Raw genomic sequence first — 54855 nt, forward strand, 5'->3', positions numbered from 1 at the left:
GGCGCCGGCAGCCGTGGCGGCGGGCGAGGGCGGCAAAGGCCAGCACATAGTCGTGATCGACCCGGCGAAAGGCCGCATCGGAGCCGGCGTCCTTGCGGGTGGTGCCGAGGCAGCAGAAGGCCATGTCGACGGGGCCGGGCAGCGCCACCTCGTCGAGGTGTTCGAAGTTCACCGGCAGCCAGTGCCGGTTGGGGGCGGCCTCGCCCGGCTGGCGGCAGAGCAGGGTCAGCTGGTGCTCGGGGCCGAGCTGGCGGATGAGGGCCTGGCCGATCAGGCCGGTTGCCCCGGCGATCAGGATCTGGCTCATGTGATCTCCTTGAGGGGATGATGAGGGGCGTTGACGTCCTTGATCATGGTTCAGGGAGCGCCCCTGCGAAACCCGATCGGAGGCCAGACAAGAGAAAACCGGCCTTGGCCGGTTTTATGATGCTGTCAGAGCGGGGTGGTGAAGGCGGCGGGGAGGGGGAAGTCACCCGTGGCGGTGGCGAGTCTGTCACCCACGAAGTTCAGGGTCAGCTCCTTGCGCTCCTTGTCACCACGACCTGGCTGGAACTCATAGAGATAGTACCAGGTGTTGGGGTCAAAGCCGTCGCGCAGCATGGGAGAACCCAGCACGAACTCGACCTGCTCGCGGGTCATGCCCTGGCGCAGCTTGTCGACCTGCTTTTGTTCCACATAGTTGCCCTGAGGAATATCGATGCGATAGACCAGGCTGCAACCGGACAGGGTGAGGGCGGTCAGGGCCGCGGCAATCAGGTGTTTCATCCGCATATCGGGTTCAGATCATCCATACAGTCTTTTTTAGCTCGGCAAATCATACCCACTCCCCGTGCGGAAGTAAAAAGCCATTGATCCTCCTGCCAATAAAAAGGGCCGCGTGGCGGCCCTGACACACAACGGCGCGTCTCACATGGCGGCGCGGAAGATGGCGACTATCTCCTCATGGCTTGCCTGTCTGGGGTTGGTGAAGCCGCAGGCATCTTTCAGGGCGTTGCTGGCCAGGATGTCGAAGTCATCGGCCCTGACCCCGAGCTGCTCCAGCCCGGCCGGGATCTTCACATCCAGCGCCAGCTGCTTGATGGCGGCAATCGCCGCCTCGGCACCCTGCGCGTCGCCCATGGCGCTCACGTCCACCCCCATGTGGCGGGCCACCTCCTTGAGGCGAGCGGCGCTCACCCGGGCGTTGTAGGCCTGCACATGGGGCAGCAGCACGGCGTTGCAGACCCCGTGGGGCAGATCATAGAAACCGCCGAGCTGGTGGGCCATGGCGTGTACATAGCCGAGGCTGGCGTTGTTGAACGCCATGCCGGCCAGGAACTGGGCGTAGGCCATCTGCTCGCGGGCCTGCAGGTTGTCCCCCTGGTTGACGGCGGTACGCAGGTGCTTGGCAATCAGCTCGATGGCCATCACGGCGCTGGCATCGGTGACCGGGGTGGCGGCGGTGGAGACATAGGCCTCGATGGCGTGGGTCAGGGCATCCATGCCGGTGGCGGCGGTGAGACCGGCGGGTTTGGCCAGCATCAGCTCGGGATCGTTGACCGACATCAGCGGGGTGACGTGCTTGTCGATGATGGCCATCTTCACCTGACGGGTCTCGTCGGTGATGATGCAGAAGCGGGTCATCTCGGAGGCGGTACCGGCCGTGGTGTTGATGGCGATGAGCGGCAGCTGTGGCCTGGCGGAGCAGTCCACCCCTTCGTAATCCTGGATGCTGCCCCCGTTGGTGGCCACCAGGGCGATGCCCTTGGCGCAGTCATGGGGGGAGCCGCCCCCCAGCGAGATGACGCAGTCGCAGCCATGGGCCTTGATCATGGCCAGACCCGATTCCACGTTGCTCATGGTGGGGTTCGGCCTGGTGTCGTCGAAAACTGCACTTTCAATGCCATGTTCTGCCAGCAGGCTGGTGAGCCTGGTGACCACCCCTATCTGGTTGAGGATCTTGTCGGTGACGATCAGCGCCTTGCGAAAGCCATGACCCTGGATGTCGGCCGCCGCTTCTTGCAGGCAGCCCGCCCCCATCAGGTTGACCGCGGGAATGTAGAACTTGAATGTCGCCATGGTGAACTCCGTTTGATTAGCCATTAAGTGGTATACGGGCGTCAACATAACAGCGTCAGAGGGGATGAAAAGGGGTCAATGGTATCTGATTGGCAACTTTATGGACTCGTTCACGGACCGAAAAACCGGGGCCAGACGGGGATTGACAAGGGCGCTTGCCTCTTGTTCGGTGTAAAAACGTTTTTCAAGAAATTCATCAAGTTAGCAAACGTTTTGCCTGTTTTTTAGCGCCTCGGATGCGCGGAAGTGTGAAGCGCGTCAAGGAATTGGAAAGCGCTTTCGACCATAGTTGGCGCCTTCCCCGATGGAGGGAAACAGGCTCGAAAATACCATAAAGAATCACCTTAACTGCGCTCGGCTGCGAGGCGGCGGGATGCAACCAGGAGTCCACTATGTCTGATGTATTTCACTTGGGTTTGAAGAAAGCGGATCTGCAAGGCGCCACCCTGGCGATCGTTCCCGGTGACCCCGAGCGCGTGAAGCGCATCGCAGAGCTGTTGGACAACCCTGTGCACCTGGCCAGCCATCGTGAGTTCACTACCTGGCGCGGCGAGATGGACGGCAAGGCCGTGATCATCTGCTCCACCGGCATCGGCGGCCCGTCCACCTCCATCGCGGTGGAAGAGCTGGCCCAGCTGGGTATCCGCACCTTCCTGCGCATCGGCACCACAGGCGCCATCCAGCCGCACCTGAACGTGGGCGACGTGATCGTCACCACAGGCTCGGTGCGCCTCGACGGTGCCAGCCTGCACTTTGCACCCATGGAGTTCCCGGCCGTGGCCGACTTCGAGTGCACCACTGCGCTGGTCAACACCGCCAAGGAGCTGGGCTCCACCCTGCACGTGGGTGTGACTGCCTCTTCCGACACCTTCTACCCGGGTCAGGAGCGCTACGACACCGTATCCGGCCGCGTAGTGAGCCGTTTCCAGGGTTCCATGAAAGAGTGGCAAGCCATGGGCGTGCTGAACTACGAGATGGAGTCTGCCACCCTGCTGACCATGTGCTCCAGCCAGGGCCTGCGCGCCGGCATGGTAGCCGGTGTCATCGTGAACCGTACCCAGCAGGAAATCCCGAACGCCGAAACCATGGCGAGAACCGAATCTGATGCCATCAAGATCGTGCTGGGCGCCGCCCGCAAGCTGATCTGATAGCACCACCACGAGTGGGGGGTGGGGGCCGTTGCGAAAGCGCGGCCCCTATCTTTATCCGCCGTTTGCCCTGTTCCCCTTTGCCTCTCTGTTTTTCCTCCCAATCCGTTTGATGTCGGCCAACGTCCCTAGAAGGGGGCGGCACACTTGACGGCCATCGGCTCGCCGCTCACCGGATGCACGAAATCCAGCGCGCTGGCATGCAGCATCAGCCGTGGCGCCTGCTCGCAACCCGGCAGCACCAGACCGCCGTAGAGATCGCAGCCGAGTATGGGATGACCCAGCCACTGGCTGTGGATGCGCAGCTGATGGGTGCGGCCTGTCTCCGGCACTAGGCTGACCCGGGTCAATGGCAAGGGCTCGCCCCTCGCGCCCTCGCGCACCAGTCGCTCCACCACCCGATAGCGGGAGCGGGCGGGCTTGCCGCTGGCGCAGATCTTCATCAGCGGGAAGATCGCCGGATCCTTGGCGATGGGGGCCTCGATCACCCCCTCATCGTCCGCCAGATGGCCGCACAGCAGGGCGTCATAGGCCTTGCTCACGGTGCGCTGGCTGAACTGCTGGCACAGCATCCCGTTGATGCCCTTGTCTCTGGCCACCACCATGAGACCCGAGGTGCCAAAGTCGAGGCGGTGCACCAGGGTGCAGCCGGGGTAATCCTGCACCAGCCGATAATGCACCGAGTCGAGGTTCTGCGGGTTCTTGCCCGAGAGGCTCAGCAGGCCGCTCGGCTTGTTGATGAGCAGCAGGTGTTCATCCTCGAACAGGACCTCTATTTGGGCATTGCATGGGGGGGCGATAAAGGTATCGACGATAACAGACATGGGGCGCACGGGCTGGAAACGGGGGGCGATCATACTCCAAGCGGTGGCGCGGGGCGAATCGGCGTGAGCTGGCCTGGTCCTGCCTGGGGGGCCTGGTGGCAAGTGATTGATAATGCAGGACGATGCCGTTTTGTGACCCCTTCCCGAGTTCATTCGGCGCTGGCTTGCTAAGGTATGGCTCCCTGTCATGTCGTAAGGAGCCTCTCCATGGCGTTGCCCGTTATTCTCGATTGCGATCCCGGCCACGATGATGCCATCGCCCTTATCCTGGCGCTGGCGAGCCCAGAACTCAAGGTGCTGGCGGTGACCACCAGCGCGGGCAACCAGACCCCGGACAAGACCCTCAACAACGCCCTGCGCATCCTCACCCTGCTCGGTCGCCACGACATTCCGGTGGCGGCGGGGGCGCCCAAGCCGCTGATGCGCGAGCTTATCATCGCCGACAACGTGCACGGGGAGTCGGGCCTCGACGGCCCCACACTGCCGGATCCCGCCTTTGCGCCCCAGGCCATGACAGCCCTCGAGCTGATGGCCAAGTGCCTGCGCGAGAGCCCGGAGCCGGTCACCCTGGTGCCGACTGGTCCCCTCACCAATATCGCCCTGCTGCTGGCGGCCCACCCCGAGTTGAAATCCAGGATTGGCCGCATCGTCTTGATGGGCGGCGCGGCGGGGGCGGGCAACTGGACCCCGGCGGCGGAATTCAATATTTATGTGGACCCGGAAGCGGCCGATATGGTGTTCAGCGCCGGCATTCCCATCACCCTGTGCGGGCTGGATGTGACCCACCAGGCCCAGGTGATGGACGAGGATATAGCGCGGGTGCGTGCCATCCCCAGCCCGGTGGCCCAGTGCGTGGCGGACCTGCTCGACTTCTTCATGATCTACCATCGGGATCCCAAGTGGGGATTTGCTGGCGCGCCGCTCCATGACCCCTGTACCATCGCCTGGTTGCTGGCGCCGTCGCTGTTCCATGGGCAGGATTGCTGGGTCGGCATAGAGACCCAGGGCAGGCATACTGTGGGGATGACGGTGGTGGATCGCTACGGGCTCACCGGCAAACCGGCCAATGCGCGGGTGCTGCTGGGGCTGGACAGGGTCGGCTTCATCGATCTGCTGGTGGGGCGCCTAAGGGCATTTGACTAAGTTCTTCGACATCGGATAAGGGGTTGGGCATGTGGAAAGGGACGTTGGCACTGCTGACATGTATGCAATTGACGGCCTGTGCCACCCCCTTCGAGAGGATGTGGCAGGGACTGGCGACCTGCGATCTGGACGATCTCCATCTCGACAGCGAGAGCGGTGAGCCGTCCCACCCGCTGCTCAAGACCTTCACCCCCGACAAGACGTCAGACGGCTTCGCCTGGTACAAGACCCACCAGGAGCTTCATGGCCTGCCCATCACGGGCTTTCTGATCCCGGCTTCGACCTTCGAGGTGCACGCCCTGTTTGTGGATACCCCCATCGCCAATGCGCGCAGGCTGACCCACAACGCCTACGGCAGCGAGTTTGCCGACGAGCAGAAGCACGACAGGGGGGAGGCCCCCCTGCTGCTGCGCGATCCGGGCAACCCCAAGCGCTCCATCATCGACTGCACCCGGGGAGAGTCGGCAGAGCCGCTGCCGGAAGAGTCCTTCCCCGAATGAAGACTCTGTCGGCCGGGCCATTGCCGGGCTGACAAGATACAAGAAGGGCCAGCCTTGACGGCTGGCCCTTCTTTGTTGAAACGATAATGAGGTAGTAATGTTCGCATCATTGCGCCCAGTGAGGTTATTTCCCCCCCTTGACCATGTAACCAATAAAGCAAAGAAATAGTCCCACGACTGACCACAGGCCGAAGGCAAACAGTTTGGCAACTGCTTGGCCAAATGCTTCGGATGCCAACAACATGATCCCGCACATAGCACGACATGTATCACTGCCATTCGGTAGAGGTTGATGTCCGCTGAGAATGCTCGCACCGTAGAAAATGGCAAATATTCCAGACAGGAACAAAACCATGCCAATTGGTTTGAGGCTGAGCTTATGATCAGGGCTCAAACGCGTTTCCGTATGCTCTTTTAGTGCCAGCGTCAGAGCAAGGAGAAGTGCCACACAGCCAAGTAAAACGACAATGGCCGTGACGTCTGGGTCAGGCACAACAATGAGAGCCGCAATCGTAATACCTCCTGCGGCAAGAATCACAAGCTGCAAAATGATGCGTATAGCCTTCATCGGTACGTCCTGGGATTGGCCGGGAGGATCCTCATTAGTCGGTACATATCAGCGCTCAATCTCAGGATCAGGGATACCCCAACGTCCCCTTGATGACAGTCAATTGGGCCTTGATCCAGTCAGGATTGATGGGCCCCCAGTCGCTGATGCGGTAGTGACCCTGCAGGTGGCGAGCCCCCTCGGTCTGCTCGAAGGCGCAGCTGATATCGAGTTCGGCCAGGGCGCTCAGGGTATCCTGGGCGGTGCGCCTGGGCATGCCGGTGGCGGCCATGATGGCGGGCACCGTATCCGTGCCCTGGCTGATGAGGTGAGCCACGTAGAGGCGGCGATAGAAGCTGGTGCGGGTCTTGCTCGGTTCGCTCATTGCCCGTCTCCGCCTGATGCCGGTGTGCTCCTCATATCTCGTCCTCGAGACGGTCGAAGTAGCGCCAGGTGGCGATGGCGGCCTTGCCCATCACCAATGCCCAGACGCCGAACCAGAACCAGCGGAAGAAGCTCCAGGTGGAGGCATCGGGCTGGGTGCTCTCTATCTTGGTGACGTTGGGGAAGAGGGAGAACATGTTCACCCGCCAGCCGTAGGAGGTGATGATGGCCAGGCGCTTCTCGAACTCCATGGACTTGGCCTTGGCCTGGACGTCGGCGGCATTGAACTTGAAGTAGAAGGGCCAGCCCCAGCCGGTATCTTCATTGCGGAACACCCGGATCTTCTCGCCGGGACGCTCGGTGTAGATGTAATAGACGTCGGTGATGGGGCCGTCGGCCGGGTTCTTCTGGCTGATGGGACCATCCTTGTCGGTGCGCTTCACCTCGACCCCCGTGATGGTGGCTATGGTGTGTTCCGGCAGATAGAAATCGAGCCAGAGCGCGGAGAGCAGGGCGACGAGGCCCAGCGTGATAAAAGCGGGTTTCTTGAACTTCAGGCTCATGGTGTTCTCTGGGTGAGGGGGAATGACGTGCCTCTACCATACCCATATTTGCGGATGCAGCCCAGCCCCCAATGGCGCCTTGTGGGCAAAAAGCCGTTTTAAACACGAGGGGGCAGACCCCGGGGCGGAGCCCGGAGTCTGTCAACGAGAGGAGAGTATTACAGCTGGAACTGGGCGAGCTGCCTGCGCTGCTGCTCGGCGAGCTGTGACAGTTCGTGACTGGCGGCGGCGCTCTGGCTGATGCCGGCCACGTTCTGGTTCACTATCTCGTGGATGTTGGTGATGTTGCGGCTGATGTCGGCGGTGACACAGGATTGCTCCTCGGCGGCGGTGGCCACCTGGGCATTGGCGCCATTGATCTGGTTGACCGCCTCCGTGATGCCCCCCAGCAGCGCCTGCACCTCGGCGGAGAGACGCTGGTTGTGGCCGAGGATCTCCAGGGTCTCCTGCACGCCGCTGTTGGCGGAGAGGGACTGGCTCTGCAACTGCTCTATGATGACCTGGATCTCCTTGGTGGAATCCTGGGTCCGCGCCGCCAGCAGGCGCACCTCGTCGGCCACCACCGCAAAGCCTCGACCGGTTTCACCGGCGCGGGCGGCCTCGATGGCGGCGTTGAGCGCCAGCAGGTTGGTCTGCTCCGAGATGCTCTGGATCACCTCGATCACCTTGCCGATCTGCTCGGACTGGGACTTGAGCCGCGCGACCACGGTGGCGGCGTTCTCCAGGCTGCCGGTCATGCGACCGTTGGCCTGGATGCTCTCGGCAAACAGCGCCAGCCCCTGCTCGACCCGGCGGTTGGCGTCCCGTGCCAGCTCATCGGCCAGGGCGGCGTTGTGGTTGACGTTGTCCGCTGTGCTGGCCAGCTCGGTGACGGCGGAGGCCACCTGCTCGGTCTCGCTGCGCTGTTGCTGGGCGTTGGCCTCGGACTGGGTCATGACGGCAGCCAGCTCGGTGGCGGCGGAGGCCACGTTGCCGCTGATGCCGGTCAGGGCATGGATAGTGCTGCCAAGCTGGCTCAGGGTCTGGTTGATGTCCTTGGCCAGCTGGCCCAGCTCGTTGTTGCCTTCGGCCTTGGCGCGCACGTTGAAGCGACCGAGGGCGACGGCGTGCATCACCTCCTGCAACTGGCCTATGGGCTGGACGATGCGACCTGAGAGCCACCAGCCGCCGCAGAGCGCCGCGACCAGGGTGGCCCCCATCAGCAGCAGGGTCTGCAGCAGGGTGGCATGGTAGTGGGCCTGCTCCTGGGCTATCTCCTGCTGGATCAGCTGATTGATGTGGGCAGAGAGGGTGTCAATCTGCTTGATGAGCTGCTCCCCCAGCTCGCGAAAGCGCAGCCGGGACTGCTCATAGCCGGCGGGCTCGCCACTGCCTGCGTGCTTGGCGGCCAGCAGCGGCAGCATGTTGCTGCGGGTATGGCCGAGATAGGCCTGCAGGGCCGCGGCTACCTGACCGTTGTCTTGCTCGGCCCCCGGGATCACCAGCCGCGACAATATGGTGGCTATCTCCTGCTCGGCGGCGGAGAGCTGGCTCGGCAACTGGGCGAAGCGCGCCTGATCATAGAGGCCGTAGATGGCGTTGGTGCGCAGCCGGTAGGTGGCGTGGATCAGGGCGGCGATGTCGTCCTTGTGGCGGGTGACGCTGGCGGTGGTATCGTTCATGTCCTTGATGGCACCGTCTATCTCCTGCTTGCTGATCACGGCCATGAGCAGCATCAGCAGGCTGGCGAGCAGTAGTGGAATGAGAACTTGCAGACGAATGGACAGATTATTCAAAGACATGAAAGATCCTAACCCAAAAGAGGAGTGAGGCGGCATCTTACACAGGCGCGACAACTCTTGTCACAGGGTTTTTAATGCTGAATTCTTGCTGAAGGAAAAGGTTTTTCTTGTGTTAAAAGAGTGTGATAGGCAAGATCGACTGCTTGTTACCTGGAGGTGTAGTGTGTCTCACTGGATTGATCCCGCCATCTTGGCGCTCTTTATTCCCACGTTTTTCTTTGTCTCCGTGACCCCCGGCATGTGCATGACCCTGGCGATGACCCTGGGCATGAGTCTGGGGGTGCGCCGCACCCTGCACATGATGTGGGGGGAGCTCATCGGCGTCGGCCTGGTCTCGGTGCTCTCTGTGGTCGGGGTGGCGGCCGTCATGCTCAACTATCCGGCCCTGTTCTCGGCCTTCAAGTACGTGGGCGGCGCCTATCTGGTCTGGCTCGGCATCCAGATGTGGCAGGCCAAGGGCAAGATGGCGATTCCGGCGGATCTCTCCGCCGGCCAGGAGACCAAGCCGCTCGGGTTGGCGCTGCAGGGCTTCGTTACCGCCATCGCCAATCCCAAGGGGTGGGCCTTCATGGTCTCCCTGCTGCCCCCCTTCATCAATGCGGCCAAGCCGATGGCCCCCCAGATCAGCGCCCTGGTGGTGCTCATCCTGGTCATCGAGTTCTCCTGCCTGCTGCTCTATGCGAGCGGTGGCCGCACCCTGCGCCACTTCCTCGCCAAGAGCGGCAACGTCACCCTGATGAACCGCATCGCCGGCTCGCTCATGCTGTTTGTCGGCGTCTGGCTGGCCTTCGGCTGAGAGGATCGGAATGAAAAAGGCCACCTCCCTGCCGGGAGGTGGCCTTTTTCGTGGGTGGCTGACGGCCGGGGTCAGTCGGTGAGGCAGTCGGGATCGAACACGTATTCGCCGTCCAGCCAGCGCAGGATCTCGGCGACGCAGCCCTGATCCTGGAATGGCAGGTAGCGGGCCTTGAGGTGGGTCACCTGCTCAGGTGTCAGCTGGGCCAGCCCTATGTCCTGAAACAGCGGCAGGTCGGCCTCTATCATGGCGGAGATCTGCGGCCCGCAGGTGGCGTTGAGGGAGGCGTGCAGCGCCTGATCCGGATCGTACTGGCGGCCGAGCCGGTAACTCATGGGCAGGGTGGCGAGCGGCAGCACAGAGAGCGCCGCCTGCTTCATGGGATTGACCGCGTGACCGGCGGTGAGATCCGCGAGCTCCGCCGGGCGGTGCTCGAAGGCGCGCAGGTGCAGGAAGCTGCTCGCCTTGCTGCCGTCATTGACCGGGTAGTTGTCCCACAGGAACGGCTTGCGGTGCAGCCAGTCGGCGGCCTGCCTGAGGTGGGCCGCCGGGTACTCGGTGGAGCAGACCCTGGGGCCGGTCCAGAAGATGTCGAAGCGCTTGTCCAGCCCCTGGCCCAGATCCGTCAGATAGTGGGGGGGCATGGCGCCGAACACCTTCTCCAGCACGGGATCCGTCGAGTAGTAGCTGGGGCAGAAGATGAGACGGCTGGCGCGGGTGTGGGCCGCGATGTCGTGGGCTATGGTGAGCTGCCAGTGGGCGAGATCCGGGGTATCCCCCTTCATGTCGTCAAACAGCACCGCCAATATGTCGGGCTGGAGCGCCTCCTCGATGAGGCGCACCTTCTCGAGCAGGGCCGGGCGCTTGTGGGCGTAGTCGTGATGGGCGCCCATGGGGCTCAACCCCACACCGAAGGCGAGGCCGTTCTCCCGGCACTGCCGGGCCAGCTGGCGCAGGTGGTCGAGCTGCTCCCTCGGCCAGGGCTCGGCCCAGTGCTTGCGCAGGTAGCCGTCTTCCTTGGGGGCATAGAGGTAGAAGCCGTAGCCATGGCGGGGCAGCCACTGGGCGTAGCGGGCGCGGGCCTCCCAGCTCCAGCCCTTGCCGAAGAACCCCTCGATCAGCCCCAGTCGGGGGGAGGGAGGATAGAGACCAGACAACTGGGTTTGATAAGGCATGGGTCACTCCCTTCTCGCCGGGCGCCGGTTCACCGTCTTGGCGGGAACGGGCGCCGAGTATGTGTATTGAACAGGGTCCGGCTTGCGTCCTAGACCGGATCTTCTTCCAGGAAGCGTACCCCTATCTTGCGAGGCTCACCCTCTTCCATCTCCGCCACCGTCCAGAGCAGGCCCTGCCAGGCGACGTGGTCACCCACTACCAGATTATCGCCCAACTGATGGGCAATGAAATCGCCGAGCGTCTGATCCGCCACCTCGCTCACATCCAGCCCGTAGAGCGGGGCGAGATCCACCAGCCTGGCGGTCGCCTCCAGCAGGAAGTCACCGAAGAAGCGCGGGCCCAGATCCTGCTCAGGCGCCTGGCTGAACAGCTGGCCGAGGGCGGGCAGATCGCGCTCGTGGCCGATGACGCAGAGGATGTCGTCCGACTGCAGGCAGGTACTGCCCGAGGGGTGCAACAGCTCCTGGCCGCGGAACAGGGCGCAGATGCGGGTACCCTGGGGCATGCGCAGCTCCCGCAGGGGGGAGCCGATGCACCACTTCTCGGCGCTCAGGCGATAGACGAAGGTCTCCCACTGGCTGTCGAGATCGATCTCGAGCCCGGAGCGGTTGATGGGGGACGGCGGCGCCGGCACCTCCACCCGCGCCAGCCTGGAGGCCAGCGGCAGCGAGCTGCCCTGCAGGATGAGGGAGACCAGCACCACGAAGAAGGCGACATTGAAGTAGAGCTGGGCGTTGGGCAACCCAGCCATCATGGGGAAGACCGCCAGTATGATGGGCACGGCGCCACGCAGGCCGACCCAGGAGATGAACCAGCGCTCCCGGGGGGCGAAGTTCTTGAACGGCAGCAGGCCTATCCATACCGACACCGGGCGGGCAAACAGTATCATCCACATGGCCAGCGCCAGCGCCGGCACGGCGATGGGCAGCAGATTGCTCGGGGTGGCGAGCAGCCCCAGCACCAGGAACATGCCGATCTGGCTTAGCCAGGTCAGGCCGTCCAGCACCGACAAGGTGGTGCTGCGGCTGCGCAGGGAGAGGTTGCCGAGCAACAGGCCGGTGAGGTAGATGGCGAGGATGCCGCTGCCCCCCACGGCCGTGGTGAGGGCGAAGATGAGCAGGCCGCCGCTGACGGTGAGCAGCGGATAGAGCCCGGGGGCCAGGCGGGCCGTGTTGATGAGCCGCCACAGCAGCCAGCCCCCGGCTAGGCCTATGCCGGCGCCCAGGCCAAACTGCTTGATGAGTTGCAGCAGCAGGAAGCCGGCGTCCAGCCCCTGCTGGGCGGTGGCCAGCACCTCTATCAGGGTGACGGTGAGAAAGACCGCCATGGGATCGTTGCTGCCGGACTCTATCTCCAGGGTGGCGCTGACCCGCTCGTTGAGGCTGCGCCCGCCGAGCAGGGAGAACACAGCCGCCGCATCGGTGGAGCCGACGATGGCGCCGATCAGCATCCCCTGCATCAGGTTCAGATCAAACAGCCAGGCGGCGGCCAGCCCGGTCAGGCCTGTGGTGATGGCCACCCCGACGGTGGCAAGCGACAGGGCGGGCCAGAGTGCGACCCGAAAGGAGGAGACCCGAGTGCGCATGCCGCCATCCAGCAATATGATGGCGAGCGCCAGGTTGCCCACCAGGTAGGCGACAGAGTAGTCGGCGAAGTGGATGCCACCGGGGCCATCCTCACCGGCCAGCATGCCGACGGCGAGGAAGATGACCAGGATGGGGATGCCGACCCGGGACGAGAGCGCACTTAACAGGACACTGGCTCCCACCAACAAGGCACCGATAAAAAAGAAACTGTTGATGGTGGTGGCATCCAATGGCGAACTCCTTATAGCGGACGGCAAAACAGGCACATTATATGCAGATTGCACCCCTTTGTGTGGCTTAATTGTGCATCGATTTGCAGTTTTTTACGGTTGTTGTGCTGTTTTTAAGCAGCAGACGCGAGGCTAAAGAGGGGCGAGAAAGAGGGGGGCGGGAGTGGCAATCGGTGCCCATTTTCAGGGGCTGGGGCCGGGGTGTCAGCAGGCTGGCATCGAGCCCGGCAAGGGGGAGCAGGAGCGCCATCGGGCTCCTGCGGGGGAGGTCAGTCGTCCTCGTCGTCCTTGACTTCCCGGATCTTGTCCCTGTATTTCGGCAACTGCTTTTCGAGCTGTTTCATGTCCTTGATGGCATTGAGAAACAGGCCGAGCAGAAACAGCAGCGGCAGGCCTATCCATAACCACAGACTCATCAGATTCTCCTTTCGGTGTGACCGGCAGTGACATAACGGGCCAGGATCTCGTCGAGATGGGACAGTATGCACGCCTTGCCTTCAATATCCGCCTGTTGCAGGCAAAGCGCCAGCGCATCCGGATCCAGCCGCTGTTCAGCGGACTCCAGGGCGAAGCTGATGTGCCAGGGCTCGTAGGCGACCCCCTGAGCCGCGTCCAGCTGTTTGGCATAGGGCAGGAAGAAACCGAAGTCGTTCATGTGATCCCCGAGCCACTCGCCGAGATCGGCAAACCAGCCTCCCGCCTCGTACTCCCAGGGCTCCAGCGTCAGCCTGGTACCTGCGGGCAGGCAGTCGGGATCATAGATGTCGAGATCCGTGCCCCAGTGGTGGCGGCTGGTGCCCGGCAGGGCGCTCCAACGCAGTATGGCGTGCAGCCGTTCGGTCTCGCCCAGCTGCAGCGCATCCAGCGGCCGGTTGTTCGCATCCAGCAGGGGCAGCTCCCCGCGCCACTTACCATTCCAGATGGCGAGCTGGCGCTCGAAGCTGCGCCAGCTGGAAGCGGCCTGCAGGTTGAACCCCTCATGGGCGGCCGCCACCTGCATGTCGTTGAAGGCCGCCGCGGTGGCGGCGGTCAGACGGTGGGGGCCGCGCCCCACCAGGATGAGGTGGCTCTCGTCGAGCCCAAGCAGTTGATCCTGGGTCATGCCAGCAAGTGCTCCAGCACCCCTTGGTACATGTCCGCCAGCAGATCCAGATCCTCCGCCTTCACGCACTCGTTCACCTTGTGGATGGTGGCGTTGACCGGGCCCAGCTCGATCACCTCGGCCCCGGTGGGGGCGATAAAGCGCCCATCGGACGTTCCCCCCGTGGTGAGCAGGGCAGGCTGCTGACCGTTGACCGCCGCCACGGCGGCGACTGTGGCCTCCAGCAGGGCGCCGGTGTCGGTCAGGAAGGGCTGGCCGGAGAGGGTCCACTTCAGCTCGAAGTCCAGACCGTGACGGGTCAGCAGCGCCTCGACCCGCTCGCGGATGTCGAGATCGGTGAGCTCTGTGCTGAAACGGAAGTTGAACTGCACCTGCAATTCGCCGGGGATGACGTTGGAGGCACCGGTGCCAGCCTGGATGTTGGCTATCTGGAAGCTGGTGGGGGGGAAGTAGGCGTTGCCCTCGTCCCAGACGGTGGCGGCGAGTTCCGCCAGGGCCGGCGCCGCCTTGTGGATGGGGTTGTCCGCCAGATGAGGGTAAGCCACGTGACCCTGTACCCCGCGCACCAGCAGATCGCCGGTGATGGAGCCGCGGCGGCCGTTCTTCACCACGTCCCCCACCAGGTTGGTGGAGGAGGGCTCGCCGACGATGCACCAGCGGATCTTCTCGTTGCGCGCCTCCAGGGTGTCGATGACGCGCACCGTGCCATTGATGAAGGGACCCTCTTCATCCGAGGTGATGAGGAAGGCGATTGAGCCCTTGTGGTCCGGATGCTTGGCCACGAAGCGCTCGGTGGCCACCACCATGGCGGCGAGGGACCCCTTCATGTCGGCGGCGCCGCGGCCATGGAGCATGCCGTCCTTGATGGTCGGCTCGAACGGCGGGGTGTGCCACTTCTCCAGCGGGCCGGCGGGCACCACGTCGGTGTGGCCGGCGAAGCAGAACAACGGCCCCTCGCTGCCACGGCGGGCCCAGAGGTTGGTGGTGTCTTCGAACACCATGGGCTCGATGACGAACCCGAGGCGTGCGAGGCGCTCCGCCATCAGGGTCTGGCACCCTTCGTCCAGCGGGGTAACTGAGGGGCGGCGGATCAGATCCTTGGCCAGTGCGATGACATCCGACATCGGCGTTCCTTAACAGAAATGTTTAACGAGAGAAGAGGGATTGGTAGTGGTCTGCCTTGAACCCCAGGGTCAGCTCGCCATCACGATCCAGCAACGGGCGCTTGATCATGGCGGGGTGCTCCAGCAGCAGGGCACGGGCTTTGGCGCCGTCCAGCCCTTGCTTGACCTCCTCCGGCAGGGCGCGGAAGGTGGTGCCTCGGGTGTTGAGCAGGGCTTCCCAGCCCAGCTGGGCCAGCCAGCCGTCCAGCCGGGCAGGCTCGAGGCCGTCGGCCCTGTGATCGTGAAAGCGATAGTCGATGCCAGCCTCGTCCAGCCACTTGCGGGCCTTCTTGATGGTGTCGCAGTTCTTGATGCCATAGAGGGTGGTGGCCATGGGAGATCCTATATCTGCGGGCCCGGGGCCCTGAAATCCGAACGTGAAATCATGCAAGGGCCCGATTCTGGCATTGTGGCCCAGCCATGGCAACGCTCATGGCCGGGCTGGCTGGTTTTACCAGCGGGGAGGGGGAGAAAAAGCGAGGGGCCAGATAGCCAAAACGCGCCTGGGGCGCGTCTTGGGGGAAGGGGCTATCAGTGCAGGGTGGTCCACTGGTGGTCGAAGACCCGGGCCCGCTCCCAGGGCGCATCCGGCAGGCTGGAGGAGAGGCCGGTGTATTTGCCCACGTCGTCCACCACGATGGCGGAGAGGATCGGCAGGTTGTTTTCGGTGCAGTACATGCGGATGCGTTGCAGCAGGGTGCGCAGCTCATCCTGGCACTGTTCCAGCCCGGCCTGCCTGGCCAGCTTGGAATAACGAATGGTGGTGCGTTCCTTTGCAGACTCGACGAGGATGTCCCACAGCTTGTAGTCGCAGGTAGAGACACCTGCGGTGGCTTGGCTTGTCATAACTCTCTCCGGTGCGAAATGGTCGCTCTGTATCGACGGGCATCTTGGCCAGTTCACCCCTGACGGGCGTTGATCCAACGCAAAAAAAGTGGAGGTTGTTGGCCAGGATCTCATGCAGGGCATTCTAGTGGGTCGGGACTGGATTGATGTACCAATTTTATTTGATTTATCAAAATTTAATGCTGCCTTTTGTCATTCAAGCCACTTTTATTGATAGGGATCAAGGGGAAAGGAGGTGCTCGCCACTAGATTTCGATCCTCGATAATCTTATCAGGAGCGCACTTTGGAACTCTTATTCGTCTTGCTCGTGCTGATGGCCGTGGTCTACGGCATCGTCAAGGATTACAACCCGCAGGCGGTGCTGGCGCTGGCAGGCATGGCCATCTTCGCGGTGGCCTACTGGCTGGGGTTGCACCCCATACTGCCTGCCGACAAGAGCACGGGGTTCGCCCTGTTCGACCTGTTCGAGGTGTTCAAGGGGATCTTCTCCTACCGGGCGGCGGGGCTCGGCCTCACCATCATGGCGGTGGCGGGCTTTGCCACCTACATGTCCCATATCGGCGCCTCCCAGTCCCTGGTGCGGGTGGCGGTCAAGCCGGTGGCGGGCATCCGGTCCAGCTACCTGATGCTGGCCATCTGCTACCTGGTGGCGGTGTTCGTGTCGCTGTTCGTCACCTCCGCCACCGGCCTCGGCCTGCTCTTGATGGTCACCATGTACCCTGTGATGCGCAACCTCGGCATCAGCCCGGCGTCGGCCTGCGGCGTCATCGCCACCTCCCAGGCGTTTGAAATCGGTCCGACCCAGACCAACGCCATCTTCTCGGCCGGTCAGTCCGGAATGGATCCCGCCAGCTACTTCGTCGACTACCAGATCTGGCTGGTGGCCCCCATGCTGCTGGTGACCATGGTGCTGCACTTCTTCTGGCAGCGTCACTGCGATCGCCAGGATGGCTGGGATCCCGCCCTGCACCGGGGCGATCCGGCCGAGCTGGACGAGCAGGGGAAGGAGGAGGTGCCGGCGCCGACCTGGTATGCCCTGCTGCCCATCATCCCCTTCGTGCTGATGATGACCTTCTCCAAGCTCCTGGTGACCACCATCAGCGTCAGCGTGGAGGTGGCCATGCTGCTGTCGGTCTTCATCGGCATGCTGTGCGAGCTGCTGCGCACCCGCTCGGTGCGTACCGCCATGGCCGGACTGTCGAGCTTCCTCGACGGCATGGGTAAGGTGTTTGGCCCCGTGGTGGCGCTCATCGTCTGTGCCGAGCTGTTTGCCGAGTCCCTCAAGGCCATCGGCGCCATCGACACCCTGCTGCACTCTGCCAGCAATGCCGGGATCGGCAGCGGCCTGATGACCCTGGTGATGGTGGGGCTCATCATGGTGGCGGCCGTCATCATGGGCTCAGGCAACGCGGCCTTCCTGAGCTTCTCCACCCTGGCCCCCGCGGTGGCGGCCAAGTTCGGCGTGCCGGCGGTGACCATGCTGCTGCCGATGCAGCTCGCCTCCAGCATAGGCCGCACCGTCTCCCCCATAGCGGCTGTGCTCATCGCCTGCGCGGGGATCGCCAAGGTCTCCCCCTTCGTGGTGGTCAAGCGCACCTGCGTCCCCATGGCCGGTGCCCTGGTGACGGCGCTGCTGCTCAACTATCTGCTGTTTATGTAATGGCGGGGCGGGTGGCCAGGCTGCCCGCTCCATTCACTCTGCGCAAGGGCGAGGCCCGACCTTTTGCCCTTTGGAGACGATGATGACAGATCCTCGCAACGCTTTTTCTCTGGACGCCTATCTGGCGGATCTGGCCCCCCTCATCAACCTGGATTGCGGCACCCGCACCCCGGCCGGGGTGGCTCGGGTGGCCGACATCATGACCGAAAAATACGAGGCCATTGGCTGGCAGGTGAGCCGCCACCAGTTTGCCGCCGAGTGCGGCCCCTGCCTCGAGGCAACCAATGCCCCGGGGGCGGATCACTATGACGTCATGCTGGTGGGCCACATGGATACCGTCTTCCCCGAGGGGACGGCGGCCAAACGCCCGCTGACAGTCGAAGGCAATCAGGCCTTCGGCCCCGGTGTCTCTGACATGAAGAGCGGCCTGCTCTCCACCTGGTATGCCTTGAAGGGGATGGACCCGGCCGTGCTGGCCAAGCTCAAGGTGCTGGTCTGCTGCAACTGCGACGAGGAGATTGGCTCCCCCTGGTCGAAGGATTGGCTGGTCGAGCGAGCCAAGCAGAGTGGCTGCGTGCTGGTGGCCGAGGCGGCCCGTCCGAGCGGGGATCTCATCAGCGCCCGCAAGGGCAACGCCAAGTACCGCATCCGCTTCCACGGCAAGGCCTCCCACGCGGGCTCGGCCCTGGCCGAGGGTATCTCCGCCATTACCGAGCTCGCCCATTGGGTGCTGGCCATCAACGAGCAGGTGAACCTGGAGACGGGCACCACCATGAACGTAGGGGTGGTGCAGGGGGGCACCGGCGTCAACGTGGTGCCGGACTTCGCCGAGGCGATCGTGGATCTGCGCTTCTGGCGTAACGAAGAGGCGCAGGCGGTGCATGACCGGCTCACCTTTATGGCCAAGAATCCTTTCCTTGCGGGTTGCCGGGTCGAGGTGGATCGCCAGAGCTTCAAGCCAGCGATGCGCCCGAGTGGCGACACTGAGGCGTTGATGGCGTTGGTGGAGGCGGCAGCCAAAGAGGAGGGGATCCCCTTCAACTGGCTGGAGGCCGGTGGCGGCTCGGATGCCAACTTCACCGCCGCCGCGGGGGTGCCGTCCCTGGATGGCTTCGGCCCCATGGGGGGCGGTTTCCACTCGGAGGCCGAGTTCCTGCTGCTCGACAGCATAGCGCCGCGCATTCGCCTGCTGCAGCGGGTGCTGGGCAAGCTGGCCAGATAGGCTGGCGTGAGAGGCAAGCAAAACGGGAGGCGATCGCCTCCCGTTTTTTATGTGCCGCCTTAGTGAGGCGTCATCCCTCGTCCTCCAGCAAATAGGCCAGATGATCCTGGCGCGCCACCTGCCAGCCATCGAGGCGCAGCGGGGCGGCAAAGCCCGGGCCGTCGGTCACCATGGTGTGGTACTCCCCCTGCTCGCCGCAGGCATCGAACCCTTCACGCTCGGCCAGTTGCTGCAACTCGGTCAGGGTGGCCGCATCCAGCACTCGCCCGGCCCATGCCGGCGCCAGCACCCGGGTATCGACGCAGGAGAGGTGGGCGACGATGCCGCGGGCCAGCATATCCGCCAGCAGCGCCTCGCGAGATTGCTGCCAGAGCGGGGTGTGGACGGCGAGCCCGAGCGGCTGGCAGCGTTCGCGGATCCAGTTTGGCGCGCCCCCCACGCTGTCGATGTCGCCGGTGACCACACCATCCAGGGCCCACTCCTGCTGCAGGCGGCTCAGCGCCGTCTCATAGCTCTGCTCGAACGGCGCCTCTATGGTGACCAGCAGATGGGGCAGCCCGAGGGCCGCCGCCTGACGGCGCACCAGCGGCAAGGGGTGAGCGAGAAAGCGGGGCTCTGGCGGCGCAAAGGTGGCCAGGGCCACCACCTGATGACCCGCATCGCGGGCATGACAGAGGGCCTGCATGGCATCTTTGCCACCGCTCCAGAGCAGGATGACGCGAGACATGGGGTTGATTCCAATCATGAAAGATGAGGCATGCTACCGAGCCGGCGGGTTCTTGGCAAAGCGGGAGGGCGGGAAAGGCAACGGGCCCGCGAAGGGGCCCGTTGGGGATGGCGCGGCGAACGCCGTCTGGATCACAGCAAGATGGTGGTCAGCACATACCCCAGGGCGCAGGAGCTGCTGACCCCGATCAGCCCAGGAATGATGAAGCTGTGGTTGATGATGAACTTGCCGATGCGGGTGGTGCCGGAGCGGTCGAAACCGATACAGGCCAGATCGCTCGGGTAGGTCGGCAGCACGAAGTAGCCGTAGCTCGCCGGCAGGAAGGCGATCAGCAGTTTCGGCTCCACCCCCAGCGCCAGACCCATGGGGGCGATGGCGGTGAGCGCGGCGGCCTGGCTGTTCACCAGCTTGGAGATGAGGAAGAGCACCAGGGCATAGGTCCAGGGCTGGGCCTGTACCACGTGGGCCAGGGTTTCCTTGAGCAGCGGCATGTGGGCCTGGAAGAAGGTCTCGCTCATCCATGCAACCCCGAACACGGAGAAGATGGCGACCATGCCGGCCTTGAAGACGGCGCCGTTGGAGATATCGCCCGGCTTGACCTTGCAGCGCATCAGGATGATGGCGCCTGCGATCAGCATCATCATCTGGATCACCAGGTTCATGGAGAGGGGGCCGGTCTTGTCCTTGATGGTGAACACAGGACGCAGACCTTCGTTGGCACCGAGCAAGACCACGGCGGCGATGGCGGCGAAGAAGATCCAGGTAGACCAGTAGGCCTCTTTCGGGAACTTGGTGTTGAGCAGGGTTTCACCGCCGCCGTAGACGAAGGCGCGCTGCTCCGGATCCTTGATCTTGGCCTGGAACTCCTCGTCCTTGTCCAGATCCTTGCCGCGGCGCAGGCTCCACAGGGCCGCCATGACCACACCCGTGAGAGAGGAGGGGATGGCGATCATCAGGATGTCGAGCAGGCCGTAGGCCTGACCTATGCCGTGACCGGCCGCCAGAATGGAGACCATGGAGACCACGGCAACGGAGACCGGGGAGGCGCAGATCGCCATCTGGGAGGCAACGGATGCCACCGCCATGGGGCGCTCGGGACGGATGTTCTTCTGCAGCGCTATGTCGGCGATGATGGGGAACATGGTGTAGACCACGTGGCCGGTACCGCACAGGAAGGTGAGGGTCCAGGTGGTGAGCGGCGCCAGTATGGTGATGTATTGCGGGTGACGGCGCAGCAGGCGCTCGGCCACCTGCATCATCAGGTTGAGGCCACCGGCGGTCTGCAGGGTGGCGGCGCAGCCGATCACCGCCAGTATGGTCAGCATCACCTGAACAGGCGGCTCCCCTGGCACCAGGCCGAACACGAAGGTCAGCAGGAACAGACCTATGCCGCTGATGAGACCCAGTCCCATGCCCCCAAAGCGGGTACCCAGCAGCAAGCAGCCGAGCACCACCAAAAATTCCATCAAGATCATTCCATTACCTCGTGTGATTGAATCCATGTCCGCACTGGCCCTGGGGCCCGGGAGCATCTGTTGTGGTTATTTGCCCCTAAAGGGTTAGTGGGTATTCTGGCACCCCTAAAGGGGTAAAAAATTGAGGTGGTTCAATAACAGACCCTTTTCCGATTTAAGTGCATAAAAACTATGGATATGCCCTTGAACAGGGGGGATCGGGGAATGACAGGCAGGGGAAGAGGGGATGGATCCGAGGACCGGGAAGGGATGAAGGGGGTCGCAGGCCGGCGCCGGCCTGCGAGTCTGGATGACCGGCTCAAGCGTCCCGGTTTGGCTCGGCGCTGGCCGCCTCTTCGCAAGAGGCAATCTGCGACAGCAGGGATGCGCGGCAGGCAGCCAGGATCTCATCGGCCAATGGCGACTCGTCCGGACAGGCCCGTGACAGCATGATGGCACCGATCATCTGTGCCATCAGCGCTATCCCCTTGGCGCGATGGGCCTGGGTCTCCTCTGTATCCGGCGTGTCGTGCAGGCCACAGGTGCGGGCCAGCATCTCTTCAATGCCGGCCTCGAAGGCAGCCTTGACCTGGGGCGGTTGCCGCGCCGCATCGGCGCACAGCGCGGCCATGATGCAGCCATCCCCCGGGGCATCGCGGTGCTCTCTGGAGAGGTAGTGCCTGACAAACTCGGGGCTAGCCAGAGCACTGGTTTTCTCCAGACTCTGTTCAAAGCCGCAGGCGGCGGCCTCCGCCATCAGATCCGCCTTGGCGGTGAAGTGCTTGTAGAAACCGCCGTGAGTGAAGCCGGCCGCCGCCATCAGATCTGCCACTCCCACGCCATCGTAACCCCGCTCGCGAAACAGCCTGGCTGCGGTGGCGACTATGTGTGCCCGGTTTGCCTGAGCCTGTGCCTTGGTGACCCTCATACCCGGTCCTCCTCTGAATCATGGAAGTGGTGAACACTATACATTGATGTTGGTCATCATCAAAATGCTTGACTGAAAAGATTATGATCGTCATCTTTAATGGGCAGACCCCGGGAAGGGGTTGAACGCCCTGACCCTGGATTGACCCTTGCAGCCCCCGAGCCTGGCGGCGCCATGTCGGGATACGGACTACCTTCCTTCCCAGACCCATGTTCCACACGACAGAGGCACGCCATGACAGACAAGAGACTCTTCGAGGCCTATTCCCTTGGCCCCATCACCCTCGCCAACCGCATCGTGATGGCGCCACTCACCCGCAACCGTGCCGGCCCCGGCCTGGTCCCGAGCGAGCATGCCGCCACCTATTACAGCCAGCGGGCCACGGCGGGTCTGCTGATCGCCGAGGCGACCCAGGTCTCGGCCCAGGCGCAGGGCTACCAGGATACCCCCGGCCTCTACACGGCGGCGCAGATTGCGGGCTGGCGCAAGGTGACCGATGCGGTGCATGCCAGGGGCGGTCGTATCTTCGTGCAGTTGTGGCACGTCGGCCGCGTCTCCCACGTCGCGCTGCAACCCGATGGCGCGGCGCCGGTGGCCCCTTCGGCAATTCGCGCCCAGACCAAGACCTTCGTCAACAATGAGTTCGTCGAGGTGTCTATGCCCCGTGCATTGGCACTGGAGGAGCTCCCCGGCATCGTCGACGACTTTCGTCAGGCGGCTGCCAACGCCATGGCGGCGGGCTTTGACGGGGTCGAGATCCACGGTGCCAACGGCTATCTGCTGGAGCAGTTTCTCAAGGATGGCGCCAACCTGCGTACCGACGGCTATGGCGGCTCCATCGAGAACCGCGCGCGGCTGCTGCTCGAGGTCACCGCCGCCGTGGCCAAGGAGATCGGGGCCGATCGCACCGGGGTCCGGATCTCCCCCGTCTCACCGGCCAATGGCATCTCCTGCAGCGATCCCCAGCCGCAGTACGACTATCTCGTCGAGCGGCTCAGTGCGCTGGGCGTCGTCTATCTGCACGTGATCGAGGGCGCCACCGGCGGCCCCCGGGATGTCGCCCCTTTCGACTTCGCCTCCCTGCGTCGGCGCTTCAAGCAGACCTATCTGGCCAATAACGGCTATGACCTGACGCTGGCCCGCAGTGCGCTGGCCCAGGGCAAGGCGGACTTGTTTGCCTTCGGTCGCCCCTTTATCAGCAATCCGGATCTGGTCGAGCGCCTGCAGCAAGGCGCCCCGCTCGCCGCGCTCAGACCCGAGACCCTCTATGGCGGCGGCGCCGAGGGCTACATCGACTACCCGGCCCTGGCGGGTGCCGGCGAGTAAACGGACATGGGCAGGGGGCGTCATAGCAGGTCCCCTGTCGACACAGCTCCATCGGCCGTTGAGTGCCTGGCGCGACATCCATCCCGGTTCAAAACGATCACAGAGAGAATGACATCATGACCATTAAACCCAGAGTGCTTATCACCGGTGCCTCCAGCGGCATTGGCGCCACCTATGCGGACCGCTTCGCCCGGCGCGGCCACGATCTGGTGCTCGTCGCCCGCGACGAGTTGCGGCTGACGGCACTGGCCGGCCGCCTGCGCCAGGCGTACGGCGTCGCCGTTGACATCCTGCCTGCCGACCTCACTCAATCCCGGGAGCTGGCCGCCGTGGAGGCCCGGTTACGGGAAGATGCCAGCATCGGCATCCTGATCAACAACGCAGGGGCGGGTCAGGTGGGCCACTTCCTCGCCCAGACCGCCAGCAGCGTCGAGCAACTGGTGACTCTGAACACCACGGCGCTGGCACGTCTGGCGGCCGCCATAGCCCCGCGACTGGTGCAAGCCGGAGAGGGGGCCATAGTGAACATCGGCTCCGTGGTCGGGCTCGCACCCGAATTTGGCATGACGCTCTATGGCGCGACCAAGGCCTTCGTGCTGTTCCTCTCCCAGGGGATGAGCCTGGAGCTCGCTCCCGCCGGGGTCTATGTGCAGGCGGTGCTGCCCGCCGGCACGCGCACCGAGATCTGGGCACGCTCCGGCATCGATCCCGACAGCTTGCCGGAGTTGATGGAGGTGGAGGAGCTGGTGGACGCGGCCCTGGTCGGTTTCGGTCGCCGGGAAGTGGTCACCATACCGCCGCTGCATGAGGCCAGTCGCTGGGATGAGCTCGATGGCGCGCGCAAGGCGCTGCTCTCCGACCTTCGGCAGGCCCATGCCGCCGAACGCTATCAGGTTGCGCCTCAGGGCCGCTGATCCCGGCAACAAGACCGGCGGTCTGCTGGGGACGGCGCCACGCCCAACCCGCAGTTCTCTCTCCAGACCGCCTCTTTTATCCTCGCGATGAGGACGTGCCTGACCTGTGCCGCTGCCCTGTGTGGGACAGGGCGGTTTGCCTGGTTCGGTCACCTCACGCTTTCTGGTAACAAGATGATGAAAGCCTTTGTGTTCAGACACTATGGTCGCTCGGCGCGGCCCGAGTTCGCCGAGCTGCCGCACCCGACCATGGGGCCGGACGAGATCCTGGTCAAGGTGCATGCCGTCGGCCTCAATCCCATCGACAACATGATCCCGCGAGGCACCTTCAAACCCCTGCTCAAGTTTGAGCTGCCCGCCGTGCTCGGCAGCGATCTGGCCGGTGTGGTGGTGGAGGTCGGCAGCCGGGTGACGCGGTTTCGGCCGGGGGATGCCGTCTATGCCAGCCTCTTCGATCTGGGGCGCGGCGCCCTGGCGCAATGGGTTGTAGTACCCGAACACGCGGCGGCCCTCAAACCGGCCAGCCTCGACTTCGTTCAGGCGGCGTCCATTCCCATGGTGGCGCTGACGGCCTGGCAGGCCTTCACCGAGCAGGCCCCGCTCGCGCCGGGTCAGAGGGTGTTCATTCCCTCGGGTTCCGGCGGCATAGGCTCCTTTGCCATTCAACTGGCCAGGCACCTGGGGGCCTTGGTCGCGACCTCCACCAGCACGGCGAACGCCGAGTGGGTAGGGCAGCTGGGGGCCGAGGTGGTGATCGACTACAGACGGCAGGCGTTCGATGCGCTATTGCAGGGTTATGATCTGGTGCTGGGGACCTTGCGGGGCGACGCGATCGAGCGGTCACTGTCGATCCTCCGGCCGGGGGGGCGGCTCCTGTCGCTGGTCGGCCCGCCTGATGCGGCCTTTGCGCGGGCGAGAAACATGAATGTCATCATGACCGCCCTGTTTGGCCTGATGAGCTGGAAGATCCACCGTCTTGCCCGGCGACGGGGTATTACCTACGGCATGATGTTCGTGCGTCCGGATGGTGCCCAGCTGACCCGGATTGCCGCGCTGCTCGACGAGGGCAAGCTCAGGCCCGTGATCGACAGGGTCTTTCCGTTTGAACAGGTCGGCGAGGCGCTCGCCTATCTGGCGACCGGCCGCGCAAAGGGCAAGGTGGTCGTCAGCCTGGCGTAGGTGCAGGGCGACGGCAAAGAACAAAAAAAGCCGACCCAAGGGTCGGCTTTTTGCGATTCGCGTGCTGTCCGCGATTAGAACTCGGCGGTGCGAGGGGTACGCGGGAAGGGGATGACGTCGCGCACGTTGCCCATGCCGGTCACATAGACCACCAGGCGCTCGAAGCCCAGGCCGAAGCCGGAGTGCGGCACTGTGCCGTAGCGACGCAGGTCGCGATACCACCAGTAATCTTCCTTGTTCAGGCCCATCTCGGCCAGACGGGCATCCAGCACCTCGAGACGCTCCTCACGCTGGGAGCCACCGATGATCTCGCCGATCCCCGGGGCCAGCACGTCCATGGCGGCGACTGTCTTGCCGTCGTCGTTGAGGCGCATGTAGAAGGCCTTGATGTCTTTCGGGTAGTTCTTCACCACCACAGGAGACTTGAAGTGCTCCTCGGCCAGATAGCGCTCGTGCTCGGAGGAGAGATCGATACCCCAGGAGACCGGGAACTCGAACTTCTTGCCGCAGTTCTTCAGCACTTCGATGGCGTCGGTGTAGTCAATCTGGGCGAAGTCGGAGGCGACGAAGCGCTCCAGACGGTCGATGGCATCCTTGTCGATGTGCTGGGCGAAGAACTCCAGATCGTCGCGGCGCTCGGTCAGCACGGCGTTGAAAACGTACTTCAGCATGGCTTCGGCCAGGGCGGCGTTGTCTTCCAGGTTGGCGAAGGCCACTTCCGGCTCCACCATCCAGAACTCGGCCAGATGGCGGCTGGTGTTGGAGTTTTCGGCGCGGAAGGTCGGCCCGAAGGTGTAGACCTTGGACAGCGCGCAGGCATAGGTCTCGACGTTGAGCTGGCCGGAGACGGTCAGGAAGGTCTCCTTACCGAAGAAGTCCTTGTCGTAATCCACCTTGCCTTCGGGGGTGCGCGGCAGGTTTTCCATGTCCAGGGTGGAGACGCGGAACATCTCGCCGGCCCCTTCGGTGTCGGAGGCGGTGATGAGCGGCGCGGCAATCCACAGATAACCTTCTTCGTGGAAGAAGCGGTGAATGGCCTGGGCCAGGCAGTTGCGCACCCGGGTCACGGCGCCGACCACGTTGGTACGGGCACGCAGGTGACCCTGCTCGCGCAGGTATTCGATGCTGTGGCGCTTGGCAGACATGGGGTAGGTGTCCGGGTCTTCGACCCAGCCCACGACCTTGACGTCGGAGGCCTGCAGCTCGAAGGCCTGGCCGCTGCCCTGGGAAGCCACGACCACACCGGTCACTTCCACTGAGCAGGCGGTGGTCAGACGCAGCACTTCATTCTCGTAATTGGCCAGGGTATTGGGGACGACGGCCTGTACCGGATGGAAACAGGAGCCATCGGATATGGCCAAAAATGAGATCCCCGCCTTGGAATCGCGGCGGGTCCGGATCCACCCTTTCACTGTCTGGGTGGTGCCAACCGCATACTTACCGGTCAGCACATCTACTACGGATGCGTGCGTCATCGAAATATTGTCTCCAGCTTGTTCTTGCAGCGCTATTTGCAACACTAGGGGTCTGGCCCGGGCATGAGTGGCCCACCATGGCAGACTAAGCCGTTAATCTTACCCGCGCGGGTTTGATAAACAAGCAAAAATGTCGGACCCTTGCGGGGTTTTCCCCATGAATCTTGCATGGATCCGGTCGGTTGGGCAGGGGGTGAGAGTGAAGGAACGCAGGCGGGGGCCGGATGGCTGGATACGGGTTCTCCAGGGGCTGGTGATCCTCTGCTGGAGCGGCTTTATCGTCCTGCTCTCCCTTTACCACTTCGCCAGGCCGCAGACGGCCTACGGTTTTCTGGTCTATGGCGGGGTCAAGGTGCGCCAGGAGTGGGATCCCGCCCTCACCCCCTGGCTGGTGCACGGGCTCTGGGGTTGCTGCCTGCTGACCCTGGTGGTGCTGGCGCTGGAGCACAGGCGCAGCCGACGGCAAGAGGATGCCCTGCACGTCAATCTATTCATCCTGCTGCTGATCCTGGCCGCCAGCCTGCTGTTTTACTACCTGGCGTGATCCGCCGGCTTCTCCTCCTGGGACGAGCGCGCTGGAGCACAGGCGCAGCCGACGGCAAGAGGATGCCCTGCACGTCAATCTGTTCCTTCTGCTGCTGATCCTGGCCGCCAGCCTGCTGTTTTATTACCTGACGTGATCCGCCGGCTTCTCGTCCTGGGACGAGGGGGCAGGGCGCTTGCCGAGCTGGCGCTCCACGCTGTCGAGCATCTGGTTGTAGGCGAGGGCCACCCGGCCTATCTCGTCCCCTTCATCGCCCTCCAGCCGGTGACCGAAGTCGTGCAGGTCGGTGGCCTCCTCCATGGAGCGGGTCAGCTGGTTGAGGGGGCGGACTATCCAGGTGCGTATGACCCAGAGGGTGAGCAGCAGCCCCAGCCCGAAGATGAGGGTGAGGCTCAGGGCCGAGGTGAGAATGTTCTGCTCGACCCGGGTAAAGAGGGTGTCGAGGGAGTAGTCAAAGCGCACCGCCCCCAGCACCGTATTCTCCGGCACCTGGTGACAGCTGGTGCAGTCGGTGCCGCGAAAATCCTTCTTGGCCAGCAGGGGGCGGGTCACCACCAGCTTGCTGTGGGTGCCGTCGTGCACCACCTCCAGGCTCCCCTTGCCCGCCAGGGCCAGGGCATCGAATCTGTCCTTGGGGGCCTCGCTGTCGCGGCTAGGCCCATACTGCTTGTTGACCGGCGCTCCGCGCACTATGCGGGCATCTTCCACGTGGGCGTGATCGAGAAACTTGGCGCGCAGGGTGTCGCGGGCCTCCATCTTGCCAGTCAGCATCAGCATGTTGAGGCCGTCGAAATAGGCCTCGGTCTGCTCGCGGCTCTGCTCCTTGATGAGGGTCAGGATGAGGTCGCGCTCGCGCACCGCCTGATAGGCCGCGGAAAACACCAATACCATGGAGAAGATGAAGAGCAGGAAGAAATTGATCTTGGCAGTGATGGAGAGGCGCATGGGAAAGGTACATCTGTTGGGTAAAACCCGCGCAGTCTACTCCCCTCGCCTGGCGGGTTCTGGTGTCTCGCTCACATTCTGATGAAAAAGATCCAAAAGGCCCTGCATTCTCATGCAGAGCCTATTCATCGAGACTCAGAATTCACCGCTGGCGATGGCCTCATGGATGGCCCGGGTCAGCACCCGCAGCTCCTCGGGGCTGATGACGAAGGGGGGCATCAGGTAGATGAGCTTGCCGAACGGGCGGATCCAGGCTCCCAGCGACACGAACTTGCGCTGGATGCGCGCCACGTCCACCCGCTCCTTCATCTCCACCACACCGATGGCGCCGAGTACCCGCACGTCGGCCACCGCAGGATGCAGGGTCAGCTGTACCAGCTCGGTGCGCAGCTGATGTTCGATGGCCCGCACCCGTTCCTGCCAGGGTGAGGCCAGCAGCAGTTCGATGGAGGCGTTGGCCACCGCGCAGGCCAGCGGATTGCCCATAAAGGTGGGGCCGTGCATAAAGACGCCGGCCTTGCCGTCACAGATGGTGCGTGCAACCTGCTCGGTAGTCAGGGTGGCCGACAGCGTCAGGTAGCCGCCGGTGAGCGCCTTGCCAAGGCACATGATGTCGGGACTGATCCCCGCCCAGTCGCAGGCAAACAGCTGGCCGGTGCGGCCAAAGCCGGTGGCGATCTCGTCGGCGATCAGCAGCAAACCGAACTCGTCGCACAGGGCGCGCACCCACTGCAGGTAGCGGGGGTGATAGAAGCGCATGCCACCCGCCCCCTGCACTATGGGCTCCAGCACGATGGCAGCGATTTCCTCATGGTGGTCCGCCACCAGGGTCGCCAGCTCCACCACGCAGCTCTCGTCCCACTCTGCGTGGAAGCGGCAGCTGGGGGCGGTCACGAAATGGTGCTCCGGCAGGAAGCCCTTGTAGAGCTCGTGCATGCCGCCATCCGGATCGCAGACGCTCATGGCACCGAAGGTGTCACCGTGATAGCCGCCCCGCAGGGAGACGAACCTGGCGCGGGGCGTACCCCTGGCGTGCCAGTACTGCTGGGCCATCTTGAGCGCCACCTCCACCGCCACCGAGCCGGAATCCGCCAGAAAGACCCGATCCAGACCGGCCGGGGTGATCTCCACCAGCTTGCGGCACAGCGCCACCGCAGGAGCGTGGGTCAGGCCGCCAAACATCACGTGGGACATCTTGCCGAGCTGGGCGGTGGCGGCCGCGTCGAGCTCCGGCACCTGATAACCGTGGACGCAGGCCCACCAGGAGCTCATGCCATCCACCAGCTCGCGGCCGTCGCTGAGGGTGAGGGTCACCCCCTTGGCGCTGGCCACTTCATAGCAGGGCAGGGGATGGGTGAGGGAGGTATAGGGGTGCCAGATGTGGTGCAGGTCGAATTCTTGGTTGGTCATTTTGTGTTCTGTTGTCAATTGGTTTGATCTGGTCGGTGTTGACAGTCTACGCGCGCTCTCTACACTAGCCAACAATTTCAGCCACTTGGCGCCAGTCCTCACCGCGAGTAGGTCGGCCGGTGGCGGCTTTTGCGGTCCTTCATCCCAGGATGGCGGCGCAGGATCCCACTTATAACAACTGGAAGCCATGTATGAATGCTCTCACCCTGGGCGGCCACGCCCTTCGTCACGACTGGACCCTCGCCGAGGTCCAGGCCTTGTTTGCCCTGCCATTCAACGATCTGCTGTTCCAGGCTCAGACGGTACACCGCGCCCATTTCGACCCGAACGAGGTGCAAGTGAGCACCTTGCTCTCCATCAAGACCGGCGCCTGCCCGGAGGATTGCAAATACTGCCCCCAGAGCGCCCGCTACCACACCGGGCTCGAGACCGAGCGGCTGATGGAGGTGGAGAAAGTGCTGGAGCGGGCCCGCGAGGCCAAGGCCAACGGCTCGTCGCGCTTCTGCATGGGGGCCGCCTGGCGCAACCCCAAGGAGAGGGACATGCCCTATATCCTGCGCATGGTCGAGGAGGTACGCGGGCTGGGGATGGAGACCTGCATGACCTTGGGGATGCTGACCGCGGATCAGGCGGCGCGCCTGGGTGCCGCCGGGCTTGATTACTACAACCACAACCTCGACACCTCGCCGGAGTTCTACGGCGACATCATCACCACCCGCACCTATCAGGACCGCCTGGACACCCTGGAGCACGTGCGCGGCGCCGGCATGAAGGTCTGCTCCGGCGGCATCGTCGGCATGGGGGAGCAGGCAAAGGATCGGGCGGGCCTTTTGATGGCGCTGGCCAACCTGCCCCGCCACCCGGAGAGCGTGCCCATCAACATGCTGGTCAAGGTGAAGGGGACGCCCATGGAAAACCAGGAGAATCTGGACCCGTTCGAGTTTATCCGCACCATAGCCGTGGCGCGCATCATGATGCCCGCCTCCCACGTGCGTCTCTCCGCCGGGCGGGAGAAGATGAACGAGCAGATGCAGGCCATGTGCTTTATGGCGGGTGCCAACTCCATCTTCTACGGCTGCAAGCTGCTGACGACCCCGAACCCGGACGAGAACAGCGACATGCAGCTGTTCAAGCGCCTCGGCATCCGCCCCGCCCAGCGGGCCCAGAAGCCGGATCAGGTGCAGGAAGAGGAGCTGCTGGCCGAGGTGAGCCGCCAGAGCGAGCCGAGCGAGCTCTTCTACGATGCCACCCGTTCCCGCGCAGGTGCCGTCCGTCCATGACTTCCCCTGTTGTCACCGGCCCCTTTGCGCTGGGGGAGGCCCTGGCCGAACGTGAGCAGGCCGCCCTGCTGCGCCGACGCACCCCTGTGGATGTGGCGAGCGGCGGGCGGATCCGGGTGGTGGGGCGCGACTACCTCAACCTCTCTGCCAACGACTACCTGGGGCTCGCCGATCATCCCGCCATCAAGGCCGCCTTCAACGAGGGGATCGACCGCTATGGCGCGGGCGCCGGCGCCTCGCCCCTGGTGACTGGTTACAGCCGCGCCCACCAACAGCTGGAAGAGACCTTGGCAGAGTGGCTCGGGGTGGAGGCTGTGCTGCTGTTCAACAGCGGTTTTTCTGCCAATCAGGCGGTGCTCAAGGCCCTGCTCGGCAAGGAGCACCTGCTGTGGCAGGACAGGCTCAACCACGCCTCCCTGCAGGAGATGGGCAGCCAGCTGCCCTGCAGGATGAAGCGCTTCGGCCACAACGACATGGCCGCGCTCGCGCGTCAGCTTGAGCCAAACCGGGGCCTGATCGTCTCGGAGGGGGTGTTCAGCATGGACGGGGATCAGGCGCCCTGGACTGAACTCGCGACATTGGCAGCCCAGAGCGGCAACTGGCTGATGATCGACGATGCCCATGGCCTCGGGGTGCTGGGCCCTGAGGGGCGCGGCACCCTGGCGGCGCAGGGGGTTGCTCCCGCCAGCGTGCATATCCAGATGGGCACCTTTGGCAAGGCGCTCGGGGTGGCCGGGGCCTTCGTGGGGGGCAGCCGCGAGCTGGTGGAGTACCTGGTCAACTTTGCCCGCCACTATGTCTACAGCACCCATATGCCGGCGGCGCAGGCTTGCGCGGTGAGCAAGAGTATCGAGCTGGTGCGCAGGGCCGACGAGGCTCGCGCCCATCTTCGTTCGCTCATCGCCCGCTTCCGGCAGGGGGCCAGCCAGCTCGGCTGGACACTCGGCGCGAGCGAGACCCCGATCCAGCCGCTGCTGGTGGGGGAGAGTACACCCGCGCTGGCCCTGAGCGAGCGGCTGCGGGAGCGCGGTGTCTGGGTGAGCGCCATTCGCCCGCCCACTGTGCCGGTCGGCACGGCGCGCCTTCGCATCACCCTGAGTGCCGCCCACCGCGAGCAGGATGTGGATCGCCTGCTCGCGGCCCTGGGTCCCTGCCCATCCAGTGTTCAGGGAGGAGGCGCCCATGCTACATGAGCGTTTCCAGCAGGTCGACAAGGCCCAGCTCGCCCGCCGCTTCGGGGCCGCGGCCCGTCACTACGACGCCCACGCCCGCTTCCAGCAGGAGGTGGGGCAGGCGCTGCTGGTGCGCATGGGCGAAGGGAGTATGAAAGAGATGCGCCCGGGGGCCGGGCTGGATCTGGGCTGCGGCACCGGCTTCTTCCTGCCCGCGCTGGCGGGTCGTTGCCAGCAGTTGCACGGGCTGGATCTCGCCCCCGGCATGCTGGCGCAGGCCGCCCTGCGTGGCAGCGGCGCCCGGCTGGTGTGCGGCGATGCGGAGGCGCTGCCCTTCGCGGATCAGAGCCTGGACTGGGTCTTCTCCAGCCTGGCCCTGCAGTGGTGCGAGCGCCCGGCCCAGGCGTTTGCCGAGATCCACCGGGTGCTCAAGCCCGGTGGTCAGATCTTCTTCTCGACCCTGCTGGCCGGGTCGCTTTGGCAGTTGCGCGAGGCCTGGGGTGCCGTCGACGGGCATGCCCACGTCAACCGCTTCCTCGCCCTGTCCCAGTTGCAGCAGGCCATTGGCGCCGCGGGTTTCCAGGCGCCTGAGCTGACCTCTGTCACCTGGTCCCTCGCCTATATGGAGCTCAACGACTTGCTGCGGGATCTCAAGGGCATAGGGGCCAGCCAGGTCAATGACGACAGGGCTGCGGGGCTGGGCAACCGCCAGCGCCTGAAACGTCTCGGGGAAGCCTATGAGCGCCACCGCCAGCCCGACGGCCTGCTGGCCGCCAGCTATGAGGTCTGTCTCGGGCGCCTTGTCCGCCGCTGACCGGCTGCGGGAACACGCGTTTTTGCCTTGGGCCGGGCGAGGTTCGCCGCCCGGCACAAGCCCATCATTGATACCCAGGTGGTGCCAGAGCGCCGCCTTGAACTGCGCTGAGGAATCATCATGGTCAGATCCTATTTCATCACGGGCACCGACACCGACGTGGGCAAGACCCTGGTCGCCCGTACCCTGCTGCAGGCGTTCGCCGCCCGGGGCATCCCCTGCGCCGGCTACAAGCCGATCTCCGCCGGCTGTGCCCGCACCCCCGAGGGGCTTCGCAACCTCGATGCCCAGCAGCTGCAAGCGGCCGCCAGCCTCCCGCTGCCCATCGACTCGGTCAACCCCTACGCCTTCGAACCCCCCATAGCCCCCCACATAGCCGCCCGGGAGGTGGGGGCGAGCATTCCCCTGGCGGGCCTGTCTGCCGGGTTGCGGGAGATTGAGCGGGCGGGGGCCGAACGGGTGATAGTCGAGGGGGCGGGGGGCTGGTTTTTGCCGCTGGATCACCAGCATCTGCTCTCCGACTGGGTCGCCCTTGAGCGCCTGCCGGTGATCCTGGTGGTGGGAGCCAAGCTGGGTTGCCTCAATCATGCCCTGCTCACCTGCGCCGCCATCCGCCATCAGGGGCTGACCCTGGCCGGCTGGGTGGTCAATCGGGTGGATCCGCACATGAGTCGCTACCAGGAGAACCTGGCCACCTTGAAAGCCATGTTGCCGGCCCCATTTCTGGGGGAGATCCCCTTCGTAGACCAGCCGCTCGAGGCGGATCTGCGCGATTGTCTCGACATCTCGTCCCTGCTCTGAGGCCCAACATTCAGCAAACATTCATCGAGTCTGTCTATGATCGGGGGCAGGTGTGGTATCGGGTCGATTGTGAATTGGCCCGAACCATGCATCTATATCTCACAAGGAGTCAATATGAAGCGAATTATGCTATTCCTGGTGACCAACCTGGCCGTCATGCTGGTGCTGGGGGTGGTACTCAATATCCTGTTCTCGGTTCTGGGGATCAACAAGTCCAGCATTTCCGGTCTGTTGGTGTTCTGTGCCGTGTTCGGTTTTGGGGGTTCCTTTATCTCCTTGCTGATGTCCAAGTGGATGGCCAAGCGCAGCTATGGCGTCCAGGTCATCGAGCAGCCCCGCAACGAGACAGAGCACTGGCTGGTGAGCACAGTCGCCCGTCAGGCCCGTGAGGCTGGCATCAAGATGCCGGAAGTGGGGATCTACGACTCCCCCGAGATGAACGCCTTCGCCACCGGCGCCCGCCGCGACGACTCCCTCGTTGCCGTGTCGTCCGGCCTGCTCTACAGCATGAGCCGTGACGAGGCGGAAGCCGTGCTGGCCCACGAGGTGAGCCACGTGGCCAACGGCGACATGGTGACCCTGACCCTGATCCAGGGGGTGGTGAACACCTTCGTGATGTTCTTCGCCCGCATCGTGGCCGGCGTCATCAGCAACTTCTTCAGCTCCAACAACGACGAGGAGAGCAGCAGCTCGGGTGGGTTTGCCTACATGATCACCGTGTTCGTGCTGGAGATGCTGTTCGGCGTGCTGGCCTCCATGATCGTCATGTGGTTCAGCCGTCAGCGCGAGTTCCGCGCCGACGCCGGTGCCGCCAAGCTGGCCGGTCGCGACAAGATGATAGCCGCGCTGCAGCGCCTCTCCCGTGGCGCCGAGCCGCAGATGGAAGGCACCATGATGGCCTTCGGCATCAACGGCAAGCGCTCCATGAGCGAGCTGTTCATGAGCCACCCGCCCATCGAGCAGCGCATCGCCGCCCTGCGTGGCTGATTGCCAGACACGATAAGAAAACGGCTGCCTCAGGGCAGCCGTTTTGCTTTGCGGTGATGGCGCCGACCCGTGGCGGCGCCATCCTCCTATTTGATCACCAGATCGGAGAGGGGCACGGCGCAGCAGGTGAGGATCTTGCCTGCGGCCCGCTCGGCGGCTGTGATGGCCGGGGCGTCCGGATGATCCACCTCTCCTTCGAGCAGGGTCTGCTTGCAACTGCCGCAGATGCCGGCGCGGCAGCTCCAGGGCAGCTCCACCCCCTGCTTGTGGGCCTGATCCAGCACAGTGCCCTGATTGTTGCCAGCGAAGGTCTGCTCGCCGATGCGCAGTTGCACCGCCTTGTGGGGACGGGCCACCGAGAGGATGGCCCCGCCAAAGCTCTCCTGGCGGATGCGCTCGGCGGCGACCCCCTGCTCCTGCAGCAGCCTGGCCGCCTCGCTCATAAAGCCGTGGGGGCCGCACAGGAAGATCTCCCGTGCCAGTAGACCCCTGACCTGCTCGAGGTGCCCCTTGCCAAGGCGACCGCTCATGCCCTGCCAGTGGCCATCGGGCTGGCTCAGGATCAGAGTCAGTTGCATGCCTGCCTGACTCATGGCATGCAGCTCGGCGGCGGCCGGAATGTCGGCCTCGCTGCGGCACAGGTGCATAAAGTGAACATCTTCCAGCTCCCCGCGCAGCGCCAGGGTGCAGGCAATAGACAGCATGGGGGTGACGCCTGAGCCCGCCGAGAGCAGCAGCAGCTTGCGCTCGGACCCTAAGTGAAACTCGCCGGCCGGGGGGGCGGCCAGCAGGTGATCGCCCACGCGCAGCTCATGGTGAAGCCAGGGGGAGATGCGGCCATCGGCCAGCTTCTTGACGCTGATGCTGTAACGCTCCGGCCTCTCCGGGGTGGAGCTCAGGGTGTAGCGGCGCTGTTGCCGTTCCCCCTTGATGTCGAGGCTGATGGGCAGGTGCTGGCCAGGCAGATAGTCGGGCAGGGGCTCGCCGTCGACGGCTTCGAACCAGAAGGTCTCCAGATCCCGGGCCAGGGGCTCGCGGGCGACGCAGACCAGCTCCCGCTTCTTCGGCGCCGCATTGGGGTAGACGGGGGGACGGGCGGTTTCCAGCACCTGGATCTCGCTCCCTGCCTCAATCCAGCCCTCGTTCAGCGCCACCAGATTCTGGCCAAAATAGACCTCCCCATCCTCGCCACGGCGGTAGCGGGTGAGGGTGGCGAGCGGCTCTTTCAGCGCGTTGAAGCGATCCGTGCCCGCCTCCACCGTGGTCATGATGCAGCGGCTGCACGGCTTGGCCACCAGAAACTCCACCTCGCCGATGCGGATCCGCTTCCAGCCATCCTCCTCGAAGGGGCGGGTGCCGCTCGCCACCAGGTTGGTGCGAAACTGGCTCATCTGGTGCAGGGCATCGGATCTCAGGTTGAGGTCATCCAGCGAACTCTGGCTGATCAGCAGCAGGGGATAACCGTCGGCAAAGCTGACCCGGGTGCCGGTCTTCTCCCGAAAGCGGTCAGAGGTTTCGCCGAGCCAGAGCAGGCGAACCGGCTCCCCCGCCACCCGGCTGAGCCACTCATCGGCCTGGGACTGGGTGTGCAGGGCATGGAAGCTGTCGCCCCAGACGCCTGTGGCCTGGGGGGCGCGGCTGAAGTCCGCTTCCTGCAGCCTGAGCTGCGCCATTCCGGGGTAACGCAGTTGCAGGCCGCCCTCCACCGGGGTGGCCGTCACCAGTTGCAGCTGGGGATGGGTGCGGGCTGTGATGAAGCTGCCGTCCGGCTTGACCACCATGTAGCGGCGATCCCCCAGCAGCCCCTCCTCGGTCACCCGGGCACGGGTCAGCGGCATGCCCGCCGTCGATTTGATGGGGTAGAGATGTATGCTGGCGAGGCTGGGCATGTCAGGGTCCTTGTGCTGTGGCGATTCCAGTGAAGAGGGCAAGATAACGATTCCTGCCCCGCGCGGCAATCCTCTCTTGCCCCCCATCATGGGGGGCAGGCGAGGAGGCGCCTGATCGGTGCAGGCCAACGGCGCCATGTGATCGGGGTCGTATCCCGGGGGAAACACCCCATAAAGCGCAACATTTATTGATCCTGATCCACCATGTCGTACAAAAAACGGCCCATCATCGAGCCAGCTTCCAGTTTCTGACGCTTTCGCTTCTTCCCCCTCCGGCCACCGTCTGCCCAAGCAAAACGGTATCAAGCGCCATCGGATGGGGCCTGTCACACAAAAAGAAGAAAGCAATGTATGAGCAAACAACTGGATATGACCCCACAGCCGGATCTCTCCCAGAAAACGGGAACAGGCCCGGTCCGTACTCGGCTGCCCGTTTGGCGGCCGGCCCTGCCACCTTGCAACCACGCCTGCCCGGCCGGCGAGAACATCCAGGCCTGGCTTGCCCTGGCCGAAGCGGGCCACTTTGAAGCGGCCTGGCAACGACTTATCGAAGAAAATCCCCTGCCTGCGGTCCACGGGCGGGTCTGTTATCACCCCTGCGAGAGCGCCTGCAACCGCGCCCAGGTGGATGACGCCGTCTCCATTCACGCCATCGAACGCTTCCTCGGCGACGAGGCGCTGGCCCGTGGCTGGCAGCCTGCGCCGCCTGCACCCGCCAGCGGCAAGAAGGTGCTGATCGTCGGCGCCGGCCCGTCCGGTTTGTCCTGTGCCTGGCACCTCAACCGGCTCGGCCATCGGGTGGAGATCCGCGAGGCGGGGCCACTGGCGGGCGGCATGCTGCGCTTTGGTATTCCCGCTTACCGCCTGCCCCGCGATGTGCTGGATCGGGAGGTGGCCCGCATCCTGGCGGCCGGGGTGACGCTGACCCTCAACCACAAGGTGGAGGATGTGCTCAAGGCGCGTGACGAGGGGGGCTTTGACGCCGTCTTTATGGCCATCGGCGCCCATCTGGCCAAGCGGGTCGATATTCCGGCCCGGGAAGCGGGCAAGATCCTCGATGCGGTGAGTTTCCTCGAGCAGGCGAGCCTCGCCGAGGAGCAGGGTTTGCCGCCCCCCAGACTGGGACGGCGGGTGGCCATCTACGGCGGCGGCAATACCGCCATGGACGCGGCCCGCACCGCCCGTCGCCTCGGTGTGGAAGAGGCGATGATCATCTACCGCCGCGACCGGGATCATATGCCGGCCCACGCCTTCGAGGCCCTTGAGGCCGAGGAGGAGGGGATCAAGATCAACTGGCTGCGCAGCATCCGCCAGCTCGACAGCACCAATATCGAAGTGGAGGTGATGGCGCTGGATGCCGAGGGCAAGCCGGTGCCCACCGGCCAGTTTGAAACCCTCGAAGCGGACTCCCTCATTCTGGCGCTCGGTCAGGAGGTAGACCTCTCGGTGCTGGAGAGCATTCCCGGCGTGCGAGTCAACAAGGAGGGGGTGGTGCAGGTGGCGGGCAACCTGATGACGGATGTGCCGGGTCTGTTTGCGGGCGGCGACATGGTGCCCTCCGAGCGCACCGTCACCATCGCCACCGGCCACGGCAAGAAGGCGGCACGCCATATGGATGCCTGGCTGCGCGGGCGTCACTACCAGAAGATGGTCTCCTACCCGCTGGTGGGGCCGGAGCAGTTGCAACTCTGGTTCCAGACCCAGGCGCCCGCCAGCAGTCAGCCGATCAAACCGGCGTGGGCACGGGACGACTTTGGCGAGATCATCGGCGGGCTGGACGAGACGGCCGCCCGTTACGAGGCGGCGCGCTGCTACTCCTGCGGCAACTGCTTCGAGTGCGACGGCTGCTATGGCAGTTGCCCCGAGCAGGCCATCGCCAAGCTGGGGCCGGGCCAGGGGTATCAGGTGGATGCAGAGCGCTGCACCGGCTGCGGTGCCTGCCACGACCAGTGCCCTTGCCACGCCATCCTGCTGCGCCAACCGGAGGTGTCCCAATGAAACATGAATTGATCATGGTCGATGGCAACGAAGCCGCGGCCCGGGTGGCGTACCAGCTGAGCGAAGTGTGCGCCATCTATCCCATCACCCCCTCCTCGACCATGGCCGAGCTGGCCGACGCCTGGGCGGACGAGGGGCAGACCAACCTCTGGGGCAATATCCCCACAGTCGTTGAGATGCAGAGCGAAGGGGGGGCGGCCGGTACGGTACACGGCGCCCTGCAGGCGGGGGCGCTGGCCACCACCTTCACCGCCAGTCAGGGACTGATGCTGATGCTGCCCAACATGTACAAGATTGCCGGGGAGCTGACCGCTGCGGTGTTCCATGTGGCGGCCCGCTCGCTGGCGGCGCAGGGGCTGTCGATTTTTGGCGACCATCAGGACGTGATGGCGGCGCGCAGCACCGGCTTTGCCATGCTCGCCTCCGGCTCGGTGCAGGAGGCGCAGGACCTGGCCTTGGTCGCCCACAGCGTCACCCTGCAGTGCCGGGTGCCCTTTATCCACTTCTTCGACGGGTTTCGTACCTCCCACGAGGTGAACAAGATCACCGCGTTGCATAGGGACGAGATCCGGGCGCTTATCGACAACGACTGGGTGCGTGCCCACCGTGCCCGGGCGCTCAACCCGGATCATCCGGTGATGCGCGGCACCGCCCAGAACCCCGACACCTATTTCCAGTCCCGCGAGAGTGTCAACCCCTTCTACGAGGCGGTGCCGGCGCGGGTGCAGCAGTGCATGGAGAGCCTCGGCAAGCTGACCGGCCGCCACTACCATCTGGTGGAGTACCATGGCGCCCCCGATGCCACCGATGTCATCGTGCTGATGGGGTCGGGGGCGGCCACCGCCCGCACCACGGTCGATTGGCTCAACCGGCAGGATCGCAAGACCGGGGTGCTGGTGGTGCGCCTCTATCGCCCCTTCCCGGTGCAGGCGCTGCTGGATGCGCTACCCGCGAGCGTGCGCCGCATCGCCGTGCTGGATCGCACCAAGGAGCCGGGGGCGGGGGGCGAGCCGCTGCTGCTGGATGTGCAGAGCGCCCTCATCGACGGCTTGCAGCGGGGCCTTGTCAAGAGCCTGCCCTGGCTCAGTGGCGGCCGTTACGGCCTCTCTTCCAAAGAGTTCACCCCCGCCATGTGCGCCGCCGTGTTCGAGGAGCTGGCATCCGATGCGCCGCGCCCGCGTTTCACCGTGGGGATCGTCGATGACGTGTCTGGCCTCAGTCTGGCCTGGCATCCCATCGGTGATCTGGAGCCTGCCAGCCGGGTGCGAGCGCTCTTCTTCGGCCTGGGCGCCGACGGCACTGTCGGCGCCAACAAGAACAGCATCAAGATCATCGGTGAGCTGGAGGGCTTCCACGCCCAGGGCTACTTCGTCTACGACTCCAAGAAGTCGGGCTCGCGCACCGTCTCCCACCTGCGCTTTGGCCCCGAGCCCATCGACGCCCCCTGGCTTATCGAGCAGGCGAGCTTTATCGGCTGCCACCAGTGGGGCTTTGTCGAATCTGTGGATCTGCTGGAGTTCGCCGCCGAAGGGGCGACCCTGCTGCTCAATGCTCCCCATGAGCCCGAGCGGGTCTGGGCCGAGCTGCCCGAGCGGCTGTGCGCCCGCATCCGCGCCCTCAATATCCAGCTCTACTGCATCGACGGCGATCGGGTGGCCGAGCAAAACGGCATGGGCAATCGCATCAACACCATCATGCAGACCTGCTTCTTCGCTTTGGCCGGGGTGTTGCCACGGGATGAGGCGATTGCGCTGATCAAGGAGAGCATCGAGAAGAGTTATGCCCGCAAGGGGCCCGAGGTGGTGGCGCGCAACTTCGCGGCGGTGGACGATACCCTGGCTCACTTAAGCAAGGTGGCGATCCCGGCCGGTGACGAGCAGATCAGCGACTATCCGCTGCCACTGGCACCGGGCGGCAGCGAGTTTGTCCAGCGCGTCACCGGCGAAATGTTGGCGGGGCGCGGCGATTTGATCCCTGTCTCCATGCTGCCGGTGGATGGCACTTACCCCACAGCCACCAGCCGCTTCGAGAAGCGGGATATCGCCCGCGAGATCCCGATCTGGCACTCCGATATCTGCATCCAGTGCGGCAACTGCGTCTTTGTCTGCCCCCACGCGGCGCTGCGAGCCAAGTTCTACCATCAGGACTGGCTGGCGACTGCCCCCGAGGCGGCCCAGTCGGTGCCTGTCACCGCCAAGGGCTTCCCCGACAGCCGCTACACCTTGCAACTCTATCCGGAGGATTGCACCGGCTGCGGCCAGTGCGTGCAGGCCTGTCCGGTGCGGGTCGGGGCGGATGAGGAACACGAGGGCGAGCGCGCCATCACCATGATGGACAAGGCGCCGCATCTCGCGGGCCAGAAGCAGGCGCTGCGCTGGTTCGAGAGCCTGCCCTGGCCTGCCCGCGAGCGGGTGGACTTCTCCACGGTGCGCGGTGCCCAGTTCCTCGAGCCGCTGTTCGAGTTCTCCGGTGCCTGTGCTGGCTGTGGCGAGACCCCGTATCTCAAGCTGCTGACCCAGCTGTTTGGCGATCGCATGCTGGTAGCCAATGCCACCGGTTGCTCCTCCATCTATGGCGGCAACCTGCCGACCACCCCGTGGGCCAAGAACGCGGAAGGGAAGGGGCCAGCCTGGTCCAACTCCTTGTTCGAGGACAACGCCGAGTTCGGCTTTGGTTTTCGTCTCACCGCCGATCAGCATCATGGTCAGGCGGTGGCTGCCTTGCAGGCGATGAAGGGGGAGTTGGGGGAGGCGCTGGTTGATACCCTGATCAACGCTCCGCAGCGGTTAGAGTCGGAGATCCGTGCCCAGCGGGGCCGAGTGGCCCAAGTGCGCGAGCGGCTGGAAGAGGTGACATCCGGCAAGGCCCGCGAGCTGCTGTCACTCATCGATCAGCTGGTGCGCCGTTCGGTCTGGATCATCGGTGGCGATGGCTGGGCCTATGACATCGGCTCGGCGGGGCTCGATCATGTACTCGCCTCCGGGCGGGATGTGAACGTGCTGGTGATGGATACCGAGGTCTACTCCAATACCGGCGGTCAAATGTCGAAATCAACGCCGCTCGGTGCCGTCGCCAAGTTCGCGGCGGGAGGCAAGACGCTGGCCAAGAAAGATGTGGCCTTGCAAGCCATCTCCTACGGCAACGTCTATGTGGCCCGCATCGCCTTTGGTGCCAACCCGCAGCAGACGCTGCAGGCCTTGCGTGAAGCCGAGGCCTATCCGGGCCCCTCGCTCATCATCGCCTACAGCCACTGTATCGCCCACGGCATCGATATGGAGTTTGGCCTGACCCAGCAGAAACGCGCCGTGGCCTCCGGTCACTGGCCGCTGATGCGCTACAACCCGGTATTACGCAGCGCCGGGCAGAATCCCTTCAGCCTCGACAGCCTGCGCCCCTCCATTCCCCTTGCGACATACCGCCAAGAGGAGAACCGCTACCAGGTGCTGGCTCAGAGTCATCCCGAGGAGGCGGAACGGCTGATGCAGGTGGCGCAGCAGGTGGTCTGGCAGAGGTGGACCACCTACGAGGAGATGGCGACCCGCGAGGCCAGCCATTTCCATCCGCCGGTGTGACCATGGTGTTAATTCTGTATAGAGAAGCGGGCCATTGGCCCGCTTTTATGTATTGGAAATACACGAATTGCTCACAGGGAAAACGCATTTTGTCCGATGGAAAATACTGTTACAGAATGATCATGCATTGATGGAAATAACAAAATTATTGATATAAAGGTCTCATGTGGGCATTATGCACTCATGAAGATTTTTAATATATCTATTCTATAAATAATATTTTATTTGGGGGAAAGGATGAAATTAACAGTTCCGGAGTTAAAAATTAATGATGGTGAAGGGTTTTCAACAGAAAAAGATTTGTTTATTCGAAAGCCGTTTGGTGACCGACTTTATAATTTGATAATGAATTCTGATGATAATTTGGTGCTGGCCTTGGATGCTCAATGGGGTGAAGGCAAAAGCACATTTATAAAAATGTGGTCTGGTGAGAATAAATATAAGCAAGAGCCTCCTCTTGAAACAATATATTTCGATGCATTTGAAAATGATTACCAAAAAGAACCATTCTTAGCTCTCGCCTCAGAAATATACGAGTTACTAGAGGACAAGGCTGAAAGTAAGAAAGTGGAGTTCAAGCAAAAAGCAGCTCAGGTCTTTAAAACTTTTAGTCGAGGCATGATTAAAACAGGCATTCGGCTAGGTACTGCTGGTCTAATTGATGGATCGATACTCGAACAAGCTGAAAATGATATTTCTACATTGGTTTCTGAGCAAGTAGATTCAGTTATTGCCTCAAAGTTCGAGAGTTCTAAAGCAGATAAATTAGCATTGAGCAATTTTAGAGCGTTTTTATCAGACATAGCGATCAATCATACACCCGGAAAACGCATAGTTTTTGTTATTGATGAGCTTGATCGCTGTAGGCCGGATTTTGCATTAGACCTACTGGAAAATATTAAACACTTATTTTCAGTATCAGGTATCACATTCTTGCTTGTTATGAATAGAAAGCAATTGGAGGAGTCGGTCAAGTGTCGATATGGTAATGGAATTGACTCCGTTACATATTTACAGAAATTTATTAATGTTTGGCTCTCTCTGCCTCGTTCATCTGGTAAATATCAGCAAGATGACGGCGCTAAATATCTAGCTACAGCTTTTTATTTAATGAACGAGGGGAGAAGAATTCACAATGAAAATGCTGTGCAAACACTAAAGTCTTTGGTTAAACATTTAAAGCCATCATTACGCGACATAGAACGAATGTTAACCTATTTTGCGATAATAGAAAATTCTCGTAATGAATCTATGAACGATTTTTACCAAGGAATAATGGCGACAGTTTGCTTTATGAAAGTTGCTCATCCAAGAATGCTGGATGCAGTAATTAGTAAACATGCTAACGCTCAAGATTTATTAGACTTTCTAAAAATATCTGAAGGTTCAAATTACTCTGAAGAGTATGCGCTTGAGTATTTGGCTGCGGAAATAGAGTTTGATCTTTCTTCGGAAGAACGTAGGAAGGTGATGCAGGAAAGTAAATTGTTAGATTTCAGATATGGGCGCCTTCCGAGTCAAGTTTTTGATTATTTCTATCAGGAGCTTAATAACATTCAGCCAGTTAGATAATGATTGTTTTTTTACGTTTTTTAGAGGGTGGCTTTATAAAGGCATGGCAATTTAAACTACCCACCTGCAAATAAAAAATGCCGCCGTCTTGGCGGTATTTGTCTATTTGCAGGCCAAGGGTTTCTTTTCTTTCCAAGGTAGATAAGCTGCGGGGCAAATAGCGTCAAGCAAGTGAAGGGATGATGACAGAGCAACATATCGCTGGGACGATCGGCATTCTGGGGGCGGAGTGGCACGGCCCCTGCTATCGGGCGGGATTCAACAGCAAGTCCACCTTCAATACCGCCTTCCGCCGCCATACCGGCCTGACGCCAAGCGAATATCGGCGCAGACCCCCTGACATGGTCTGCGTTGCGCCATCGTGAGCGGCCAATAAAAAGCCCGGCTTTAAGCCGGGCTGGGGGATAAGTTGCTTATCCGGGTATTCGTCGAGGCGTCTAGTGTGGATGTTGTTTGAGGATGTCGTATATCTCCTCTTTCAGTTTAAGTTTCTGTTTTTTCAGATCCTTCACCTCGGAGCTGTAATCGCTGGCGTGATGTTTTTCCAGCTTCCTGATCTCCGCATCCAGGTCGTTGTGCAAGTCAAACTTCTTTTGGAAATGGACATCACTGCTCTTCAGTTTCGAGATGAGATCTCTGTACTCCGGGAACATGTAATGAAGCCTCCTTGGTGTCGTTTGATTGTGCCTTGACCTTCAAACTACCCCTTACCCCGGGAGATAAATGTGATCCCGATCCAATTTGGGGCAATGGGTTTGCTGCATCTGGCGGATGATTTTTAACTGATTGAATCACAAGCAGATCAGTGATTTATAAGGAGGGCAGAGAGGCGGGAATCGGGATCCCGTTCACAGTTGTGACCCTTTGATGACAGCCAAGGGCTGCGGGGCGGGCAGCAAGAAGGGGCGCAGGGCCCCTTCTTGGTAACAGGTGTGGCGTTTACTCTTTTTTCTTTTTCTTCTCGGGCAGGGGCTGACCGCCTCGGGCAATCACCTTGCCCACCTCGAAGCCTATCTGGGCCGCCAGCTCTTCCAGATCCGGGGCCTTGGCCTCGTTGCCGATGGCGTACTGGTAGTTGGCTATGGTGATCTTCTCGGCCACCGGGGTGCCCGGCACTATGGGCTCACGCCAGCCCTGGCCCACATGGGCCACCAGGGTGCCGTTCATGATGAGCTCGCCGACTATCTCCTGGGTGGGGATGCCCTTGCCGTAGGTGAGGCCCTGAGGGTGCTTCTTGCCGACCAGGGGTTCGGTGCTTGCGGGCACCAGCTTGGTGCGGATCAGCCACTTGGGATCCTTGTGCTTGCCCACCGCCTTGCCGGTCTGGTACTCGTTGATCTTGATGGTCTTGATCATCTGGGCCATGAAGTCCTTGGTCAGGGCCTTCTGCGCCTCGCTGGTCTGGTCGATGACGATGGGGGCCACGTACCAGGTCTGGGGGGCTTGCGCCTTGGGGGCCGCCGGAGCGGTTTGTGCCATGGCGAGCGGGCTGAGCAGGATGGCCGCCAACAAGAGTCCGATTTTCTTCATTGTGATTCCGCTTATGTTTCGACAAGAATTTTGTTTTGCCAGCGACGACTGCGCCAGCGCCAGAACATGGCCAGACCGCGAACCCACTCGTCGCAGGCCAGCGCCAACCAGATGCCTACCAGGCCATAGCCCTGCATGATACCAAGGAAATAGGCGAGGGGAACGGCAATGCCCCACATGGAGACGAGCGCCATATAGAGCGGGAAACGGGCATCCCCGGTGGCGCGCAGGGCGTTGATCACCACCAGGTTGAAGGTGCGGCCGGGTTCGAGGATGAGGCTGATGAGGAACAGCTGCGCCACCTGGGTGATGATGTCGGCGTCGTCGGTGAACAGGCTGATGATGGCGCGTCCGTTCAGGGCCGCGGCGATGGCAATCAGGCTGGTGACGATGAGGCCGAGCTTGAGGCTCTTGATGAGCTGGCGATAGGCCTGCTCGAAGCGACGGGCCCCCGCCAGATGGCCGATGATGATCTCGTTGCCAAGGCCGATGGAGAGGCCGAACAGCAGGATGAACAGGCAGATCTGGAAGAAGTAGGACTGGGTCGCCAGCGCCTTGTCGCCGAGCAGGCCGACGAAGGCCGTCACCACCATGAACTGCAGCATCCAGGAGAGGTTCTCCCCCGCCGCCGGCAGGCCGATATGCAGCACCTTGTCCAGCATGGCGCGGCTTGGCCGGAGGATCTCCGGCAGTCGCAGCCGTATGCCGGTCTTGCGCGCCACCAGCCACACCAGCAGCACCACACCGACGATGCGCCCGGCAACAGTGCTGATGGCGACCCCGGCGACCCCGAGCTGGGGCAGGCCGAACCAGCCATAGAGCAGCAGCAGGTTGCCGACGAAGGTGATGAGGTTGACGATGAGGGTCACGTACATGGCCTGACGGGTGTGGCCATGGGCGCGCAGGGTGGCGGCCAGGCAGAGCGCCGCCGCCTCCGGCAGCAGGCAGAGCCCGATGATCTGCAGGTAAAGGGTGGCATCCCCCATCAGGTGGGCGGGCAGGTTCATCAGCGCCAGCATGGTGCTGGCACCGGCCATGACTCCGACCGCGGCCACCAGCCCCACCAGCAGGTTGAAGCCGATGGCGGTGTGGATGACCACGCGCGCCTTCTCCCTATCCCCCGCCCCCAGGTACTGGGTGATCACCACGCTGGTGCCTATGCTGACGAAGCTGAACAGGGTGATGGCGAGGTCGAACACCTGGTTGCCCACCGCCAGCGCCGCCACCCCCTGGTAGGAGACATGGCCCACCATGAAGGTGTTGAGGGCCCCGGTCAGGAAGTGCAGGGCGAGATCGATGAACAGTGGCCAGGTCAGGGCGAAGAGGGAGCCCGGGCCCGCGTGGGATTGAGTCTGCATGGGATGTCCAAATACTGGGGATGGCCCTCGTCAGCGCCATCTGGACGGGCATTTAACACCAAGCGGGTGCGGGGTGCAATCCTGCCCTGAGCAAAGAGGGGGACGGGCCGGCCCGGCCCCCTCTCGCTGGGTGGCGCCGTCAGACCGGGGTGGCGCCCGCTTCCTGCTCGCAGGGCCGGGTGAGGCGCGCCGAGTCCGGCAGCTCGTCGTCCTGGGGCCAGCGGGAGAGCAGGGTATCCGTGGTGCTCTCCACCACCTCGTCATCCTTGAACACGGGCTCCCGATAGCAGCGGGTCATGCGCAGGGCCTGATACATGTCGGGACTGAGGATGACCCCCTCGTCCCCTACCCGGATCCCTGCCTGCTTGAGCCACTGGGTCATCTGGCCGTGGCGACCGGCCATCACCATGTGGATGCCACGGCGCCTGAGCTCCTTGTGCAGCTCCCCCACCATGCTCATCACGCTGATGTCCTGATGGGTGAAGCAGGCCACGGCATCCACCACCAGGCACTTGGGATTGTGGGGATCCTGCACCAGCAGCGCCAGCACCCGCCGCTTGAAGTAGGGGGCGTTGAAGTAGGTGAGCGGCGAGTTGAAGCGATAGACCAGGATGCCGGGAATCGCCTTGGCCTGCTCGTTGTCCCCCAGGGTGCGCACCACCCCCTCGTCGTCCATGCCGAGCAGCTGATCGGTGGGGCGCATCACGTTGCGCAGGAACTGGAACAGGCCCAGCAAGACCGCCAGGGTGATCCCCGGGATCACCCCCATGGTCAGCACGCTGACGAAGGTGATGAGGGCCAGCCAGAAGGCGGCGCGGTCCGAGTCGCGCAGGGCCCAGAGGCCGCGAAAATCGGTGAGCGACAGGGAGGCCATCACCAGCACCACCCCGAGGGCGGCGGTGGGGATGAATTTAAGCGGCGCCGTCAGATAGAAGGTGATGAGGGCGATCACAGCGGCCGCGATGATGGAGACCAGCTGGCTCTTGCCGCCGTTGGCGTCGTTGACCGCGGTGCGTGAATCCGCCCCGCTGATGGCAAACCCCTGGGAGACCGCAGAGGCGAGGTTCGCCATGCCCAGCGCCCTGAACTCCTTGTCCGCATCGATCTCGTAGCCGTTCTTGGCGGCGAAGCTGCGGGCGGTGAGCATCATGGAGACGAAGCTCACCATGGCGAGGTTGAGCGCCGGCAGCACCAGCTCGCGCATCAGGCCGGGGGGGAATTCCGGCATCTGGAAGGCGGGCAGGCCCGAGCCCACGGCCCCCAGGGTGGCGATGTCGAACTGGCCGAGGTTGAGGGCCCACACCAGGGCCGCCGTCACCACCATGGCCACCATGGAGGAGGGCCAGGATGGCTTGTAGCGCTTGGCCAGCAGCAGGGTGAGCAGGGCGGTCAGGCTCATGGCCAGGGTGGGCAGATGGGTCTGGGTAATGTAGTCGGTGCCATTCAGGATCCGCTCGATGAGATAGCGCTCGCTGAAGGTGAAGCCGAAGATCTTGGAGAGCTGACCCACCATGATGGTGATGGCCACCCCGTTGAGCAGCCCCATCAGGATGGGGCGGGAGAGAAAGTCCGCCAGCACCCCCAGCTTGAAGCGGCTGGCGATGAGGCACCAGAAGCCGGTCATGGCGGTCATGGTCATCACCAGTTGCCACTGGCGGGTGGGATCCCCGGCGGCGAGCGGCGTCACCACGGCAGCGATCACCGCGCAGGTGGCGGCGTCCGGGCCGACGATGAGCTGGCGGGAGGTGCCAAAGAGGGCGTAGACCACCATGGGCAGTATGCAGGAGTAGAGGCCGACGATGGCGCCGACGCCGGCGAGCTCCGCATAGGCGATGGCCACGGGCAGGGCCACGGCCGCCACCGAGAGTCCAGCGCGAAGATCCGGCATCAGCCAGGCCCGCTGATATTGCAGCAGGGCGGCGAGGCCCGGCAGCCAGCGTTCGAGTGAGAAGAAGTCGCGCATTATTTAACCCATTGAGTTACAAACATCTTTTTCTTAGTGTGCCCAAGGTTGTCGGCCCATTGCAATCCGGTCATGGCCAGTTCACCACCAGATCAGGCCAGATGCGCTGCCACTGTTTGTCCCTGATCCTGTCGATGAAGATCCGGCTCTCCTGCCGGCAGCGGGGATTGGGGTTCACCTGCAGGGACCAGTTGGGGCCAAAGCCGTAGGGCGCCAGCCACTGGAACTCGTCGTTTTCCAGCAGGCGGACCCCGATGCAGGTGGGCACCTCCACCCAGTGGCCGAGCGCCGCCAGCGAGCTGGCAAAGGGGGCCACTTGCTGGCGCACATGCATGCGGGCCTGGTTGCGCACCTCCCAGCGCTGGCCGGGCAGACGCTCTGCCAGCCAGGCTTCGTGTTCCCGCTCGGCGGCACCTTCCGGGTCGCTCGGATCCAGATAGACAAGATCTATGTCGTTGAGGGGGGTGGGCTCGGCCTTGTGATGGAGATGATCCCAGATGAGGTTTCGCACAAAGCCCGCCCCCAGCGCCCAGTCCGGCAGGGCCAGCTCCCGCGCTGCCCAGAGGCAGGCCATGCGCAGGGGATCGGCCCGCAGCAGGGCCTCGGTGTGGGCTTGCAGCTGCGCCTCCCGGGGGGCTTGTGCCTCAACCGGCATGACGGCGCAGCCAGACGTCAATGTAGCTGCAGCTCGGCACTATGGTGAGCCCCTCTGCCCGGGTCCAGTCGTAGAAGTTGCGGGCCAGCCTGTCGGCAATGCCCTGTCCGCGCAGCTCGGACGGCACCTGGGTGCTGCAGGCGTCCACCGTGGTTGCGTCCAGCATGCGGTAGCTGAGGCGAGAAGTCTTGCCGTCCACTACGCAGATGAACTGCTGCTGGTCGGCCTGATGAAGAATGTCGCTCATGGAGGCTCCTCAAAGGGTGGGGAAGGGGTATCAGAGCATGCTGGCCGGACTTTGCCAACCGTGCTCTTTGCGGGCCGAGGAGGCTCGCTTACACTGACCGGCCTGCGAGCGGCTCGCTAGGCAAGGTATAGAACAGTTAGCAGAGGATGGATCCCGTTATGGCCTTCGCCACCCTGGAAGATCTGATTGGCAATACCCCGTTGCTGCGCCTGCGCCGCATCAACCCCTGTCCCGACGTGACCCTGCTGGTGAAGCTGGAGGGCAACAACCCCGCCGGCTCGGTCAAGGACAGGCCGGCCCTGAACCTCATCCGGGCGGCGGAGGCGAGCGGTCACTTAGGGCCAGGAGCACGACTCATCGAGGCCACGTCGGGCAATACCGGCATAGCGCTGGCCATGGTGGCGGCGGCCCGGGGATACCGGATGCGCCTCGTCATGCCCAGTACCATGAGCCAGGAGCGGCGCGACGCCATGCAGGCCTATGGCGCCGAGCTGGTACTGGTGGAAAACGGCATGGAAGAAGCTCGGGATCTGGCGCTGGCCATGCAGGCCCGCGGCGAGGGGCTGGTGCTCGATCAGTTCAACAACCCGGCCAACCCGGATGCCCACTACCTCTCCACCGGCCCCGAGATCTGGCGCCAGAGCGAGGGGGCAATCACTCACTTCGTCTCGGCCATGGGCACCACGGGCACCATCATGGGGGTCTCCCGCTACCTCAAGGAGCAGAACCCGGCGGTGCAGGTGATCGGCCTGCAACCGGCAGAGGGGAGCCAGATCCCGGGTATTCGCCGCTGGCCAGAGGCCTATATGCCCGCCATCTTCGAGCCAGAGCGGGTCGATCGGGTGCTGGATGTGACCCAGGAGGAGGCGCTCGCCACCATGCGCCGGCTGGCGCGGGAAGAGGGGATCTGCTGCGGGGTCAGCTCGGGGGGCGCCGTGGCCGGCGCCCTGCGGGTGGCGGCAGAGATCAGCCAGGGGGTGGTGGTGGCCATCATCTGCGATCGGGGGGATCGCTACCTCTCCACCGGGGTCTTCACGCCGCCCATCTGATCCTGCGCCAAGCCGGCCCTCTGCGGGCTGGCTTGGGGGTCATTCCCACACCTGCTCCAGCAGCGCAAGCAGCTGTTCCCTGTCCGCATCCTTGCGGTTGTAGAGCAGGGCGCCGTCGTTGATGGCGAGATCCCGGATATCCTTGAGCACGGCTCTGTCCGTCACCCCGGCTTCCGCCAGGGTGCGCGGCAGCCGCACCGCCTCCCACAGGGTGTCGCGCAGGGCGCAGAGTGCATCCAGGGTGGCCTGGGGGCGCAGGGAATGTGGGGTGGCCGCGAAGCGCTCAGGCCCCGCCAGCGGCAGCAGCAGACGGGCCAGCTCAGGGTCTATCTGCGGCCTGTTGTAGTCGAGCACCGTGGGCAGGAAGAGGTTCATGCACAGGCCGTGGGGCAGGTGGCAGCGGGCCCCCAGGCTGTGGCCGAGGGCGTGCACCAGCCCCACCATGGAGTTGGAAAACGCCATGCCCGCCAGGGTGGAGCCCTCCGCCAGCTGCAGTCGCAGGTGCTTGTCCTCGGGGGCCAGCAGCACCCTGGGCAGGGCAGCGGCTATCTTCTCCACCGCCATCAGGGCCAGGGCGTCGCTGACCGGGTTCTTGCCGTTGCCGATGAAGGCCTCGATGGCGTGGGTCATGGCGTCCATGGCGGTGGCGGCCGTGATGGGCAGCGGCAGCCCCTGGGTGAGGCGCGGATCCAGCACCGCCAGCTGGGGCAGCAGGAAGGGGGAGGTGAAGGGCACCTTGCGCCCGCTCCCCTCGTCCCGGATCACCGCCACCAGGGTCACCTCGGAGCCGGTGCCCGCCGTGGTGGGCACCACCGCCAGCGGCTTGAGGGGCCGGGTCAGGCAGCCTGCCCCCGCGTGATCCAGTAGCCGCTCCCCGCCCAGGGTGACCAGGATGTTGACCGCCTTGGCGGTATCGATGACGGAGCCGCCCCCCAGGGCCACCAGGCTGTCACAGCCCAGCTCCCGCCAGCGGGCGGCGATGCGCTCCACCACGGCGGTGGAGGAGTCGGCGGGGATCTCGTCCCAGATGGCGGCCACCGGCAGGCCCCCCTCCGCCAGCACATTGGCCAGCAGGGTGGCGAGCCCGCTGCCGCCGACCCCCTTGTCGGTGAGCAGCAGCGGACGGCGTGCCCCCAGTGCCATCAGCTCGTCCGGGAGCTGCTCCAGCGCCTGCTCCCCCGCCATCAATCTGACCGGACAGAAGAAATCGTAATAACGGCTCATGGTGTTCATCCTTCTCTTCAACCGGTCAGCAGACCCAGGTAGATGTGGCAGGCTCGCGCGAGCTTGTGGCGCGGGTTCGGGTAGTGGCGCAGCAGGGGCCGTGCGATGAAGGCAGGCAGGATCAGGGCTTGCAGCTGCTCCAGCGCCCGCACCAGGTGCATGGCCGCCCCGAGATCCCCCTCCACCAGCAGCCGGTTCTCGCAGAAGGCCTGATTGATGCCGAGGCGAAAGCTGAGGGCGCGAAAGGCGATGGCGGGGTGCTTGAAGCAGACCCGCAGAACATGAGGACTTGTTGCCTCAAGGGGCGCCGCGCCGCATCGCCAGCTACCCTCTGACTTGTACAGGGTCAGCCCCCGTTTTATGCCGCTCACCTCCAGCCGGATGCAGAGCCCCTCCGGCAGGGGGGCGAGCTCGCGGCGCACCGCCTCGTCGACCCGGGCGGCGCGGCACAGGGTGCGGCCGATGACCCAGAGCAGGCCCCCTATCCAGAGGCGCCTGCCGGTGGCAAGCAAAGGATCAAGCGTCATCAAGGCCTCCTGCGATGGCGGACCAGAAGAGGGCGAAGGCGCTGGCCTGCCAGTGGGGATCCTCCCCGAGCTCGGGCTGGTCGACAAAGAGGGAGGCGCAGGCCAGGAACTGGCTCTGGCACACCTCCAGCATCAGGACGGGGGGCGCCTGCATCAGCTCGCCGCTGGCCTGACCCCGGGCGAGCAGGCGCGGCAGGAAGCGCAGTGTCTCCCCCAGGATCTGGCTGCGCAGGGATCTGGCCAGCAGGGGGGAGTGGAAGAAGCCCAGCACGAACTTGAGCTCGTGGGGATGGGCCTGCATCCAGCTCATCGCCTGACACCAGTAGTGGCGCGCCTGCTCCCTGAGGGACAGGGCCGGATCCGCCTCGCTGATGGCGGCGCCAAGGCGCAGCTTGACGTCCTGGTAGAGCTGCTGGATCAGCAGCTCCTTGCTGGGAAAGTGGTGGAACAGGGTGCCGTTGGCCACCCCGGCCGCCCGGGCGATGCGGGCGGTGGCGGCCCCCTGCAGGCCATCCTCGGCGCACAGGGCAAGGGCGGCATCCAGGATCTGGCGGCGTTTGTCTGTCATGGGATCGCTCATACAGCCTCCTAGCGCAGGAACAGGGCCATCATCAGCCGCTGGTACCAGCGCCGATAAGGGGGATGGATCAGGGTACCGGCGCTGAAACGGCCGCGGCGCAGCACGGTTTTCGCCTTGGAGAAGGTGAGAAAGCCCTCGTGGCCGTGGTAGTGACCCATGCCGGAGGGGCCTATGCCGCCGAAGGGGGCGTCGTCCGCCGCCACCTGGAACAGGCACTCGTTGATGGCCATGCCACCGGCGTGGGTCTCCCGGATGAGTCGGTGCTGCAGCGCCGGATCCAGGCTCATCAGATAGAGCGCCAGCGGGCGTGGCCGGGCCGCCACATAGGCAATGGCCTCCTCGATGCTGTCATAGGGCACCAGGGGCAGCAGGGGGCCGAAGATCTCCTGATGCATCAGCTGGCAGTGGCCGGGCACCTCGGTCAGCAGGTGGGGCACCAGGCGGCGGGCGCCGTCATCCCGGGCCGGCGAGGCGCAAGGGTGCACCTCGGCGCCCGCCTGTTTCGCCTCCGCCAGCCAGGCGGTGAGCCGCTCATACTGGGCCCCGTTGATGATGGAGCCGTAATCCGGGCTATCCAGCCCCTTGGGATAGAGGCGGCGAAAGTGCGCCTGATAGGCCTCGATAAAGGCCTGCTCCTGCCCTCGTGGCAGCAGCACATAGTCCGGGGCCACGCAGATCTGGCCGGCGTTGAGGCTCTTGCCGAAGATCATCCGCTCCACCGCCAGGGCCAGGGGCATGTCGGGGGCGATGAGGCAGGGGCTCTTGCCACCGAGCTCCAGGGTCAGCGGCGTGAGCTGGGGGGCGGCGGCGGCCATCACCCGCCTGCCCACCGCAGTGGAGCCGGTGAACAGCAGATGATCGAAGGGGAGGGTGCTGAAGGCGGCCGCGAGTCCCGCGTCCCCCTCGATGACCACCACCTCGTCGTCGTCAAACACCTGGGCCAGCAGGGTGCGCAGCACGGCGTTGGTGTGAGGGGTGAACTCGGAGAGCTTGATCATGGCGCGGTTGCCGGCGGCGATGGCGCCGATGAGGGGCCCCAGGCTCAGCATCACAGGGAAGTTCCAGGGCACCATGATGCCGATGACGCCCAGCGGCTGATAGTGCACCTCGACCCTGGCGGGGGCCAGCAGCAGGCCGGGATGACGCCGCGCCGGCCTCATCCACCCCTTGAGCCGTTTCAGGCTGTAGTTGATCTGCATGACGCAGGGCAGGATGTCGGCGACCAGGGAGTCGTAGTCACTGCGCTGGCCGTAGTCCAGGGCCAGGGCGTCGCACAGGGGTTGCTTGTGGGCGAGCAGGGCCCCCTTGAGTGCGATCAGCCGGTTGCGGCGCTGTGCCAGGCTCAGCATGGGATGGGCCTGGCAGGCCTGCTTGAGGCGGTGCAACTGCTCGGGCAGGGAGAACTTGTCTGGGGACTCTGTTGGTATGGCTTCCATGGTTTGCTCCGCACAAAAACTGACCGACTGATTAGTCGGTCCAAGCCTAGCGCCTTGTTGCCAGCTTGTAAACAGGGGGGTGCCAGAGCGAGGGCGGCTGGGGGGCCCTGCCCGCCGGAACTGTGCTCGGCCCCACAGTTTTGGGGGATCTCGATTGGTGAATTATCCAATAAGGGGTAGTTTTTGCTTATCAACTCAAATGGAGAGCAGCACATGACCAGGGAATTGCACAGCCTGCTGGCCCGGCTGGACGATGTGATCGAGCGGATGCCGGACAGTTTCAACACCTATGAATTTGCCCAGAAGCTGGCGCTGCAACATCAGCGGGAGTATTTCGCCGCGGGCCACTCCCTGGCGGAGCAGGAGAAGAACCTGCTGCGCCTGCTCCACGAGAAGATTGCCGAGGCGCTGGCAGCCAGCGATGGGCTGATCGAAGGGGCCCTGCTGCCCTGCGTCACCCCCTGGGGGGAGCGGGCCACCTCGCCCCGCTGGCACCGCAAGCACTGAGCCTCTGCGCGGCACAAAAGAAGAAGGCCCCTCGGGGCCTTCTTCATTTCGGTTCGTTGGTG

Annotated in this window: 53 protein-coding genes (1 of these 53 only partly in view); 21 read left to right on the forward strand and 32 right to left on the reverse strand. The window is 63.8% G+C overall.

The genetic code is table 11. The features are described from left to right. The 3 genes from AC3WR3_RS16390 to yiaY all read right to left on the reverse strand — a co-directional run. Positions 1-307, reverse strand: partial view of an NAD(P)H-binding protein gene (locus tag AC3WR3_RS16390; RefSeq protein WP_492292347.1) — the beginning only. The gene continues 335 nt to the left of window position 1, outside the view; the window shows 307 of its 642 coding nt (coding positions 1-307); the start codon lies at positions 305-307; its stop codon lies beyond the left edge, outside the window. Positions 308-432: 125 nt separating this feature from the next. Beyond that, positions 433-771, reverse strand: a complete 339-nt coding sequence (locus tag AC3WR3_RS16395) for an outer membrane protein assembly factor BamE (protein ID WP_005325779.1) — start codon at positions 769-771, stop codon at positions 433-435. A 135-nt stretch (positions 772-906) separates the two neighbouring features. Continuing rightward, positions 907-2058: an L-threonine dehydrogenase gene (gene yiaY / locus AC3WR3_RS16400; protein WP_492292349.1), complete on the reverse strand. Its 1152-nt coding sequence runs from the start codon at positions 2056-2058 to the stop codon at positions 907-909. Positions 2059-2450: 392 nt separating this feature from the next. Between yiaY and udp the strand changes: the two genes are divergently transcribed. Continuing rightward, positions 2451-3206, forward strand: a complete 756-nt coding sequence (udp, locus tag AC3WR3_RS16405; protein WP_265436746.1) for a uridine phosphorylase — start codon at positions 2451-2453, stop codon at positions 3204-3206. A 128-nt stretch (positions 3207-3334) separates the two neighbouring features. On the opposite strand, the gene AC3WR3_RS16410 is transcribed toward udp, so the two are convergent. Beyond that, positions 3335-4063 (reverse strand): RluA family pseudouridine synthase, encoded by a 729-nt coding sequence (locus AC3WR3_RS16410; protein ID WP_492292351.1) that lies wholly within the window; start codon positions 4061-4063, stop codon positions 3335-3337. Positions 4064-4237: 174 nt separating this feature from the next. Between AC3WR3_RS16410 and rihA the strand changes: the two genes are divergently transcribed. Then, on the forward strand, positions 4238-5173 hold the full coding sequence (gene rihA / locus AC3WR3_RS16415) for a pyrimidine-specific ribonucleoside hydrolase RihA (protein WP_492292353.1): 936 nt from the start codon (positions 4238-4240) through the stop codon (positions 5171-5173). Between the two features lie 29 nt (positions 5174-5202). Next, positions 5203-5673 carry a hypothetical protein gene (locus AC3WR3_RS16420; protein ID WP_202046377.1) on the forward strand — a complete coding sequence of 157 codons (471 nt, stop codon included), beginning with the start codon at positions 5203-5205 and terminating at the stop codon, positions 5671-5673. 124 nt (positions 5674-5797) lie between these two features. On the opposite strand, the gene AC3WR3_RS16425 is transcribed toward AC3WR3_RS16420, so the two are convergent. The 4 genes from AC3WR3_RS16425 to AC3WR3_RS16440 all read right to left on the reverse strand — a co-directional run bounded on the left by AC3WR3_RS16425 (position 5798) and on the right by AC3WR3_RS16440 (position 8948). Then, positions 5798-6241: a hypothetical protein gene (locus AC3WR3_RS16425; RefSeq protein WP_492292355.1), complete on the reverse strand. Its 444-nt coding sequence runs from the start codon at positions 6239-6241 to the stop codon at positions 5798-5800. A gap of 67 nt (positions 6242-6308) precedes the next feature. Next, the gene (locus AC3WR3_RS16430) at positions 6309-6605 is read right to left on the reverse strand and encodes a winged helix-turn-helix domain-containing protein (protein ID WP_139435200.1); all 297 of its coding nucleotides are present in this window, start codon (positions 6603-6605) and stop codon (positions 6309-6311) included. Positions 6606-6636: 31 nt separating this feature from the next. Next, positions 6637-7167, reverse strand: coding sequence for a DUF1523 family protein (locus tag AC3WR3_RS16435; RefSeq protein ID WP_139435198.1), 531 nt, complete (start codon positions 7165-7167; stop codon positions 6637-6639). A gap of 158 nt (positions 7168-7325) precedes the next feature. Next, positions 7326-8948 carry a methyl-accepting chemotaxis protein gene (locus tag AC3WR3_RS16440; RefSeq protein WP_492292358.1) on the reverse strand — a complete coding sequence of 541 codons (1623 nt, stop codon included), beginning with the start codon at positions 8946-8948 and terminating at the stop codon, positions 7326-7328. Between the two features lie 163 nt (positions 8949-9111). Between AC3WR3_RS16440 and AC3WR3_RS16445 the strand changes: the two genes are divergently transcribed. Continuing rightward, positions 9112-9744 (forward strand): LysE family translocator, encoded by a 633-nt coding sequence (locus AC3WR3_RS16445; protein ID WP_139435193.1) that lies wholly within the window; start codon positions 9112-9114, stop codon positions 9742-9744. A gap of 71 nt (positions 9745-9815) precedes the next feature. On the opposite strand, the gene AC3WR3_RS16450 is transcribed toward AC3WR3_RS16445, so the two are convergent. From AC3WR3_RS16450 to AC3WR3_RS16480, 7 genes are all read right to left on the reverse strand, one after another. Then, entirely contained in the window at positions 9816-10919 is a 1104-nt protein-coding gene (locus AC3WR3_RS16450; protein ID WP_319917699.1) for a beta-N-acetylglucosaminidase domain-containing protein, read from the reverse strand. Between the two features lie 89 nt (positions 10920-11008). Beyond that, the gene (locus AC3WR3_RS16455; protein ID WP_139435189.1) at positions 11009-12736 is read right to left on the reverse strand and encodes a potassium/proton antiporter; all 1728 of its coding nucleotides are present in this window, start codon (positions 12734-12736) and stop codon (positions 11009-11011) included. A gap of 269 nt (positions 12737-13005) precedes the next feature. Next, positions 13006-13152 (reverse strand): hypothetical protein, encoded by a 147-nt coding sequence (locus AC3WR3_RS16460; RefSeq protein ID WP_005325762.1) that lies wholly within the window; start codon positions 13150-13152, stop codon positions 13006-13008. Then, the gene (locus AC3WR3_RS16465; RefSeq protein ID WP_492292359.1) at positions 13152-13838 is read right to left on the reverse strand and encodes a M15 family metallopeptidase; all 687 of its coding nucleotides are present in this window, start codon (positions 13836-13838) and stop codon (positions 13152-13154) included. Before AC3WR3_RS16465 ends, AC3WR3_RS16460 begins: the two co-directional genes overlap by 1 nt. Beyond that, the gene (gene dapE / locus AC3WR3_RS16470; protein WP_492292360.1) at positions 13835-14962 is read right to left on the reverse strand and encodes a succinyl-diaminopimelate desuccinylase; all 1128 of its coding nucleotides are present in this window, start codon (positions 14960-14962) and stop codon (positions 13835-13837) included. Before dapE ends, AC3WR3_RS16465 begins: the two co-directional genes overlap by 4 nt. A gap of 22 nt (positions 14963-14984) precedes the next feature. Further along, on the reverse strand, positions 14985-15335 hold the full coding sequence (locus tag AC3WR3_RS16475) for an ArsC family reductase (protein ID WP_319912827.1): 351 nt from the start codon (positions 15333-15335) through the stop codon (positions 14985-14987). 197 nt (positions 15336-15532) lie between these two features. Continuing rightward, positions 15533-15847: a hypothetical protein gene (locus AC3WR3_RS16480; RefSeq protein WP_162519153.1), complete on the reverse strand. Its 315-nt coding sequence runs from the start codon at positions 15845-15847 to the stop codon at positions 15533-15535. A gap of 284 nt (positions 15848-16131) precedes the next feature. On the opposite strand from AC3WR3_RS16480, the gene dcuC reads away from it, so the two are divergent. Further along, a complete protein-coding gene (gene dcuC / locus AC3WR3_RS16485) occupies positions 16132-17508 on the forward strand; it encodes a C4-dicarboxylate transporter DcuC (RefSeq protein WP_492292362.1) in 1377 nt (458 codons plus the stop codon). An 82-nt stretch (positions 17509-17590) separates the two neighbouring features. Beyond that, the gene (locus AC3WR3_RS16490) at positions 17591-18730 is read left to right on the forward strand and encodes a M20 family metallopeptidase (RefSeq protein WP_492292364.1); all 1140 of its coding nucleotides are present in this window, start codon (positions 17591-17593) and stop codon (positions 18728-18730) included. Positions 18731-18800: 70 nt separating this feature from the next. On the opposite strand, the gene AC3WR3_RS16495 is transcribed toward AC3WR3_RS16490, so the two are convergent. The 3 genes from AC3WR3_RS16495 to AC3WR3_RS16505 all read right to left on the reverse strand — a co-directional run bounded on the left by AC3WR3_RS16495 (position 18801) and on the right by AC3WR3_RS16505 (position 21839). After that, positions 18801-19457 carry a Dph6-related ATP pyrophosphatase gene (locus AC3WR3_RS16495; protein WP_492292366.1) on the reverse strand — a complete coding sequence of 219 codons (657 nt, stop codon included), beginning with the start codon at positions 19455-19457 and terminating at the stop codon, positions 18801-18803. A gap of 131 nt (positions 19458-19588) precedes the next feature. Beyond that, the gene (locus tag AC3WR3_RS16500; RefSeq protein WP_404838059.1) at positions 19589-20932 is read right to left on the reverse strand and encodes an anaerobic C4-dicarboxylate transporter; all 1344 of its coding nucleotides are present in this window, start codon (positions 20930-20932) and stop codon (positions 19589-19591) included. A 298-nt stretch (positions 20933-21230) separates the two neighbouring features. Beyond that, on the reverse strand, positions 21231-21839 hold the full coding sequence (locus AC3WR3_RS16505; protein WP_492292368.1) for a TetR/AcrR family transcriptional regulator: 609 nt from the start codon (positions 21837-21839) through the stop codon (positions 21231-21233). Between the two features lie 234 nt (positions 21840-22073). Between AC3WR3_RS16505 and AC3WR3_RS16510 the strand changes: the two genes are divergently transcribed. The 3 genes from AC3WR3_RS16510 (at position 22074) to AC3WR3_RS16520 (ending at position 25258) form a co-directional block, all read left to right on the forward strand. Beyond that, on the forward strand, positions 22074-23165 hold the full coding sequence (locus AC3WR3_RS16510) for an alkene reductase (RefSeq protein ID WP_492292370.1): 1092 nt from the start codon (positions 22074-22076) through the stop codon (positions 23163-23165). 116 nt (positions 23166-23281) lie between these two features. Beyond that, positions 23282-24079, forward strand: coding sequence for an SDR family NAD(P)-dependent oxidoreductase (locus AC3WR3_RS16515; protein WP_492292372.1), 798 nt, complete (start codon positions 23282-23284; stop codon positions 24077-24079). 174 nt (positions 24080-24253) lie between these two features. Then, on the forward strand, positions 24254-25258 hold the full coding sequence (locus tag AC3WR3_RS16520) for an NADP-dependent oxidoreductase (protein WP_492292374.1): 1005 nt from the start codon (positions 24254-24256) through the stop codon (positions 25256-25258). A 74-nt stretch (positions 25259-25332) separates the two neighbouring features. Here the strand turns inward: AC3WR3_RS16520 and asnS are convergent, their stop codons facing one another. Next, complete coding sequence (gene asnS, locus AC3WR3_RS16525; protein WP_139435166.1) at positions 25333-26733, reverse strand: asparagine--tRNA ligase; 1401 nt, start codon at positions 26731-26733, stop codon at positions 25333-25335. A gap of 199 nt (positions 26734-26932) precedes the next feature. Between asnS and AC3WR3_RS16530 the strand changes: the two genes are divergently transcribed. Continuing rightward, positions 26933-27277 carry a hypothetical protein gene (locus tag AC3WR3_RS16530; protein ID WP_247626885.1) on the forward strand — a complete coding sequence of 115 codons (345 nt, stop codon included), beginning with the start codon at positions 26933-26935 and terminating at the stop codon, positions 27275-27277. Positions 27278-27400: 123 nt separating this feature from the next. Here AC3WR3_RS16530 and AC3WR3_RS16535 read toward each other — a convergent pair whose 3' ends face one another. Then, entirely contained in the window at positions 27401-28222 is an 822-nt protein-coding gene (locus AC3WR3_RS16535; RefSeq protein ID WP_492292376.1) for a HAMP domain-containing protein, read from the reverse strand. A gap of 135 nt (positions 28223-28357) precedes the next feature. After that, positions 28358-29632, reverse strand: coding sequence for an adenosylmethionine--8-amino-7-oxononanoate transaminase (bioA, locus tag AC3WR3_RS16540; RefSeq protein WP_492292378.1), 1275 nt, complete (start codon positions 29630-29632; stop codon positions 28358-28360). Positions 29633-29823: 191 nt separating this feature from the next. Here bioA and bioB point away from each other — a divergent pair, with 191 nt between their 5' ends. The 5 genes from bioB (at position 29824) to htpX (ending at position 34686) form a co-directional block, all read left to right on the forward strand. Continuing rightward, on the forward strand, positions 29824-30912 hold the full coding sequence (bioB, locus tag AC3WR3_RS16545; protein ID WP_043131627.1) for a biotin synthase BioB: 1089 nt from the start codon (positions 29824-29826) through the stop codon (positions 30910-30912). Further along, positions 30909-32105 carry an 8-amino-7-oxononanoate synthase gene (gene bioF / locus AC3WR3_RS16550; protein WP_492292380.1) on the forward strand — a complete coding sequence of 399 codons (1197 nt, stop codon included), beginning with the start codon at positions 30909-30911 and terminating at the stop codon, positions 32103-32105. The genes bioB and bioF overlap by 4 nt, the downstream gene beginning before the upstream one ends. Continuing rightward, on the forward strand, positions 32095-32898 hold the full coding sequence (bioC, locus tag AC3WR3_RS16555) for a malonyl-ACP O-methyltransferase BioC (RefSeq protein WP_492292382.1): 804 nt from the start codon (positions 32095-32097) through the stop codon (positions 32896-32898). Before bioF ends, bioC begins: the two co-directional genes overlap by 11 nt. Positions 32899-33018: 120 nt before the next feature. Then, positions 33019-33699: a dethiobiotin synthase gene (gene bioD / locus AC3WR3_RS16560; RefSeq protein WP_139435152.1), complete on the forward strand. Its 681-nt coding sequence runs from the start codon at positions 33019-33021 to the stop codon at positions 33697-33699. A gap of 114 nt (positions 33700-33813) precedes the next feature. Continuing rightward, positions 33814-34686, forward strand: coding sequence for a protease HtpX (htpX, locus tag AC3WR3_RS16565; RefSeq protein ID WP_171269207.1), 873 nt, complete (start codon positions 33814-33816; stop codon positions 34684-34686). Between the two features lie 86 nt (positions 34687-34772). Here the strand turns inward: htpX and AC3WR3_RS16570 are convergent, their stop codons facing one another. Next, the gene (locus tag AC3WR3_RS16570) at positions 34773-36575 is read right to left on the reverse strand and encodes an MOSC N-terminal beta barrel domain-containing protein (RefSeq protein ID WP_492292385.1); all 1803 of its coding nucleotides are present in this window, start codon (positions 36573-36575) and stop codon (positions 34773-34775) included. A gap of 351 nt (positions 36576-36926) precedes the next feature. Here AC3WR3_RS16570 and AC3WR3_RS16575 point away from each other — a divergent pair, with 351 nt between their 5' ends. The 4 genes from AC3WR3_RS16575 (at position 36927) to AC3WR3_RS16590 (ending at position 44082) form a co-directional block, all read left to right on the forward strand. Beyond that, positions 36927-38573: an NAD(P)-binding protein gene (locus AC3WR3_RS16575; protein WP_492292387.1), complete on the forward strand. Its 1647-nt coding sequence runs from the start codon at positions 36927-36929 to the stop codon at positions 38571-38573. Further along, positions 38570-42145 (forward strand): pyruvate:ferredoxin (flavodoxin) oxidoreductase, encoded by a 3576-nt coding sequence (gene nifJ, locus AC3WR3_RS16580; RefSeq protein ID WP_492292389.1) that lies wholly within the window; start codon positions 38570-38572, stop codon positions 42143-42145. Before AC3WR3_RS16575 ends, nifJ begins: the two co-directional genes overlap by 4 nt. 237 nt (positions 42146-42382) lie before the next feature. Continuing rightward, complete coding sequence (locus AC3WR3_RS16585; protein WP_492292391.1) at positions 42383-43717, forward strand: KAP family P-loop NTPase fold protein; 1335 nt, start codon at positions 42383-42385, stop codon at positions 43715-43717. 182 nt (positions 43718-43899) lie between these two features. Then, the gene (locus AC3WR3_RS16590; protein WP_492292393.1) at positions 43900-44082 is read left to right on the forward strand and encodes a helix-turn-helix domain-containing protein; all 183 of its coding nucleotides are present in this window, start codon (positions 43900-43902) and stop codon (positions 44080-44082) included. A gap of 72 nt (positions 44083-44154) precedes the next feature. Here the strand turns inward: AC3WR3_RS16590 and AC3WR3_RS16595 are convergent, their stop codons facing one another. The 6 genes from AC3WR3_RS16595 to AC3WR3_RS16620 all read right to left on the reverse strand — a co-directional run bounded on the left by AC3WR3_RS16595 (position 44155) and on the right by AC3WR3_RS16620 (position 49470). Continuing rightward, positions 44155-44370 carry an HP1242/YdcH family protein gene (locus AC3WR3_RS16595; RefSeq protein WP_005313020.1) on the reverse strand — a complete coding sequence of 72 codons (216 nt, stop codon included), beginning with the start codon at positions 44368-44370 and terminating at the stop codon, positions 44155-44157. A gap of 286 nt (positions 44371-44656) precedes the next feature. Then, entirely contained in the window at positions 44657-45247 is a 591-nt protein-coding gene (locus AC3WR3_RS16600) for a hypothetical protein (protein ID WP_139435139.1), read from the reverse strand. An 11-nt stretch (positions 45248-45258) separates the two neighbouring features. Beyond that, complete coding sequence (locus tag AC3WR3_RS16605; RefSeq protein ID WP_319912845.1) at positions 45259-46605, reverse strand: MATE family efflux transporter; 1347 nt, start codon at positions 46603-46605, stop codon at positions 45259-45261. A 139-nt stretch (positions 46606-46744) separates the two neighbouring features. After that, entirely contained in the window at positions 46745-48568 is a 1824-nt protein-coding gene (locus tag AC3WR3_RS16610; RefSeq protein WP_492292396.1) for a SulP family inorganic anion transporter, read from the reverse strand. A gap of 70 nt (positions 48569-48638) precedes the next feature. Continuing rightward, a complete protein-coding gene (locus AC3WR3_RS16615) occupies positions 48639-49223 on the reverse strand; it encodes a nucleotidyltransferase family protein (RefSeq protein WP_492292398.1) in 585 nt (194 codons plus the stop codon). Next, on the reverse strand, positions 49213-49470 hold the full coding sequence (locus AC3WR3_RS16620) for a GNAT family N-acetyltransferase (protein WP_427230564.1): 258 nt from the start codon (positions 49468-49470) through the stop codon (positions 49213-49215). The genes AC3WR3_RS16615 and AC3WR3_RS16620 overlap by 11 nt, the downstream gene beginning before the upstream one ends. A gap of 146 nt (positions 49471-49616) precedes the next feature. Here AC3WR3_RS16620 and cysM point away from each other — a divergent pair, with 146 nt between their 5' ends. Continuing rightward, positions 49617-50519, forward strand: coding sequence for a cysteine synthase CysM (gene cysM / locus AC3WR3_RS16625; RefSeq protein WP_492292401.1), 903 nt, complete (start codon positions 49617-49619; stop codon positions 50517-50519). A 39-nt stretch (positions 50520-50558) separates the two neighbouring features. Here the strand turns inward: cysM and AC3WR3_RS16630 are convergent, their stop codons facing one another. The 4 genes from AC3WR3_RS16630 to AC3WR3_RS16645 are packed head-to-tail and all read right to left on the reverse strand — an operon-like array spanning position 50559 to position 54286. Further along, complete coding sequence (locus tag AC3WR3_RS16630; RefSeq protein WP_492292403.1) at positions 50559-51743, reverse strand: iron-containing alcohol dehydrogenase; 1185 nt, start codon at positions 51741-51743, stop codon at positions 50559-50561. Positions 51744-51760: 17 nt separating this feature from the next. Continuing rightward, positions 51761-52270 (reverse strand): hypothetical protein, encoded by a 510-nt coding sequence (locus AC3WR3_RS16635; RefSeq protein ID WP_492292405.1) that lies wholly within the window; start codon positions 52268-52270, stop codon positions 51761-51763. Further along, a complete protein-coding gene (locus AC3WR3_RS16640) occupies positions 52260-52850 on the reverse strand; it encodes a TetR/AcrR family transcriptional regulator (RefSeq protein ID WP_492292407.1) in 591 nt (196 codons plus the stop codon). Before AC3WR3_RS16640 ends, AC3WR3_RS16635 begins: the two co-directional genes overlap by 11 nt. An 8-nt stretch (positions 52851-52858) precedes the next feature. Further along, complete coding sequence (locus AC3WR3_RS16645) at positions 52859-54286, reverse strand: coniferyl aldehyde dehydrogenase (protein ID WP_492292409.1); 1428 nt, start codon at positions 54284-54286, stop codon at positions 52859-52861. A gap of 213 nt (positions 54287-54499) precedes the next feature. Here AC3WR3_RS16645 and AC3WR3_RS16650 point away from each other — a divergent pair, with 213 nt between their 5' ends. Further along, complete coding sequence (locus tag AC3WR3_RS16650; protein ID WP_025326337.1) at positions 54500-54793, forward strand: hypothetical protein; 294 nt, start codon at positions 54500-54502, stop codon at positions 54791-54793. The last annotated feature ends 62 nt before the right edge of the window (positions 54794-54855 follow it).

The organism is Aeromonas sp. EU05-FHT14A05, assembly GCF_058791175.1.

What these genes read in the sequence shown, in the direction of transcription:
- htpX (WP_171269207.1), top strand. Translation starts at nt 33,814, where the DNA reads ATGAAGCGAATTATGCTATTCCTGGTGACCAACCTGGCCGTCATGCTG.
- AC3WR3_RS16615 (WP_492292398.1), bottom strand. Translation starts at nt 49,223, where the DNA reads ATGCCGGTTGAGGCACAAGCCCCCCGGGAGGCGCAGCTGCAAGCCCAC.
- AC3WR3_RS16425 (WP_492292355.1), bottom strand. Translation starts at nt 6,241, where the DNA reads ATGAAGGCTATACGCATCATTTTGCAGCTTGTGATTCTTGCCGCAGGA.
- AC3WR3_RS16595 (WP_005313020.1), bottom strand. Translation starts at nt 44,370, where the DNA reads ATGTTCCCGGAGTACAGAGATCTCATCTCGAAACTGAAGAGCAGTGAT.
- bioB (WP_043131627.1), top strand. Translation starts at nt 29,824, where the DNA reads ATGAATGCTCTCACCCTGGGCGGCCACGCCCTTCGTCACGACTGGACC.
- dapE (WP_492292360.1), bottom strand. Translation starts at nt 14,962, where the DNA reads ATGTCGGATGTCATCGCACTGGCCAAGGATCTGATCCGCCGCCCCTCA.
- AC3WR3_RS16435 (WP_139435198.1), bottom strand. Translation starts at nt 7,167, where the DNA reads ATGAGCCTGAAGTTCAAGAAACCCGCTTTTATCACGCTGGGCCTCGTC.
- AC3WR3_RS16600 (WP_139435139.1), bottom strand. Translation starts at nt 45,247, where the DNA reads ATGAAGAAAATCGGACTCTTGTTGGCGGCCATCCTGCTCAGCCCGCTC.
- bioC (WP_492292382.1), top strand. Translation starts at nt 32,095, where the DNA reads ATGCTACATGAGCGTTTCCAGCAGGTCGACAAGGCCCAGCTCGCCCGC.
- nifJ (WP_492292389.1), top strand. Translation starts at nt 38,570, where the DNA reads ATGAAACATGAATTGATCATGGTCGATGGCAACGAAGCCGCGGCCCGG.
- rihA (WP_492292353.1), top strand. Translation starts at nt 4,238, where the DNA reads ATGGCGTTGCCCGTTATTCTCGATTGCGATCCCGGCCACGATGATGCC.
- AC3WR3_RS16475 (WP_319912827.1), bottom strand. Translation starts at nt 15,335, where the DNA reads ATGGCCACCACCCTCTATGGCATCAAGAACTGCGACACCATCAAGAAG.
- AC3WR3_RS16440 (WP_492292358.1), bottom strand. Translation starts at nt 8,948, where the DNA reads ATGTCTTTGAATAATCTGTCCATTCGTCTGCAAGTTCTCATTCCACTA.
- udp (WP_265436746.1), top strand. Translation starts at nt 2,451, where the DNA reads ATGTCTGATGTATTTCACTTGGGTTTGAAGAAAGCGGATCTGCAAGGC.
- bioF (WP_492292380.1), top strand. Translation starts at nt 30,909, where the DNA reads ATGACTTCCCCTGTTGTCACCGGCCCCTTTGCGCTGGGGGAGGCCCTG.
- AC3WR3_RS16430 (WP_139435200.1), bottom strand. Translation starts at nt 6,605, where the DNA reads ATGAGCGAACCGAGCAAGACCCGCACCAGCTTCTATCGCCGCCTCTAC.
- AC3WR3_RS16630 (WP_492292403.1), bottom strand. Translation starts at nt 51,743, where the DNA reads ATGAGCCGTTATTACGATTTCTTCTGTCCGGTCAGATTGATGGCGGGG.
- AC3WR3_RS16515 (WP_492292372.1), top strand. Translation starts at nt 23,282, where the DNA reads ATGACCATTAAACCCAGAGTGCTTATCACCGGTGCCTCCAGCGGCATT.
- AC3WR3_RS16395 (WP_005325779.1), bottom strand. Translation starts at nt 771, where the DNA reads ATGCGGATGAAACACCTGATTGCCGCGGCCCTGACCGCCCTCACCCTG.
- AC3WR3_RS16490 (WP_492292364.1), top strand. Translation starts at nt 17,591, where the DNA reads ATGACAGATCCTCGCAACGCTTTTTCTCTGGACGCCTATCTGGCGGAT.
- AC3WR3_RS16570 (WP_492292385.1), bottom strand. Translation starts at nt 36,575, where the DNA reads ATGCCCAGCCTCGCCAGCATACATCTCTACCCCATCAAATCGACGGCG.
- asnS (WP_139435166.1), bottom strand. Translation starts at nt 26,733, where the DNA reads ATGACGCACGCATCCGTAGTAGATGTGCTGACCGGTAAGTATGCGGTT.
- AC3WR3_RS16640 (WP_492292407.1), bottom strand. Translation starts at nt 52,850, where the DNA reads ATGAGCGATCCCATGACAGACAAACGCCGCCAGATCCTGGATGCCGCC.
- yiaY (WP_492292349.1), bottom strand. Translation starts at nt 2,058, where the DNA reads ATGGCGACATTCAAGTTCTACATTCCCGCGGTCAACCTGATGGGGGCG.
- AC3WR3_RS16460 (WP_005325762.1), bottom strand. Translation starts at nt 13,152, where the DNA reads ATGAGTCTGTGGTTATGGATAGGCCTGCCGCTGCTGTTTCTGCTCGGC.
- cysM (WP_492292401.1), top strand. Translation starts at nt 49,617, where the DNA reads ATGGATCCCGTTATGGCCTTCGCCACCCTGGAAGATCTGATTGGCAAT.
- AC3WR3_RS16480 (WP_162519153.1), bottom strand. Translation starts at nt 15,847, where the DNA reads ATGACAAGCCAAGCCACCGCAGGTGTCTCTACCTGCGACTACAAGCTG.
- AC3WR3_RS16535 (WP_492292376.1), bottom strand. Translation starts at nt 28,222, where the DNA reads ATGCGCCTCTCCATCACTGCCAAGATCAATTTCTTCCTGCTCTTCATC.
- AC3WR3_RS16500 (WP_404838059.1), bottom strand. Translation starts at nt 20,932, where the DNA reads ATGATCTTGATGGAATTTTTGGTGGTGCTCGGCTGCTTGCTGCTGGGT.
- bioA (WP_492292378.1), bottom strand. Translation starts at nt 29,632, where the DNA reads ATGACCAACCAAGAATTCGACCTGCACCACATCTGGCACCCCTATACC.
- AC3WR3_RS16520 (WP_492292374.1), top strand. Translation starts at nt 24,254, where the DNA reads ATGATGAAAGCCTTTGTGTTCAGACACTATGGTCGCTCGGCGCGGCCC.
- AC3WR3_RS16495 (WP_492292366.1), bottom strand. Translation starts at nt 19,457, where the DNA reads ATGTCTCGCGTCATCCTGCTCTGGAGCGGTGGCAAAGATGCCATGCAG.
- AC3WR3_RS16650 (WP_025326337.1), top strand. Translation starts at nt 54,500, where the DNA reads ATGACCAGGGAATTGCACAGCCTGCTGGCCCGGCTGGACGATGTGATC.
- AC3WR3_RS16420 (WP_202046377.1), top strand. Translation starts at nt 5,203, where the DNA reads ATGTGGAAAGGGACGTTGGCACTGCTGACATGTATGCAATTGACGGCC.
- AC3WR3_RS16465 (WP_492292359.1), bottom strand. Translation starts at nt 13,838, where the DNA reads ATGACCCAGGATCAACTGCTTGGGCTCGACGAGAGCCACCTCATCCTG.
- AC3WR3_RS16585 (WP_492292391.1), top strand. Translation starts at nt 42,383, where the DNA reads ATGAAATTAACAGTTCCGGAGTTAAAAATTAATGATGGTGAAGGGTTT.
- AC3WR3_RS16605 (WP_319912845.1), bottom strand. Translation starts at nt 46,605, where the DNA reads ATGCAGACTCAATCCCACGCGGGCCCGGGCTCCCTCTTCGCCCTGACC.
- AC3WR3_RS16510 (WP_492292370.1), top strand. Translation starts at nt 22,074, where the DNA reads ATGACAGACAAGAGACTCTTCGAGGCCTATTCCCTTGGCCCCATCACC.
- AC3WR3_RS16635 (WP_492292405.1), bottom strand. Translation starts at nt 52,270, where the DNA reads ATGACGCTTGATCCTTTGCTTGCCACCGGCAGGCGCCTCTGGATAGGG.
- AC3WR3_RS16645 (WP_492292409.1), bottom strand. Translation starts at nt 54,286, where the DNA reads ATGGAAGCCATACCAACAGAGTCCCCAGACAAGTTCTCCCTGCCCGAG.
- AC3WR3_RS16575 (WP_492292387.1), top strand. Translation starts at nt 36,927, where the DNA reads ATGAGCAAACAACTGGATATGACCCCACAGCCGGATCTCTCCCAGAAA.
- bioD (WP_139435152.1), top strand. Translation starts at nt 33,019, where the DNA reads ATGGTCAGATCCTATTTCATCACGGGCACCGACACCGACGTGGGCAAG.
- AC3WR3_RS16620 (WP_427230564.1), bottom strand. Translation starts at nt 49,470, where the DNA reads ATGAGCGACATTCTTCATCAGGCCGACCAGCAGCAGTTCATCTGCGTA.
- AC3WR3_RS16505 (WP_492292368.1), bottom strand. Translation starts at nt 21,839, where the DNA reads ATGAGGGTCACCAAGGCACAGGCTCAGGCAAACCGGGCACACATAGTC.
- AC3WR3_RS16450 (WP_319917699.1), bottom strand. Translation starts at nt 10,919, where the DNA reads ATGCCTTATCAAACCCAGTTGTCTGGTCTCTATCCTCCCTCCCCCCGA.
- AC3WR3_RS16610 (WP_492292396.1), bottom strand. Translation starts at nt 48,568, where the DNA reads ATGCGCGACTTCTTCTCACTCGAACGCTGGCTGCCGGGCCTCGCCGCC.
- AC3WR3_RS16590 (WP_492292393.1), top strand. Translation starts at nt 43,900, where the DNA reads ATGACAGAGCAACATATCGCTGGGACGATCGGCATTCTGGGGGCGGAG.
- AC3WR3_RS16410 (WP_492292351.1), bottom strand. Translation starts at nt 4,063, where the DNA reads ATGATCGCCCCCCGTTTCCAGCCCGTGCGCCCCATGTCTGTTATCGTC.